This is a genomic window from Paenibacillus sp. fava2, from assembly GCF_058313675.1.
This window is the reverse complement of the sequence record NZ_CM177755.1, coordinates 2,071,817-2,129,487: the sequence shown is the minus strand read 5'-3', so window position 1 is coordinate 2,129,487 and position 57,671 is coordinate 2,071,817. Positions and strand designations below refer to the sequence as shown.

Here is a 57,671-nt window from a genome sequence, read left to right as displayed (position 1 = left end):
CCTCCTCCAGGGAATTGCGGAACCCGATCCAACGGTCCCGGAAGCTGCGCGAATAACGGATCGGACCGATAAAATGCTGGTGCGTATGGCCGATTCCCAGCAGATGATTGGTCAGCCTGGACATGGAATCCATATTGTTCGCAAATACAGTATCGCTTGGAATGAGCGGGTCCTCATGGTCTATAAGCACCATGGGCAGACCGATCCGGTGCACCTCCAGCAGCAGCGAGGTTGAAATCGTACCTACACCGACCAGACCAAGCAGACCGCCGGGATTCAGGATGTTCACAAAATTATCTGCACGGTGCTCGGAGACAATTACCATACCCAGTCCCTGCTCATCCAAAGCGAGGGCAATCCCGTCAACAATTTTACCCCAGTACAGCGAATCCTGTGTCTGCGAACGGATATTGGGCATCAGCACCAGAACCGACTGTTTATTACGGTCACTGGCAGATGTTTGGGTGGAGCGTTTTGCATTTTGCATGTAGGCGTTCTTTTGCGTAAAATAGCCAAGCTGTGAAGCAGCCTGAATCACCCGTTCCCGGGTCGTTTCATTGACGCCCTCTTTGCCGGACAGGGACTTGGAAACGACAAATTTAGAGACCCCGAGATGGTCGGCGATTTTCTGCATCGTTATCTTTTTAGCCACTTATATTCCTCCAAATAATAATTCCGTTATCATAACATTTACCTAACAAAATAATTATACTTGTCCTTCTCGGGTTATACAAGGAAAAGCCCCTCACAAATGAACAGGCCGGCTCTCCGCTAAGGAAGAACCGGCCTGACTCTACAATATGAGGACCAGCAGACTGCCGGCCAATTCTAAATAGTGAACAAGGCCAGCTTGTCTTTCAGCTGGTTCGAGGCCACCTCAAGCTTGCCGGACAGGGATACGAGCTGATCGCTCACATTCTGCTGCTCGCTGCTTAGTGACGCCACTTCCTCTGAAGTAGCCGAGGACTGCTGTGCCACTGCACTTACGTTGCCCATTGCGTCAGACAGCACACCCTGCGAGTGGCTGAGACTGCCGATCGCGCTTGTAACGGACTCGAGACTGGCAATGAAATCCTCCATCTGCGCCTGCACGGATACAAAGATATCACTTGTGCTTTTGACTGAGGTCATCTGCTCTTTGAAGAGCGGCTCCACTTCGGACAGCTCCTCCACCGTTCCATTCATTTCAGTAACGATATTATCAATGATGCCTGCCACAAGGGCAATGGATTGCTTGGACTGATCGGCCAGCTGCCGGACTTCGCCTGCAACCACCATAAATCCGCGGCCCGCTTCACCGGCTCTTGCCGCTTCAATGGTTGCGTTCAGGGACAGGATATTAGTCTGCTGGGTTATATTCTTCATCACGTCCAGCACTTTAACGACCGAGTATACCGTATCCTTGAGATTGTTGACACGGGTGACCAGGGCACCTGTCTTCTCGCCGATCAGGCCGGTCTTCTCCAGCAGCTCTCCCAGCTGCTTCGCTCCATGTCCGCTGGCTTCACCGACCGTGTGCGCAGCCTCGTCCATAGCCGCATTTGCCGCAATGACGCTCTGCATCTGTGTACCGATCAGATCGGTCAGCTCATTTCCGCGCTCTGCTTCCAGTGCAAGACTGCCGGCACCTCCGGCAATCTCTTCCGTGGCTGCAGCAATTTCCTTGGCCGACACTGCCGTTTTGCGGGAGGCATCGCCAAGCTCGCCGGCAGTCTCCAGCACTTCACGTGCTGTATCCGTGGTCTGGGCCACCAGTTCGGTGATCCGTTCCATCATCACATTAAACGAAGCAGACAGCTGCCCGATTTCATCCTTGGAGGCATATTCGGTACGGACACTGAGATCGCCTTTGGCCCCTTCGACCATCAGATCCTTGAGACGGGCTAGAGGCTGGGCAATCATCCGCACCATCCAGAAGCCCAGCACTACAGCAAGCAGAGCTGCTACAAGCGCGGCCATATAAGTTGTAAACAGAATCGGCTCAGCGGCTTTTACCAGTTCACCTGTCGGAATGACTCCGCTCAGCTTCCAGTCTGCCTTGGTCAGTGTTCCGAATACGGCCAGCACATCTTGGCCGTCCCCGTCCTTGGCCTCCCGGCTGTTCGTCGCATCCTTACTGTCCTTGATGAAGCTGAATTCCGAAACTGCGCCATCATCAGCCGGAACGGAAGATGCAACTACAATCCCCTCCGGATCAACCAGCTGAATTCGCGATCCGTTGCCTAGTGACACACTTTTGAAGGCATCCTCAAGCAGTGTGTTTTTCAGCTCCAGCATCATGACAAAACCTGAGCCGGATCCCATTGTTTTCAGTGATCTTACCATCGCGACATTCTTGCCGCCGTTTCCTTGCACAGCCGTTGAGAACCAGTAATTCTGCAGTGACTCGCCATCTTTTGTATAGTAAGCGGTATATTCTTTAGTCCGTTCGACCACTGTCTTGAACCAGTCCTCATCTCTGATTCCGTCCATCTTCAGACTGGAATTGCCGCTTGAGATGACACTTTCATCCGGCTCAGTCGGAATCAGTGAAATCGCCACAATATTAGAGTCTGTTGTCGTCTGGCTGGACAGCTTCTTGCTGATTGAATCCGTGGCGACAAATTTATCATAATTAGACTCAGCGGAGACCAGAGCGGTCAGATCGCTTTGCATTTTGGTATCAAAGTATAATTGAAGTGAGAGATTCTCGTACTGGTTGAGCATAATATCCAGCTTGTCCGAGGTCTGCAGAATAGTCTGCCTGTTCGCCTCTGACACATTATCTTTAATCGTCGTCTTGGCTTTGTTATAAGACAATAGACCGAGAAGGAGTACAACAACTACAATCGCTGACAGAAAAATCAGAAACAGCTTAACGCCTACCGATTTTACCGGATTTACCTTTTTTACTTGACGGAGCGAGCCGCTCATTACCCCTTTAAAGCTCAATTCCGGCATTTTTACTTTTCTCATGCCTTTACCAGGTGCCTTGTTGTCCCCTGCAGGACCTGGTTTTGCTTTCTGCTCTTTGCCTGGTTTTTGTTTTGGTTTTGGTTTGTTCTCTCTCACTTTGACCCTTCTCCCCTTCTGGTTTCTCTCTGTTCTTCTGTCTGGAATTCCCCATACAATCACCTGCCAGCTAGAATAGAGGATATATGTAAGCGTTCACTGTATGTATCGGCTAATTAGGACGAATTACTTAGACTTCACGAGAAATAACCTGAGAATTTTTTTTATTTTTTATAATCTCTTTCCACATTTCATATACAAAAAAGGATACCCGCATAAGGGGCACCCTTTATCTAAGCTAAAGCTGTTATTTTCTTTTGCGCATCATATCAAAATAGGCGACCGGATGGTCCACCTTCATACGGATCTTTTGGAGCGGATGACGGGCAGCATCAAGCTTGTTCCCTTCTTCATCCCACAGCTCGCCTACAGTCTGCTTGAAGCTGGTGATGTCCGGTCCGAAGAACTCCACTTCCTGTCCTGGCTTGAAGTGGTTGCGCTGCTGGATCAGTGCCATACCGGTGTCTGCATCATACTCAAGAACGAGGCCTGCAAAATCATACGGCGCCGCTTTTTCCTCAGGCTCATAAATATGATCCTCATGATCCGGCGTATCGTAAAAGAACCCTGTGTTCAGCGGACGGTTCGCCGCTTTCTGGAGCTCCTCCAGCCATTCCGGATTCAGCACGTAATTGTCCGGATCAGCCATATAAGCATCTATTGCCTTGCGGTAGGCGTTGACTACTGTGGCCACATAGTGGATCGACTTCATCCGGCCCTCGATCTTGAAGCTGTCAATACCGACTTCGATCAGGTCAGGAATGCTCTCCAGCATGCACAGATCCTTCGAGCCCATGGTGAACTGGTTATCCTCCGGCTGATGCAGCGGCAGCTGGGTCACTCCCGGCAAAAGATGCTGCGGCGGGGCAGCCTCTGCCTGCTCCTCTTCAGATACCCAGTTTCCTTCCGGACGGCCGTCCTCGAACAGGTCATACTTCCAGCGGCAGGACTGGCAGCAGCCCCCGCGGTTGGAGTCGCGGTCTGTAAAATGGTTGGACAGCACGCATCGGCCGGAATACGAGGAGCACATTGCGCCGTGAATGAAGCTCTCGATTTCGATGTCGACATGCTGTTTGATCTCAGCAATCTCTTCCAGGCTGGTTTCACGGCCCAGTACGACCCGCGGCAGGCCTTCTTCCTTCCAGAAGGATACCGCCTGCCAGTTCAGCGTGGACTGCTGGGTGCTCAGATGCACTTCCAGCTCAGGCACCAGCCGGCGCGCTGTATCCACAATAGCCGGATCGGCTACGATAATCGCTGCGATTCCCGCACCATGCAGATTGCGCAGGTATTCTTCAATCCCGGCGATATCCTCATTGTGGGCATAGATGTTGGTAGCTACAAATACTTTGGCCCCGTATTTCTTGGCGAACTCTACGCCCTCGCGCATTTCCTCGAAGCTGAAGTTGTCAGCCCCGGAGCGCAGGCCGTATTTCTGTCCTCCGATATATACTGCATCCGCGCCATAGTGCACGGCGAATTTCAATTTTTCGAGGTTACCCGCCGGAGCCAGGAGCTCCGGTTTGTCCAGACGGTAACGTTTGCCCTTGTATTGGGGCTTGGTCATGGTACCCATTGATGTTCTCCCCTCCATATCTTTGCCTTGTTAAAATAAACCGGAAATCTCGCCTTTGGGATATGACCGTAACTGCGGAAAGCGTTTGGACTTCCGGCCGCTGTTGTCTCCAGATTTCTTGACTTGTACCGCTGTTCGCGGTTGAAATCCGGAGACAGCATATGCTTCCGTAGCTAGCTTTTCTTCGAAAAGCTTTCAGTCGGACGCTTCCGCTCCTGCAGTTCCAAACCTTTCCTCCGTCACTCTCATCCTTAAGGTAAGCTGCAAGTTCATTTTAAAGAAGCAAATCATTGCCTTATTTTATTTCCAAAAACATTAATTAATAGACTTGTTCTTTGTAGAAGAAGCCGAACGACAGGTCACGCTCAGGGTCCTGCAGCGCACGGATGCCATCCATCCACGACTCATCAAACTCATAAGCCTGCGGGTCCTGGAAATACAGGTCAACCGCATGGCGGAAAGCCTTGACGACAGCCACATTATAGGCAATCGGCTTGAGCAGGCCCTCAATCTTCAGGCTGTGCACACCGGCGGCCAGCAGAATATGCAGGTCCTCCAGAATGCAGACATCATCGGAGCTCATAATATGTGTTCCGTTGATATCCTCGTAGATCGGGAACTTCTCTTCCTGGCGCTCCGCCTCAATCAGGAACAGGCCGCGGTCCTTGCCCAGATTACCATCTTCTACCGGACGCCCCTGATGTGCCATATAGCTGGCTACCAGTCCGCGTTTGGAATGATAAATATTGGTCATCCCGTGTACCTGCACCTGGGCTTCCACCTCAAGCAGCGGCACCATTTCCGTGATTTCATCCATATTCAGCTCACGGGCCAGCACGACACGCGAAGCCCCTTTGCGGCCCCAGTAGTTGGCCGTATAGTAATTCGTCGAGGTCATCTCGGCGTTCCAGTGCAGCCGCAGTTCCGGTGCTTCGGACTTCACGGCGTACAACACAGCCGGATCACCAAATTCAATTCCGTCAATGCCAAGCTGGCCGATGGCCTTCACATAGGCCGGAAGCTCGTCCAGCAGACGGTTGGACATCAGGCCGCCCAGACCCGCATATACTTTGCGGCCCATGCCGTGGGCCAGTTCTATTACAGCTGCTGTATCCTCCAGCGTAAAATGGCCGGCCAGCCGCATCCCGAAACGGTCGTCTCCGATGAGCAGCGCGTCCGCGCCTGCATTCAGCAGCGCACGCGCTTCCTCCAGGGATGCTGCTGTGACCAGCAGCTCCGGTTTGTTCATCATGTTGCATCCTCCTGCCCTTGCGGTACATCAAACCGCAGTAATCTCTATTTTAATAGGTTACGGCGACTTTTGTTCACTTTTTTTGATATTGGCTAAATGTTCCTCGTACGTTTTACCGAACAGATGGCCCTGGGTGCCGTCTTTTTTGGTCACGTAGAAATAATATTCCGATGCCTCAGGCGCAAGCGCCGCCTGAATCGACGCCAGTCCGGGGCTTGCAATCGGCCCCGGCGGCAGGCCTTCATTTCTGTACGTGTTATACGGGCTCTCCACTTCAAGGTCCTTGTACAGCAGCCGTTCCTTCTGCTTGTCCAGCAGATACTGGACCGTAGCATCGATCTCCAGGTTCTGGCCTTTGTTCAGCCTGTTATAAATAACACCGGCCACCAGCGGACGCTCATCATCGACGACAACCTCACGTTCCACCAGCGAAGCCACAGTAAGCAGCTCATGCAGGGACATTTTCCGCTCGGCCAGCTGATTTTTCCAGTCTGGAATGCTGTCCAGCTTCTTCTCCAGCTGCTCCAGCAGCGCTTCGACAACGTCCTGGGGCGTGCTGTCCTTGAGCAGCTCGTAGGTTTCAGGGAACAAGTATCCTTCAAGACGGTGCAGCACACCCCCGCCCGCAGGAATCTCCAGCCTGTCAACTGCAGCGAGTCCTGCTCCGGAATCTATAATTTCAAGAAAAACCTCAGGCTTCTGCCCCCATGCCTCCGCCAGCTTGCCGGCCACCTGCTTTGCCGTATATCCTTCCGGAATGGTGAAGACCACCGTCTCCTTCTTCACGACATCACCCGCATTCAGGCGGGCAATCAGGCTGTCGTAGGTATCTCCGGGGCTTGCGGTATAGGTACCCGCCATAAAGCCTGACCCTTCCTTAACCCACTTCAGATAACCTTTGAAAAATAAAGCGTTACGGATAATACCGTTATCTTCGAGCAGATCTGCAATTTGCGAACTGCCCATACCCTTCTCTATCGTAAACGTAACGGCTGGCCCAGCAGGCTGGGCCGGCTGCATTCCATTCCAGACATACCAAGCGCCTCCCCCAGCTGCCAAGACCAACACAAGGACTATAATCAGCACGGCGCGGATTGCTGCTTTCAAATGGAACTCCTCACTTTCCAACAATATAGTATAGAATTGTATTATCTTAAATTCAACATATATTTTTGATGAGACTTTCATTCAACACCATTTTTACAGTCCTATCAAGCAAAAAGAGCGCGGAAATAAATCCGCCCTCTTCCTTGCCCCAGCATAGATATTGCATATCGTGAACAGTCTTTATTGCGTATCTTCTGCAGGAAAAGTCAGCTCATCATACAGCTCGGAGACATCTTCCCACTCTTCATCGTCAACGATACTCTCCAGCTCCGGCACACCGTCAGGCGAAACCACAATCCGCAGAATCTCCTGCTCCGCTTCCCTGCCAGAACCGGCCAGTACCGCATACGCGCGGTCACCGACCTCAAACTCGGCGACAATATTGTAAACGGAAGACCGGCCCTGCTCATCTTCCAGTTCTACTGTTTCTCCATAGGCTTCCTTGAGCTTAGATGTCCAGACCGCTTGTTCTGCGGAAAAATCAGTCATTCTCTGCTCCCCCGTCAAGCTCGTCTACAAGTGTATTGAAGGTCTCTTCAACGATTGCCCACTCTTCGTCATTCTCGATCATAAAGAGCTGCAGGTCGTCCCCGTCTTCCTCGTAGCGGAATGCGTAGACTTCATCGCTATCCTCATCCTCGGAATCCAGCGGCACTACCATCATATACTTTGCATCCGAACCGTCGACTTCAAACTTCATGATGACCTCAAATTCCTCTTCATTACCTTCCTCATCGGGAATATAGATAATTTCCGGTTCTTCTTCGTGGCCAATCTGTTCGTTTGTCATAATAGCGCACCCCTCACCTTTTACTGTTAGCATCCAAAAAATTTTGCAAAATCAGGGCTGCGGCCATTTTGTCCACAATCCCCTTGCGTTTCTTCCGGCTGACGTCCCCTTCAATCAGCATCCGCTCGGCGGACACTGTCGTCAGACGCTCATCCCAAAGGTGTACGGGTATTTCGAGTTCCTCCCGCAGCTGACCGGCAAATTCGATACAGATTTCACCGCGGGGTCCAACTGAGCCGTTCATATTCTTCGGCAGGCCAACCACGATCTCTCCAATCTCATGCTCCTTGACCAGCTCACGGATACGTTCAAACTCGTTGCCGTTTCCGCGGCGTTCAATGGTCTCCAGAGCCTGGGCGGTCCACCCGAAAATATCACTTGTGGCGACTCCGATTCTGCGGTCGCCGTAATCCAGTCCCAGCTTCTTCATCATCTCGGCTGATCCACCCGGTGGTTGGCCAGGTAGAAACGGACCAGTTCCTCGATCAGCTCATCACGTTCTTTTCTCCGGACCAAACTTCTCGCATTGTTGTGGCGCGGAATGTAAGCCGGATCTCCGGAAAGTAAGTACCCTACGATCTGGTTAATCGGATGGTACTCTTTCTCCACCAGCGCGTCGTATACGGCGAGCAGAATTTCCTGGGAAGAAGCTTCCTTTTCGTCGCCCTTCACATTGAATTTAACCGTTTTGTCCATGGAGTCCATTTGTGACACCTTCCTTCTGCAAAATCACCCTCAGAGAGCGGTTTCGCATAGTTGCTGCTGTACAGCTCACTTGCTGCCTTCATCATAACATATTCATGCCCCGCCTTGGAAATCCTCTATCCGAGATAACGCTTTTTTTGGCATTTTATCTACAAAAATATAGATAATTTTGGTTTTCAAGCTATTGCAGAACGGCCTTTAAGGCGAATTTTCGCTAAAATGCACCACACTGCCTCATTAACAAAGCAGCGGTACTGATATGAAGCTCTCAGTACCGCTGGGCATATTATATGGAGGAACAGTCTATGCAGACAGCCATCTTCACTCTTTAAGCCTGGGCAGCCACGAGCTCCTCGGCTTTGGCCAGTGCTTCGGACAGCTTGGAAGCATCCTTGCCGCCGGCCTGCGCCATATCCGGACGTCCGCCGCCGCCGCCGCCGCACACTGCGGCAACTTCCTTAACCAGCTTGCCGGCGTGGAAGCCCTGCTTGACCAGCGCCTGAGGTACAGAGACTACAAAGTTCACCTTGTCATCCATCGCAGCACCGAGCACCAGAATGGCATCCGGCAGCTTGACCTTCAGCTCATCAGCAGTGGAGCGCAGTGCATCCATATTGCCTGCCTGGACAGCAACGGCCAGCAGCTGCGTGCCGGCGCCTACGGTCTTCACGCTGCCGGTCAGCTCGGCGGCAAAGGTTGCGCTCAGCTTCGACTGCAGCGATTCGTTCTCGCGGGATACCTCGCGCACCTGTGCATGCAGTGCTTCGATCCGCTTAGGCACGTCATTCAGCGAGGATTTCAGCAAGCCGGCAGCCTGCTTCAGGAGATCAAGCTGGCTCTCGGTGAATTGGTAAGCATAACGTCCGGTCACGGCCTCAATCCGGCGTACACCGGAGCCGATGCCGCTCTCGCTGACCAGCTTGAAGATTCCGATCTGCGAGGTGTTGCCGACGTGGATACCGCCGCACAGCTCAAGGCTGTAATCGCCGACCTGTACGACACGAACGATGTTGCCGTATTTTTCGCCGAAGAGAGCCATTGCGCCCATAGCTTTGGCTTCGTCAATCGGCTTGTTCTCAATGACCACATCCAGGCCGCGCCAGATCTGCGCATTCACCCGGTGTTCAATATCGCTCAGCTCTTCCGGTGTAATGGCACCGAAATGCGAGAAGTCAAAACGGAGGCGTGCGCCTTCTACCAGAGACCCTGCCTGGTTAACATGACCGCCCAATACTTCCTTCAGGGCCTTGTGCAGCAGGTGAGTCGCCGTATGGTTCTTCACGATGTCTTCGCGTATTTCACGGTTAACTTCCGCACGTACGCTGTCGCCGGTCTTCAGCTCTCCGGCTTCCACGGTCACCAGATGTACATGCTGTCCGTGCGGTGCCTTGAACAGGCCTGTTACCTTGGCAGTAACGGAGCCGCCTGTCAGAAGACCTGTATCGCTGACCTGACCGCCGCTTTCAGCGTAGAACGGGGTCGCTTCCAGCACAACCTGGCACTCGGCGCCTTCGCTGACGGAATCCACAAGCTCGCCGTCAACAACAATAGCGAGGATTTTGGACTCTGCTACCGTGTCATTATATCCAATAAATTCACTTTTAACCGTCAGATCGGCAAGGGCGCCGCCCTGGATTTTCATGCTTGCATTGTCCTGGCGGGCTGCTCTTGCCCGGTCGCGCTGCTCCTGCATCGCTGCATCGAAACCTTCACGGTCAACAGTCAATCCCTGCTCGGAAGCAAAATCTTCCGTCAGGTCAAACGGGAAGCCGTAAGTGTCATACAGCTTGAATGCATCGACGCCGGCAATGGCGCTCAGGCCGTCAGCCTTGGCTTTTGCCGAAATTTCACCCAGTATAGCCAGGCCGTCGGACAGCGTTTCGTGGAAACGCTCCTCTTCCGTGCGGATGATTTTGGCGATATATTCGCGGTTCTCCACAACGGACGGGTAGTACACGCCCATAACCTCGCCTACGGTTTCTGTCAGCTCAAAGAGGAACGGACGGTCAAGACCCAGGTTCTTTCCGTAGCGTACAGCACGGCGGAGCAGACGGCGGATGATGTAGCCGCGGCCTTCATTGGAAGGAAGCACACCGTCGCCTACTGCAAAAGTCACCGTACGGATATGGTCGGCAATCACCTTCAGGGCGATATCCTGCTCCAGGTTATCCTTGTATTTCACTCCGGCCAGGCCGGCAGTCTTCTGGATCACCGGCTGGAACAGGTCAGTGTCAAAGTTGGAGTCTACATCCTGCAGGATGGAAGCCAGACGTTCCAGACCTGCACCGGTATCAATGTTCTTGTTGGGAAGCGGTGTGTAGCTGCCGTCTTTGTTGTGGTTGAACTGGGAGAATACGAGGTTCCACACTTCCAGCCAGCGTTCATTTTCACCGCCCGGATACATTTCCGGATCACTCATGTCACTGCCGTAGGCTTCGCCGCGGTCATAGAAAATTTCCGAGCAAGGGCCGCACGGGCCTTCGCCGATATCCCAGAAGTTCTCGTCGCCCAGCTTGATGATGCGTTCAGCAGGCAGGCCAACCTTTTCATTCCACAGCTTGAAGGCCTCTTCGTCCTCAGCGTATACGGTAACCGAGATGCGGTCCCCGTCGAAGCCGATCCACTCCTTGCCGGTCAGGAACTCCCAGGCCCAGGTGATGGCTTCTTCCTTGAAATAATCGCCGATGGAGAAGTTCCCGAGCATTTCAAAGAACGTATGGTGGCGGCGCGTTTTGCCGACATTCTCGATGTCATTGGTACGGATACATTTCTGCGAGTTGGTCAGGCGCGGATTCTCAGGAATCTCGCGTCCGTCAAAGTATGCCTTCAGCGGGGCCATACCGGCGTTGATCCACAAAAGGGATGGATCGTTGTGCGGAACGAGCGATGCGCTTGGCTCGATTTTGTGGCCTTTGCTCTCAAAAAACTGCAGCCATTTGGAACGGATTTCACTTGCTTTCATCATGTACAGCCCCCGTCTTAGTATTAATCTGCATCCGGCCAATACGCCGGAATACACAAAAACGCCCCTGAATAAATTCAGGGACGATGATTATCGCGGTACCACCCTGGTTATCGCCTTGATCCGTGTATTAACACGCGGACACCTGCAGACGATCGCCTTGTCGCGGCTGTTAACGGGCGCCCCCGGCGGGATTTCCCCGCACTCCGAAATCAGCTTTCCGCCGGTCTGTCTTCCGGGTTCTCACAGCCATTACGATTCATCCGTAACGGAACCCGTTCTCTGGGGGAGCCATGCTCCGGCGTACTTCATTTCATCAATGTTTTATCCGATTTGCATTTTAACATTTCAAGTATAGCCAGCGGCGGGGATTGTGTCAATGTTTGGCGGCGGAGCTGTCTACTGCAGACTGCTGCTTCGCCTTAAAACTGACGCAAATATGTCTTAAACAGATCATTTACAGCGCCTAAACGCAGGAGTATAATTCTGGATATTGAGAGTCTTTATGCGTATAACAACGCATTTCGCCTTCATGTCGAGACGTGGCTCAGCTTGGTAGAGCGCTTGCTTCGGGAGCAAGAGGCCGCAGGTTCAAATCCTGTCGTCTCGATTTATGTTGTGTAAATAACAGAAGCCGCAGGGTTTAGCACCTGCGGCTTCTCAGGCTGTCGAGAAAGTCTCGACAGCCTTCTTCATGTGATTTTGATTTCATACGACACCGCGTTAATGTTGTATAATATAGGTAACTATTTATAGAACGGATGGTGTGTCAGCATGCTGCGTTCCAATCGAGAAAAGCAACAAGCTTACGAATTTGTTTCCATCGAAGATTTAGTCCCTCAAGACCACTTGCTTCGCAAGGTAGATAAATATATTGATTTTTCGTTTATCGATGAGAAAGTTAGACCCCTGTACTGCTCGGATAACGGACGCCCTGCGATTGATCCAGTCGTGCTATTTAAGATGATTTTCCTGGGGTACTTCTACGGCATTCGTTCCGAACGCCAGTTAGAACGAGAGGTCCAAACCAATTTAGCTTACCGCTGGTTTCTTGGGCTCGGGCTAACCGACAAGGTTCCAGACCACTCCACCATAAGCTGGAATCGGCGAACCCGCTTTAAAGATACGAACATTTTTCAGGATATCTTCGATGAGATTGTTCTACAGGCGATTTCGCATCGGATGGTGGGCGGCCGTGTCCTTGTCTCGGACTCTACTCACGTTAAGGCGAATGCCAATAAACACCAATACACTAAACAACAGGTACTGCAAAACGCCAAGGATTATGTGGACGAGCTCAACGCTGCCGTAGAGGCAGACCGGAAGAGCCATGGAAAAAAGCCCTGAAACCTAGAGAGGAAGTGAACGAAGAAAAAGAAATTAAAGTGAGCAAGACCGACCCCGATAGTGGATACATGATCCGTGACGGAAAACCGGAAGGATTTTTTTATCTGGACCACCGGACGGTAGATATGAAATACAATCTCATTACGGATGTCCATGTCACGCCCGGAAATGTCCATGATTCCGTGCCGTATTTGTCACGTTTGGACCGCCAGCAGAAACGTTTTGGTTTTGAAGTGGAAGCTATTGCGCTAGATTCAGGGTATTTAACAACGCCAATTTGCCGCGGGTTACAAAGCCGAAAGATCTTTGCCGTTATTGCTCACCGGAGGTTTCATTCCAAGCAAGGACTGTTTCCAAAATGGAAATTTTCGTTTAACGCTGAACAAGAAATGTACGTCTGTCCGGCCGGACAAGAACTGAAATACCGCACAACGGACCGCAAAGGCTACCAGCAGTATGCGTCAGATCCGGAGCAATGTAAAAGGTGTCCATTTTTAAACCAGTGTACGCAGTCCAAAAACCACCGAAAAGTGGTAATCCGACATGTCTGGGAGGACAGCAAGGATTGGGTCCGGAACAACCGGCTCAGCAAGTCAGGCAAGCAGTTGTACCGCAAACGAAAAGAAACCATTGAGCGAAGCTTCGCGGATGCTAAAGAGCTCCACGGGTTTCGCTATTGCCGGTTGCGCGGACTCCCGAATGTCAGAGAACAAGCGTTGGTGACGGCAGCCGTGCAGAACATGAAGAAGATAGCGATCCACCTGGATCGCCGGGAAAAACGGGGTTAACCCCCTCGTCCTCCCATTCGCAGGTCGTTATTGAAATACAAAAGAAACCCAGGATCTTTAAAAGACCTGGGTTTCTCGACAATCTGAGAAGCCGCAGGGTTTAGCACCTGCGGCTTCTGTTATTGTATTTCCCGCTTCCCCGCCTACAATCCCCAAACCCGGTACACAATCACCGCTGCTTCCGCGCGGGTGAGCGTGTCTTTCGGGGCCAGCAGGCCGCTCTTGCCGGCGACGATACCGGCTTCTACCAGCAAGGATACGCTGTCGGCAGCATATCCGGCGACTTGCGCGGCATCCGGATAGGTATTCAGGCTGCCGCTGCTGCTTGTGGCAGCTTTACCCGCTGCCTTCAGTGCCCGCGCTGCAATCACCATCATCTCCTGACGGCTGATCGGATTGTCCGGACGGACGGTTCCGTCCGCGTAGCCGTCAATGATGCCAAGCTGCTGGGCAATGGCCAGCTCGCTGCTGTAATAGACGCCGGCTGGAACATCCCCGAAGCCCGGGGCAGCCGTGCCGGTTCCCTTCAGCTCAAGCGCTCTGACGAGCATCGTGATAAAGTCATCCCGTTTCACAGGTGCTGCCGGAGAGAAGCTGCCCTCAGCAGTTCCCTGCACGACGCCGCGGGCAGCCAGGGCGGTGACACCCTCTGTGGCCCAGGCCAGCTTCTCTATATCAGTGAAGCTCACAGGGTTAAAGGCTGGCGCAAAGGTGCCGGACCCGGCAATGTGGAACACAAGAGATTTGCTGACTGCGTCATAGCGGCTGTTCGGAATTGCCGTCAGGCTGCCGGTGCCGCCCAGCCGTCCGGCGATCAGGGCTGCAGTATTGCCAAGCTGTGCCGCAGCGGGAGTGTACGGGATGGACACTTTTACCGGAGTATCCGGGCTGCCCAGGGCAAACGTTTTGCCGTCTGCCGTCAGGCTCAGGTCAATAACAGGCCCTGCACCTATAATTGTGCGTGCCTTGGCATCCAGGCCATTATTGGAGGCCTGTTTGATATGGATTGAAATGAAGTCAGCGTCTGCTGCTGCACCGGACAGTATATTACCCGGAAGCTCTACCGCAGCTGCCGCCGTTTTCACCAGCATTACGAAGTTGGTCTGCCCCTTCAAGCTTTGTGCTGGCAGCTGCAATTCATAAGCGGCTACGTCTCCTTGCTTAGCCAACTCGATAATGACCTGCTTCCGGCCGTCAGCAGCAGGTACTGCCTGTTCAAGCGCCTGTTTCAGGCTTTCGGCGGAAACGATTGCTTTAGCTGCGCCGCCGGAGCCGGTAACCTCCGGTTTGAGTGTCACGGCACCGTCTTTGTTCTCGGCAGTTACAGGTTTTGGTGTAGCATTACTGTGGGTACCACCTGGAATCGCAATGGGCGCCGGGGTTGCAGTCGGCGCAGGTGTTGAAGTTGGACTCGGTGTTGGCTCCGGTGTAGGAGTTGCTTCCGGCTCATCCGGTTTGCCCGTGAGCGTAAGCACACCGTATACCGAGGTATCCTGATACCCGTTGCCGGTGGTATCATTCCATGCGGCTACACTTTGCCGCGCGCCATCCTTCGCGTCATTGATCTGCACGTCGAAGCCAAGCTTCTTGGCGTTGACCGGAGTAACGCTGTTAAGCGGTATTTTTACTTCAACCGTGTAGTTGGTTCCAGATATTTTGGTTGCAGAGGCGAATCCTGCCGCAATCTTGTCGGGATTAAATGTACTTTCGTTATCAAAATTAACCCGGTACTGGCCGTCATCGTCCTGATAGAAGGAGGTCTTCCCGTTATTCTGATCCACAAAAATCTCAACCGAATCCTGCTCCCAGACGTTCGCGCTCGCCTTATCCAGCTGCGCGTCGCTGACCTGAACCAGCACGTACAGATTCTGGTCATCCCATAGCGCTTTGGCTATGCCGCTTGCACCCTGCCACGCTAGCTGGTAGCGGTTAACTTGCATTTCGGGCACACTTGTCCAGAGCGCATCAACTGTACCGTCAATGACCGGTGTTCCATAAACAGCGTTAGACACATTAGCGTCCGTCGTATCCGGCTGATGCCCGGCGATATATTTTACCGGATCGATCACTCCGTAATAGGCCGGCTTGGCCTGCAGGCTCTTGTCGAACAGCAGCGGATTGGATGATGCTCTCCAGCTCGTATTGTCATCCATTCCCCAGAAGGTGACTCGGGCAATATTTGCCGCATGTTCCTTGTAGAGGCTCATAAGCTGGGCGTACAGATAACCCTGGGCATCGGCCAGCTTTTCTGACAGCTCATAGTTGCTTCCCGCCTGAATATCAAGCTCGGTGACGCTTACTTCAACACCAAGAGAGATGAATTTTTCCAGCGACAGTCTGACATTCTCAGGATTGGTGTTAACATTGTAGTGCGCCTGCATGCCGACACCGTCGATCAGCTTTTTGCCGGGATGATTAAGCGCGTACTTATCGTTGAGTGCTTTTACCATGTTATAGATGGCCTGGGCTTTATTCTGGTTATCTTCATTGTAATCATTGTAATAGAGCTTAATGTTCCATTCCGGATGCTCATCCAGCACTTGCCGCGCCGCCAGAAAAGCCTGCTCGACGTAATCTGCTCCGATTGCGGTTTTCCACGGGGCCTGGCGCAGCGATGACTCCCAGTCGGCCGGATTCCCCGGATTGTCATTCATCGCCTCATTCACGACATCCCAGGAGATCACCTTATCGCCAAAATGCTCCATAACAGTACGGATGTGTGTCCGCAGATTTATAAGCGCTTCTTCGCGGCTCAAAGGGACGGTGTTGCCCTCCGCATCCTTAGAAGTATTCATCCACACCGGCGACTGCTGGTGCCAGACCAGAACATGGCCGTGCATCTGCATGCCTTCCGCCAGCACCTTATCGACCATCGCATCCGCTGCGGTAAAAGTAAACTCGCCCTTCACATTCTGCAGCGCATCCGGCTTCATCGCATTGCCTGCCGTAGCCACGTTATGATGCATTTCCAGCAGCTCCAGCCGTACCCCTTCCAGATCCTCGGCCGTAATGGCGTTCCCGATTAGAAAATCATCCCGGTACGCATCCTTCAGCGGAACCAGATCCTTTTGGATAGAAATTGGACCTGTGCCCGTATGTTCAAAGCTGATATCGTCAATGTAAAAGGACGCTGTAGCGTTATTCGAGCTCTCCACGTAAATCGTCAGGTACTCGCCGCCTACGCTGTTATAGCGGTAGCTGCCCTCAAATTTGACCCAGCCGTCAGCGGCATTGATGGTTTTGGGAGAGAGTGCGACATAATTGGCGCTGCTGCCGTTGCCGACCTGTGTGGATAGCTGAAGCTGCGAACTGGCCGGATCGATCAGCTTGACCCAGGCGGAGATCAGATATTCGCTGCCTTTGTCCACATATTTCTCTACACGCAGCGTTGGCCCGTGCCAGGTTGAGGTACGGCCCTCCACCTTCAGGGCGTAGGAGCCATCCGCTGTATGATTCGCTTCATCCGTCACCGTCAGCGTCTCATTTCCCGACCTGCCGGCGAAGCCGCCTGCCGTCTGATCTTCAAAGGTAACCGTACTGAACGGCAGCGCCGGGTCTCTTACCGGCTCTTCCCCGCCGCCGGAGGCTGGTTTACCGGTAATCAGAACGTCTCCGATATAGAACGGAACCGCTTTGCCGGCCTCGTTGGAATTAATGCGCAGCGCCTGATCCTTGGACGTATCGGCAACGAATTCCCTGGTCAGCGTAACCGCCTTGCCGGCGACATAGGCTGCTTCGGCATAATTCCCGTAGCTGTTTACTGTTTGCAGAGCTGCTTTTGCACCTTCGGGCAGAATGACTGCAGCATCAACATAAACCACCGCAGTTACTGTATACGTCTCCCCGTTAACGAGCCCGAGATCGCTGTATTTAAAATCTGCAGCATCCCAGTTGTTCGCTCGGTTGCTTACATACAGGGCTGCGCCATCGGCGTTGCCGTCGAAGGGTATGCCGGTGACCGCTGCCAGGCTGGCCCCGCCGGATTGGCCGGCTTTGCCTGCCCCGCCCGCAAAGGTTTCGTGATAAACGGTTGCTGTTTCTGACTGGCTGACCTCTGCAGCTTGGGCATTTGGGACAGCATCCGCAGCCTTCGCTGCCGGAGTAATCCAGCCCAGCGGCAGCAGCAGGCTTGCAGCTAATACTGTGGAGAAAATTCGTTTGAACGTTCTACTCATGCACTGCACTCCTCTTTTTATGAATTTGTACCTGCCAATTAAGTTAAGCGCTTACAACACTCTGTTGAACAGCCCCCCTTCTCAAGCCAAATCGTAGCACACACGCAAAATCACTGTCTTTCACCAAACTAAAGATGATACCGGACTTTTTATATAACATTTACATTTGCCTGGAGAGATGCAGACTGGAGTTGAGGACCTATTTAGGTTAAGCATGTGATTTTACCAGCGGGAATAGCTGTGAATTTAGAGAATGTTTGGACTTCCGGTTGCTGTCCTTCAACATGACTCTTGGTCAGAGCCACTGATTGCGGTTGAAATACGAAAGACAGTTCATATTTCTGTGGCAAAGTTACTTTTTTATAAACGGGGATGAACTGCAGCTGTAGGAGGATTACTGATCAAGCTAAGTGGAAAAATGGCATCTATTTCTCCGCTCAATCCCACTTTCGGAAATCTAAGTAGAAAAACGCTATTTAATTTTACGGTTTTGCGCCTAATGGGTGGGGTTGGGGCTAAATTAAGTGCCGATTTTCCACTAGACATGCGGCAAACCTAACATAAATTTTTTTGAAATAGTTAGCTAATTATGGATAAAAAAGATGAGTTTACTCTGGTGAAAAATGAAAAAAGCCCTAATGTAGAGAGAGTAGGCAGGTTACCCACATCTCTCCACAAAAGGAGCTAATCCATGGGTAACATATCGCAAAATTCAGTTTTACGCAAGTACTTACAGCATTTAATGTTACATTCTTTTCGTTGTCCATTCGCAGATCATTATTCGAAAAAACTTACCGTTGGGGCCGCGATTACCCTTTTTGTAGAAGCTCAGTTGCAGCAGAGGCGGACTCTTTCCGACATTGTGCTCCATTTGGAAACGAATGCAGAGCTTCAGGACATTACCGGACTCACGACCATTCACGAATCGACCTTGAACCGCAAGCTCGGCACCATCCCTCTTGCTTATCTCGAGTGGTTGTTTACCGATCTTGTTCAGGAATTAAAATTGCGAAAAGCGGAAGCCAAGGGCATCAAGCATCTTGGAAAGTTAGCACCCGTCGATTCAACGAGCCTTTCGCTACCCAAAATACTCGGCGATTGGGCGTTTTATCAAAATAAGACCAAGGGTGTCAAAATCCATACGCGGCTGCTTTCGCTGGAAGCAGGGTGTCATTTTCCGGTTGAGATTGTCCTTTCCACTATCGGTGTGTCGGATCAACAAGCGGTCAAATATCTGGTTGTGCCTGGAGAATTCACCTACATTTTCGACCGTGGCTATGTGCATTACGGAAACTTCAGAGAATGGTCGGAAGGGACGGTGCTTTTTGTAGCCCGGATCCGTGCAAAAACAAAGTACACCGTGCTGACCGAACATCCCCTTTCGGGTAGCAGCAATATTACTCGGGACGCTGACGTTGAGATTCTGGATAAAAAATCGGGCCAAACGTTTTGCGTTCGCCTTGTACAATTCCAAGATAAGCATGGAAAAATCTACGAGGTCATCACAAATCGTCAGGATCTTTCAGCCGAAGACGTTGGTGAAATTTATCGCTGTCGCTGGCAAATTGAGCTGTTTTTTAAATGGATCAAGCAGCATCTGGCCACCGTAACGTTCCATAATCACCACCCCCACGCAGTGTGGGTCCAATGTTACATCGGAATCATTACGGCGCTACTTTGTCAGCTCATCCATTTAGAAGTGCAGTCCACCCTAAGTGTATGGAGCATGCTGCGAAAGATGAGGTATTACGCCATGAAAGACTGGGATGTATTTATTGAAGCGCTGAATCGTGAACCGACTCGTCGTTCTAAAGGTCGGCAAAAGATCCCTAAGCCCGCAGAAACTCCAGAACAAACGAAAGAGAAACGAGCGACGGTAAAGATAATTCTCAGATAACAAACATGATATACCATTAATTGGTAACTAACCCTACGTTTTAAGACGCCACTGTTCTTTTTTCATTGAGTCTATAAAACTAACTGTAAAATTATTACTTTTGGTTTAATTTAGCTCTCATGTAAGTTTGTATGCATGTCTAGTGCCGATTTTCCAACTAATCCTTAAAACGCAAGAGAATCGGAAGAAATAGATGGCGAAAATCCACTTAGCTGTTCAGGAACCTCATCCTGGCGGAAGTTTAATAAAACCCTTCTTAGATTCGCCCTTCACCGGCTAACCGCTTAATAAACCGGCCTCTGCAAAGCAGCATAATGAACACTAACCAGCCTTAGAATATAAAATCCGGCCTAAGAAAACATCTCCGGCATAGATCCCGCCGCTCTCTTTAGCCAAACTACCAGCTCAAGGTAGCTCATCAGCTCATCACCTCATCAGCCCATCAGCCCATCAGCCCATTAACCAGTCACAGCAAAAAGCCGTATAACCTCAGTTATACGGCCCAGCCACACTCTAAAACCGCAAAAGCGGCTTATTTTCCCCCGGCCAGCTCTGCTTCCGTCTCCCCGGTTATAACTGAGACTATGCTCTCCCGCAGCACATCGGCACCCCGCGCCTGGAACGGATCGGCGTTCCAGATTACAGCATCGGCCAGATAGCCTTCGGCAATCCGTCCTAAATCATGGCCGCGTCCGAGGATTTCAGCCGCGCCGGAGGTAGCGGACTGCCACGCTTCTGCGCGGGTCAGGCCGTAGTCCAGCAGCGTGTCCAGCTCCTGCAGGTTATAGCCGTGCAGCGCCGGCGTGGCATAGTCTGTGCCGAAGCCGAAGCGTACGCCTGCGCTTCTGGCATAGCCGATGGCCCGGGAATGGGCCTCGGCTGCCCGTGCGGCACGGTCGCAGATGACCTGCGGCAGCCCCAGCACGCCGGCAGGATCTGCGGCAATCCGGTAGATTGAAGCGGTAGACACGTAGGCTGTGCGGGATTCAGCCAGCCGGCCGGCCTGATCCGCGGTCAGGAACATTCCGTGCTCGATCGATTCAACGCCTGCCCGGATCGACCAGTCAATGGTCACCCCGCCCCAGGTATGGACCAGCACCTTAATCTGATGGGCATGGGCATGGCGGACAATGAAATTGAACTCTTCCTCCGAGAACACAGGGTCCAGCACTTTCTCCGCAGGCGCACCAAGACCGCCGGTTGCCATTATCTTGACCCAGCCTGCTCCTGTGGCATAAATCTCGGCCAGCCTGCCTTCCAGGAACTTTGTTCCCAGCGCATCCGCCGAACCCAGCATTTCGCTGCTGGTCTCGACCCTGAGCGGGTGCCCATAGTTCCGGACCAGGCGGCGGATGGTCTGCGGCGTAATCCCGCCAGCATCCCGCGCGGTCGTTACACCGGTCCGCAAGGTGGCTCCAAACGCCGCCCCCTGCATGACCTCCACCTCAGCACTGCTGCGCTTCAGCTGGTCAGCATGGTCAAAGTCCGTCCAGGCCAGATGTGTATGCAGATCAATAATACCGGGGCTGATCCACAGATCAGCCTGCGGGATAGCAGCCCCTGCAGGCTGCGCCGGTTCCGGCTGTCCGGACTCTCCTGCCAGGAGCAATTCTCCGGAATATCCGGCCTGCCCCGCCGGTTCCTCCTGCACCGTTTCCTTCACCGACGTGAATCTGCCGTCTCTGATGGAAATGTCGTAACGTTTGCCTTCGATCCCCGCAATGCGGATTGCTGTATAATCAAGCGCCTCCGGATGTTTATTAAGCATGGGCATTCCCCCATGCTGCACGGACCGCCTGCAGCGCTGAAGCAGCGTCTTGTTCGAGCAGCTCAGCCAGTGTTACAACCGCTTTTTCCACACTGAGGAGGCTCGCATTTACGCCAAAATGATTGATCCGCAGCAGACGGCCGTTAAGCTCCCCGTCTCCGGGAGCCACGATGCCCACCGGCTGCGCAATTCTGAGGCGCTGATCCCCACCAATGCGGACGGTGGTCGTTAGCGTGGAATAATGCCTGCTGTCCTTCTGCCAAGGCTCAAGTCCAAGTGCCCTGATGCCGGCAATGGCTGAAGCAGCCGCAGCCCTATGTCGTGAGATGACCTGATCCAGCCCCTCCTCCTCAACCGCTGCCAGCGCTTCAATCAGCGCTCTGGCCTCAAGGGCCGGAATATTAGGCGGAACGCGCACCGGCTCTGCATCAGCCGGGGACGGCTTCAGATCCAGCAGTGACAGAATCGAATTGCGCGGCGCATTTGGATTGGACTCCAGGAACTCCCAGCCGCGCAGCGAGATACTGACCGCACTGACACCGTTAGGTCCGCCCAGCGCCTTTTGCGCTCCCACAGCGGCGAAGTCAACGCCCCATGCATCTGCCAGGAGCTCTTCACCGCCGACAGCCGAGACGGAATCCGTTACCGTAATCAGGTTGTGGGTGCGGGCAATGCTCAGGATTTCTTTTGCCGGATTAGAGCCTCCGGTGACTACCTCAGCCTGCACGAAGGAAATGGCATCCGGCTTAACCCGCTCAATGGCCGCGGCAACCTGCTCCGCCGGCACGACCTCATCGAACGGAACCTTTACTTCCACTACTCTTGCTCCGCCGCGCTCCAGCCACCCGCCGAACAGGCTGCCGTAAGGTCCGGTTACCACGTTAATAAATGTACGGCCCGGTGCAGAAATCCCTGCAGCCACAGCCTCGATTCCCAGAATGGCCTCACCCGGAATGATGACCGGGGGATGTTCCGTTGACAGCAGCCGGGCGAACTGGCTGGTCAACGTGCTGAATTCAGCGCGTGTCAGCGGCACATATCCTTTATGTTCTTGGTTCATGTAGTCCTCCTGATGTTTTCATAGTCGGCATTTGGGGAACCGCAGACAGCAGCTCACGGCTGTAAGCTGCTTCCGGACGGCTAAAGAACCTGTCCTTCGGGCTGACCTCAACCAGCTTCCCCTGCCGCATGACGGCAACCTTATCGCTTACTGCATGTATAACACCCAGATCATGGGAAATAAACAGCATCGTCAGATTTAGCTCTGACTTGAGAGTGCTCAGCAGCTCCAGCACACTTAGCTGCACGGATACATCCAAGGCACTCGTCGGCTCATCGGCAATCAGCAGGCTGGGCTCAACGCTTAACGCACGGGCAATGGCAATCCGCTGGCGCTGGCCGCCCGAGAATTCATGCGGATATTTATCCAGCGCTTTTCCCTCGAGGCTCACACGCTCCAACAGCTGCCTGGATCGCTTTTCCACCTCCGCACGGCCTACGATCTTGTGGAACAGAAGCGCTTCAGCCAGAATCTGCCGGATGGAATGCTTCGGATTCAGCGAGGCGTCGGGATTCTGGAAGATCATCTGGATCTTTTTGCGCTGCTCACGGGTCCGTTTCCCGGTGAGCGGCTCTGCATCCAGCAGCAGCTGCCCCTGATCCGGGATAATCAGCCCGGCAATCACCCGCGCGAGTGTGGATTTGCCTGAGCCGGATTCTCCGACAAGCCCAAGAGTGGTATGCTGCTGCACCTCAAGCCGGACATTGTCCAGCGCCGTAAATCCGCCATACCGGACCGTCACATCGTTAACCTGCAGGCTCAAGTCCATAAAGCAGCGCCCCCTTCAGGTGCAAGCTCCGGCACAGGCAGCACCGAGTTGATCAGCATCTGTGTATACGGATTTTGCGGTTCCTGCAGAACACTTAGCGTACTGCCGTGCTCTACGATTTCACCTTTTTTCATAACGGCCAGCCTGGAGCACATCGCAGCGGCAACCGCCAGGTTATGAGTTACAAAAATCATCGCAAACCCAAGCTCCTGCTGCAGCCGGCCCACTGTCTCCATAATCTGCTTCTGCACCGTAACATCAAGCGCCGTGGTCGGCTCGTCACAGAGCAGAATGCCCGGCTTGCAGGCCAGAGCCATGGCAATGACGATCCGCTGGCACTGCCCGCCCGAGAGCTGGCCGGGATACCGGTCCGCCTTGCACAGCGAATCGGGCAACCCGAGCATATGCAGCAGCTCCAGCGCCGCAGCGCGCGAAGCTTTGCGGCTGAGCCGCTGCCTGTAATACACTACCTCCGCCACCTGCTTGACCACCGGACATAGCGGGTCCAGCGCTCCCCGCGGGTCCTGGAACACCATGGCGCTGTCCGCCGCACCCCGGATCACTCCGCCAGTCTGCTGCACACCGCGTGGTAACAGACCGAGCACCGCCCGCAGCGTAAGCGATTTGCCCGAGCCCGATTCGCCGACCAGGCCCAGACTCTCGCCCTGATGCAGCGAGAAGCTGACGTCCTTAACCAGCACTTCCTGCGATTTGGCAGTCAGTGTCAAGCCTTCTATTTCCAATACGGGTGTTGTAGCCATTATTTTTTCCTCCATAGATCTGCCAGTCCGTCGCCCACCAGCGACAAGGCAATCCCCGTGTAGACCACGGCGAAGCCGGGAACGGCCGAGAGCCACCAGGCTGTCGAGATAAAGGACTGTCCGTCCGCAATCATCGTTCCCCAGTCGGGAGTCGGCGGGGCAATACCAATGCCCAGATAGCCAAGCGTGACAATCGCCACCAGCAGGCCGACCATATCCGTCATCAGGACGACCACTGCCTGCGGCAGCACATTCGGCAGCAGATGCCGCAGAATAATGCGGGGGCCGGACAAGCCGAGCGTCCGGGCCGAAGCAATCCATTCCTGTTCACGGAACGATGCGCTAAGACCGCGGACCACCCGGGCGAACACTATCCAGCCGACGAGAATAAAAGTGATATAAATTCCGCGCTGGCCCGCGCCGCTGGCAAAGGCCACAATAATCACGATCAGGTAAAAAGGAAAAGCAATAAACGTATCGGTAATCAGAGTAATGACGTTATCGACCCATTTTCCGTAGTAGCCTGCCACCATTCCCAGAATAATCCCGGTACAAAACGGGATGATCTCCGCCAGTACCATAATGGTCAGATCCGTCCGGGCAGCGTAGATCAGTCTGGTGAACAGATCCCGCCCCAGCTGGTCAGTTCCAAGCCAGTGCTCGGCGGACGGCGGCTGCAGAAACGCGCTTAAATTCTGTTCAGTCGGGTCATAGGGGCTGATGTACGGAATGAAAATAGCCAGCAGGATCAGCACAGCGAACATGATGCCTCCTGCCAGCAGAGACGGGGTATTCAATATCCGGCGGAGCAATGAAGTCTTAGGTCCGTCCGTCTGCAGTTCAGGATAAAGGGTTGTCGTTTTCATCGTGTTCCTTTCGTCCGGGGATCAAGCCACTTGGCCAGAATCTCCACCAGCAGGCTGATAATCACCACAGAAACCGCACAATAGAGCGCAATTCCCTGGATGACCGGAAAATCCCGGTTGGAAATGGAAGTAAACAGCAGGCTGCCAATCCCCTTGATGCCGAACACCTGCTCAACGACCAGCGTACCGCCGATCAGATAAGAAATGTTGACACCCAGCAGCATCAGTGTCGGCAATGCCGAATTGCGCAGCACATGCTTGAACAGAATAACCCGGCCGGGAATGCGTGCAGCCCTCAGTGTAACTACGAAGTCGGACTCCAGCACCTCCAGCATCTGCGCCCTTAAAGAACGGACAAGCGTCGGGATTTGGGAAAAAGCGACCGTAACCGCCGGGAGTGTCAGGCTGTACAGCATGCCGGACCAGCCTTCGCCTACACCGCCGACAGGAAACCAGCCTAGCCGGACACTAAGCAGCATAATGAAAAGGATGCCAACCCAAAAGATTGGCATACCTAGAGTAATCGCAGGAAAAATACGGATCAGATGATCCGCCAGCTTGTCCTTATTCGTAGCCGCAACCGTAGCAAGCAGAAGGGCAATCACTACTGCAATGACACAGGCCATTGCAATCAGCAGCATGGTTACCGGAGCACGCTCGGCTATCAGCACCCGTGTTGAGGTTCCCGAGATAATGGAATTACCGGTATCGCCGGAGGTGAACAGCAGCTTCACGAACCGGATGAACTGCTCCCACAGCGGAAGATCCAGTCCGAGTGTATGATGCATGGCTGCGATAGCTTCCGGTGTGCTGTATTCACCCAGAATCATTTTTGCGGGATCACCGGGAACGATGCGGATCAGAAAAAAGACAGCGGTCATCACACAGAGGATAACGACAGCGGCTCTTATTAGAGCCGCCGTCAGCCATCTGTAGGACGTACGATTACCTGCTGCAGAACTTTGCAGCTTCCCCGGCATCATCATTGACCGATCCGCACATCTTCAAAGCGGACGCTGCCGTTAGGCAATACGGTAAGTCCCTCTACCGAAGAGCGGGCACCGATCAGGATGTCAGGGTAGTAAAGAGGAATGTACGGCACTTCATCAGCCAGCGTCTGCAGGAGCTTAGTGTAAATCTCTGCCCGGGCATCGCCGTCTGCTGTTTTTTGTCCTTCATACAGCAACTTGGTTACTTCATCATTGGTATAGTGCGTCCAGTACGATTTGCTGAAGCCTTCCGGATCGGTCTGGAAAGCCAGAATGGAGTTCGCTTCCGGAGAATCTGCCTGGCCGCTGTTCAGCATGGCAGCGAAATCATAGGCGAAGAACCGTTCACGGAAGGAAGCCAGCTCAATGGATTCAATCTCAATCTTGATGCCGATCGCCTGGCCTGCCGCCTGAATAATCTGCGCTTCCTGGGCTCTTGTGCTGTTGCCGGAGGCCACCAGCAGCTTGGTGCTGAAGCCGTTAGGGAAAGCGGATTTGGCCAGCTCTGCTTTGGCCGCTTCAACATCATAGTTCAACGCTTTAATGGTATCATTCGCATTGTAAGGAATGGTTGTCGGCAGCAGGGAGTTTGCCGCCCTTGCATAACCGAAGGTCAGCGCCTTGGTCAGGCCTTCACGGTCAAGCGCCAGCGCCAGCGCGCGGCGGACATGCACATCCTTGAAATGCTCATCCAGTGTATTAAAGAACAGCTGCTCCGTTACCCAGCTGCCGTTGGTTACTACAGCGGTATCAGCGCCGTTTTTCAACTCGTCAGCATTCTGCAGGGCAAGCGCTTCGATCGCGTTAACCTCTCCAGCCTTCAGCTGGTTAATCGCCTGGCTGTCGTCTTCGATCAGCTTATAGACCAGCTCATCGATCGCCGGCTTGCCTTCCTGCCAGTAGTTCGTGTTCTTGACGAACGTCACATCACCCGCAGGGTCCCAGGCTTCAATGGCGAACGGGCCGGTGCCGATTGGCTTTTTGAAGAATTCTTCCTCGGTAACCCCGCCGAAATCAGCCGGAATAATGCCGTTCGAGAAGTTGGACAGCTCGGAGATGAACGGTGTGTACGGCTCCTGGAGCTTAATCACCAGTGTCTTGTCATCCTGTGCAGTAACACTGTCCACCTTGGCTGCAATCGCCAGGGGACCGCCGACCTTCAGGTGACGCTCCAGCGAGAAGACAGCATCCTTGGCTGTAACCGCGTTGCCGTTAGAGAACTTCAGCCCGTCACGCAGCACAAAGGTATAGGTCAATCCGTCCTCACTGATCGTATGGGAGGCAGCCAGCCAGTCCACAATTTCCCCTTCACTGTTAAAAGCAACCAGGGACTCAAAGACTTTATCAATCGCAAACGCATTATTGGAGGTAATCTGATTATGCAAATCAAACGAGGTTACTGCAGCAGGCCGTCCATAGACAAAAGTCCCTCCCGCCGCCGGCTCGCTGGTGCTGTTGCCCGCATCCGCCGCCTGGCTAGCGCTTGGCTGAGCTGTCTCGCCGGAAGCAGCTGTATTGTTCTGTCCGGAGCAGCCGGCAATCACCGCCATTAATAGAACTGCCAGTGTTCCTGACCATAAAGTTTTCTTGATAGAAGCTGTGAATTGCATGTCTCAATCTCCCCTTCCTATAAACCTTATATGTTTAGTATGGATTGTATTATGGCCCATACTATCCCCCCTGTCAAACAAAATTCACATAATGCCAGAGCGGGTAAAACTATTATATCCAATACAGGAAATGAATCCGTTTTTATTATAGTAAACCGGCAAAATGTTTAGCGTAACCGCTTCCTTGCGGTCTTTAGATCAGCTTATGCGCAAACCATTTTTCTCCTCTGAACCGCCACAGAAAAACAGCCCCGCGGACGGCCCACTCGCTGTTCATCGCAATCCAGACCCCCAGTACACCGAAGCCGAGCACGATTCCCAGAACATAGCCAAAAACAACCCGGAACAGCCACATCGTCAGCATCGAGGTAATGGACGTGAACCGTGAATCCCCTGCTGCCCGCAGTGCCGACGGCAAAATAAAGCTGACCGCCCACAGCGGAACCTGGGCAATGGCATTGACCAGCAGTACTATAAACAAATCATCAATAATTTCCGGAGGCGGAGAAAAGATTGACACCAGCGGGTGAAACAGCGGCATCAGAATCAGGGCGATCAGGGCCAGAGAGCCCGAACCGATCCAAAGGAAGGCTTTGATGAACTTTCTGGCATCGGCGACATTTCCCCTCCCGATACTCTGGCCGACAACCGTCACAATGGTCAGCGACAGCGCACTGGCCGGTATCTGGAACACCATGGCTAATGAGCCGGCTATCGCATTGGTTGCGATGGCATACGTACCCAGGCTCACAATGAAGATCTGGGTCAGCAGCTTGCCGCCGTTAAAAAACATCTGCTCCGCCGCAAACGGTACACCGATGAACATAATTTTGCGCAGCATGCTGAGCGGAATATGGAGCAGGTCGCGGGCACGTACGCGCAGAGCGGTGTCGATTTTGAACAGATAGACAAGGGCACAGATCATCCCTGTATACCGCGCAATATTGACCGCCAGCGTCATGCCCAGTACACCCATGTCCAGCAGATTTATAAAAATAATGTTCAAGAGTACATACAACAGGTTCATGATCAGCGACAGCATCAGGGAAGCCCGCGTCCGGCCTACGCCCCGCAGCGCACCGCATACAGCCTGAACCACGGCAATCCCCAGATAGGAGATGCTGCTGCCGATCATATAAATCCGGGCATTGTCCAGCACATCGGCGGAGGCAGACCCGAACAGAAGATTCAATATCGGCGAGTGGAAGCCCATGAGCAGAAGACCGATGCCCACAGCGATCAGCGACACCGAAGTAACGGAGCCCGCAGCAGCCTGTGACACCATGCGGTCATTTCCGCTGCCTTTATACTGTGCAACCACCACCGTACCTCCGGTCGCAATCGCCACAAATACGTTGATCAGAAAAATATTCAGTGAATCCACCATATTCACCGCACTGACCGCCGCCATTCCGGACGAACTGATCATCGCTGTATTTACGAGATTTAGCCCGATGATGAAAGCCTGATCAATCAGGATTGGGAGAAACAGGGCGATAATCTGCCGGTAATCCATCCCTTCCCCGGAAAGGTGTTTCTCCAGCCATTTTTTGTTTGGCATTCGAGCCTGAAGCTGCATAAATAGATCACATTCTTTTCTGTAGGATTAGAGTGCGCGAAATACATTCCTTCCAGTTTACTACAAATTCTGACTTTCGTCTGTTATCAGGGTGATAACCGGTATTTACCACAGGCACCTTCTATGTGAAAAAAGCAATAACCCGCAGGCATATGCCTCGCAGGTTATTGCTTGGATACTTTGATATGACAGGCGCACTCCATTGCCTGCAGCCGTGCTTTTACCTGAATAAGGCCTTACAGCCCCACTTCCCCACCCGGGTACAAGGTAGAGCTGTACAGCCGCTTTGGCTGCGGCAGCGGCCGGCCCGGATGGACCGCTGTAAGAGGAAGCGGCTCGCCGGCATAAACTGCGGCCAGTTCATCCGTATAGATGATAACCTGCTCCGTGCCGCTGCCGAGCAGATCCCCGTGCACGGCATAACCCTGCTCGGCGAACTGTGCAACCCTGTTCATCTTCCCGTCATAAAGCGCCGGCAGCACGCCTCCCCCGCGCCGGTACGCCAAAATGTAATCCGGCGCATTCTTCCAGAAGCTGCTGACCGCATCCACGATCGTCAGCCAGCCGTCTGTAGTACGCTCCTCTTTCCACAGCTCCTTGCCGTTCTGATCCAGCAGGAACATAGCGTCTTTTCCCTTAAGGCCTTTGCCGTCATCCTCGCGGACCATGCGGTCAAGTCCGGCAATCTGCAGTCCCGGCAGCTCAGGGCAAAAGCGTCCAAGCGCCAGATGCTGGGATTCAATGGAGCCCTCGTACCGCCACAGCTCCTGCCCTTCCCGGTTATACATTACCGTAACACTTCCCCCGACCACCAGCTCGGGAAGGCCGTCGCCGTTCACGTCCCCGACCCAGAGGCAATCCGCATGATCGTCAAGATCACGGCAGCTCCATTTCAGCTTTCCGTCAGCATCCAGCAGATCGTATCCGGCCATGACCTCATCGCGTCCGTCACCGTCCAGATCATACACCCACGGATAATGGCCCACATTGCCTTCATGAGTCCATAGAAGCTGAAGGTTTTTGTCCAGCGCCCACAGCCGGTGATAGCGGTCTTTGAGGATAATGTCGGAAGGGTGCGCGTTACCGCTCAGGTTGGCAATAATGATGCAGTCATGGGCTTCAGCAGACGGAAGTTTATGGACTGCCTTTACTTTTCCCGTTGCCCCTTCCAGGATCTGCAGCTTATCGTCCATGACGCACAGCACCTCAAGCGCACCGTCACCGTCAATATCATAAACTTGGGCCGGATAATCCGAGCCCTGGCTGCCAGCTCCCTCATCCGGCTTCCCCGTCTGCCACAGCAGCCGACCGTCCAGATCAAAAGCGGTCAGGCACTGCACCTGATGCGGAATATATCTTACATCCTGGCGGTTATCGGGCTGAACCAGCAGCAGCTCAGCCCTGCCGTCCCCGTCCAGATCCCCCAGCAGCATTTTGCATCTTGGCCCGGCAGCCGAGATATCGATCCCGGCCAGCCGGTGCAAGGCTTGATCGCCTTCAGCCGGACTGCCCGCTTTATTCACATTATTCACAGTAGCTCCTCCTTGTCTCCCGTCCTGTGCTCAGCCTAAATCCACCGTCTGCCCCCCGGGCACCTCTACTATTTTTCCGTCAACATCAAGCCAGACTGCTGAAGCGTTCGGATTGTATACAAAATCCCGGCTTGCCGAAAAGATCAGATTCCGGCAGGCCTTCATATAATGGACAAACTCCAGATTAGTGGCGTACCAGATGTCATCCCGTCCGCCTGCCATGGCGCAGAATTGCTCCATCAGCTCCCAGTTATCATCATTGTCGAATTCATAGCTGTGGCCCCACACATACATCAGATAAAGGTACTGCCGTTTAAACAGTCCGAGGAAATTCTCCGTGTGCTCAAGCAGATTCCGGTTGTGATGGCAGGTCGCCGGCCATTCATGCCAGTCTTCCGGGAGACCGAAGCCGCCGGTGCTCTGCACGGTCCGGGCATACTCAATGCCCAGATGCGGCAGCAGCTTTTTGATCTCGGCGGTATATGACCCGTTCGGGTATGACATCCCGCGGACCGGCTGATGCAGCAGCGCCTCAAGCGCCTTACGGTCCTCCATAATCTCCTCAACGATGAATTCCTGCGGACAGCGGGCCATCGTCGGGTGCCGCCGCGTGTGGGCGCTGACTTCATGACCTTTATACAGCTGAGGCAGCTCCTCCGCTGTAATCCGGTCCCCTTCTCCCAGCAGGCCGGAATTTATGTGAAAGGTTCCTTTAATTCCATATTTGTTAAACAGGCCGACCAGCCGCTCATCGGCCCGTCTGCCGTCATCATAGCTCATGGTCAGCGCCTTGTGCCGGCCTTGCGGATAGCAGTAATACACTCCGGGCATTGCTGTTACGCCTCCTTGGATATTGATAGTTTTTCGCCCATTTGGCCGCATCGGCCGAATTCAAGGGCATTTTTGCCCTTCATTTCGCCCATTTGGCCGCATCTGCCGAATTCAAGGGCATTTATGCCCTTCATTTCGTCCATTTAGCTGCATCAGCCGAATTCAAGGGCATTTTTACCCTTCATTCAGGCCATTTGGCCGCATCTGCCGAATTCAAGGGCATTTATGCCCTTCATTTCGCCCAGTTGGCCGCGCACGCCGAATTCAAGGGCATTTTTGCCTTTCATTTCGCCCATTTGGCCGCATCAGCCGAATTCAAGGGCATTTTTGCCTTTCATTTCGCCCAGTTGGCCGCATCAGCCGAATTCAAGGGCATTTATGCCCTTCATTCCGTCCATTTAGCTGCATCTGCCGAATTCAAGGGCATTTATGCCCTTCATTTCGCCCAGTTGGCCGCGTCCGCCGAATTCAAGGGCATTTATGCCCTTCATTCCGGCCATTTGGCCGCGTCCGCCCAATTCAAGGGCATTTTTGCCTTTCATTTCGCCCATTTGGCTGCCCACGCCGAATTCAAGGGCATTTTTGCCCTTCATTTCGCCCATTTGGCCGCATCAGCCGAATTCAAGGGCATTTATGCCCTTCATTCCGGCCATTTGGCCGCGTCCGCCGAATTCAAGGGCATTTATGCCCTTCATTTCGCCCATTTGGCCGCATCAGCCGAATTCAAGGGCATTTATGCCCTTCATTTCGCCCAGTTGGCCGCGCACGCCGAATTCAAGGGCATTTATGCCTTTCGTTACTTACAATGCGCCCGCTTCCGGCGGCTTCCGATCCTTTCAGGGCGCATACACAATCAGATCACTGTACTCTGCAATCAGCGGCGCCATCTGGCGGAAGCCGATCCGGCCGCCGGCCAGCAGCGGACCATAGGCCGAGCCGTCATCGGTCCACTGCAGCAGCGGCAGTCCATTGATGGCGAACGTAACTGCAGCGCCCTGCTTCACTACCAGCATCTCGTAAGCTGAGGTCATATCGGCCACATCCGGCAGCGGGTCAGCCCCCTGCGCGACGAGATGAAAGCCGTAGCTTTTGCGCAGGTTACAGGTGTGAAAGGAACGCTCCTCCTCCCACATCCGCCGGAAATAGGAGATATGGAAAGCATTCATCTCCCCGTGATGATACTGATCGTATTCCCCTGTCCTTGCCCGTAGTGACGGGTCGAACAGATCCTTACCTCCGGCACCGGCGGCAGCGAAGAACAGAATGGCCAGCCCCGGCTCCCGCAGCGGCCGGAATGTCCACGACACTGCCAGGTCCCCCGGAAAAACCTCAGGGCACCAGAACACAACATTTGCCTTCTGCCCCTCCGAAGCAGCCCGGGTGCTCTCCAGCCGCAGCCGGCCCATCGGAAAGGTTACGGCCCCATCCCCCTCCATCCGGAATCCGGCCGTTTGCTCCGGGCCCGCCAGCGTATTGCGGTAGATCTCCCGCCACTGCTCCGGGATCAGCGCCGCATTCTGCTGTGCTGTCATGCTTCCGCCCCCTTCACGGATTCCCGCTCCGGCAAGGCTTCTGCAATCAGCTCCAGGGCAATGATCGTATTGAGCGACCATTGGGAGGCTTCGTTCGTATTCATCCAGCCGATTTCATTCAGCTCTTCCATGTAAGTGACCAGCGTCTGCTCTTCCTGCAGATGGACGGCTCCGAACGGATTCTCTAGCAGGATGTTCCAGCAGCGGTCAGCCGTTGCCCGGTCATCCTTGTACCAGGCCCCGTAAGCAGCAATGGCGACACTCAGCACAGGATGCTCGAACCGCAGCCTGCCTGTAATCGCCCCTCCGGCAATAACGTTCTTTTCTTCCTCCGGCAGGTTATAGAACACCCCAAACTCTGCAAGCATATCCTCCCACTCCGGGTCCTCCAGCATCATGGCCAGCTCAAACCACACCTGCGGCCCGCCCATGCAGATTGCCAGATGACGGCCCCAGTTATCATCGCCCATCGGGCTGAGGATGCCGGTCTTCGGATCATAGCCGTAGGTTGGACCGGAGATCAGCCGCAGATTGGCTGCTTTGATGCAGTCTATCCCCGTCAATATTTTGTCGCGGTAAGCCGTCTCCTCGTACCGTTCCCACCTCGTCATCCAGTTGGAGCTGAACGCAGCCCAGTCCGGGCCAACCCGCACATGTGTCGGAAATTCATCCTTGGGAAAATAAGCCCGCATCGGGTCCAGTGTCACGGTCGTATAGTCGGCATCCTTCACACTGTCCATGATGTCGCCGGTCCGCTCATCGCCGGTAAGATAATAGTAATAGCGGTGCAGTCCGGCCATCGCGATCCGCGCTTCCTTGCAGCCGCAGCCCCAGTGCACGACATTATGCCGCGAGCCGAGGCCTGCATACTCCCCGAAATGGTACACATCCACCTCGCTGGTATGCCGGGTCATTGCCTCAGCCATACGGAAAATGTCTGCCCGCCCGGTTCGCAAAAAGCTCACCCAAAGCCACATATTTGGCACCAGCTCCGCATTCTGCCAGGCACAGCCGCCGAGGTCATAGTTCCAGACATGGCGCACGGGATCATAGCTGTGCATGAAATCGCCGTAATCCCACAGGCCGTACCATTTGCGCTGCTCTACCTCCGCCTGGTAAAAGGAAATAATTCCGTCCAGCCGCTCCTCCAGATAAGCCTTAGCCGGTGTGCTCCGGTCGGGCAGACTCCAAAGGCCAAACGCCCGGCTGCGGTGATAATACTCCGGTTCACAAACGAGCAGGGGGGGGTGGTCGGCCTCAAGCTGCATCCGCTGCAAACCGGCCGGATCCGGCGTTCCTGAAGTGCACCACAGGGTCAGCTCATTGGTGTTGGCTATACCATACGGGGTAGCCCGCAGCTCCTCTGCACCTTCATAGGAGGATTCCACATGCGTCTTGGTGTCATAGTGGCGCAGATCCATGGCCGGCACCTCCGGCGACCAGAACCAGACGGTCAGCGCAGCCTCGTCACCGGAAAGGCCGCTGAGCTCAAGGCTAGATGGGCACTTCCGCCAGAAGTCCTTCACTCCGGCAGCCAGCCCGCCGCACTCTGAGCCGACATAGCCAAGCCCTCCGGCACGCCGCCCTTCCGCTCCCTTGATCCAGACACAGTCCGGACCGGTACGCTTATGAACTGCATAATGCTCGGAGGAATCCTGAACGAGACGGAAGCTGTCCCACACTGCCGAATCCCGCAGCAGCCCGGTGAAATAAGCATCCTCCTCCGGGTCAAACTGCAGTCTGCGGCCCTCCAGCTGGGCCGCGAACAGCTCCGCATATTTGCCTTTGGTCCTGCGGGTATGGAGCGTCTTGGGTGATTCGTTGAAGCTGCCTTCACTGCCTGTGAACCGGATATGGCGGTTATACAGCGGGCCGCTGAGCGGCACCTTGAACGAGATACCCAGCCCTTTAATGAAGTCCTGATGCGGATTACCGTCATAATGGAAGGTATGCACCAGCCGGACCTTCTCAAGCCCGGCATAGAAATACAGCCGCAGCGTGTAGGGAATCCACTCCCCGGCGCCGCTGCGGCTGCGGTGTCTTCCCTCCAGGCGGATAACGGCGCGCAGCGGCCCCGCTTCCTCCAGGGCAGCCTGCCGGGTCTCCCCGGTGAACCGTTCCTGCCGCAGCGTAAGCGCACCGCTAAGCATATCCCGCTGCTCCCGGACACAGACCAGCTCGCTTCCGCAGCATACCAGATGCTCTGTCTCTGCATTACAATCCTTTATATCTCCGGAATATCCGGAATTACCATCCGGCCTTCCCTGCTCTGCCTTACTGATATCCTCTGCCGGTCCCCTGCGGATGATCCGCGAGACCAGCTCCGCACCGCGCTTTTCCACGGTACATACAATAGCGCCAGTGTCCACAACGAAGGCAGCCTCTGTATCTTGAACAGATACCTTTGCTGCGTACTGAACCTCCTGCGGCTTCGCAGACCGCTCTATCACGTACTCTTCCGCGCTGCCCTCCGGGCAGACCGCAGAATGCAACGACCATTTAATGCTGCCGTCCGGCCAATAAGCGGCCGGACGGCTTTGCAGCGGCAGACGGGAATTGCCGTCTTGGCTGCCAAGATAAAGTGCAGAGAGTCCTTCGCGGTTCAGCTCTCCTCTGGTCCAGGGAACTCCCCAGGTAACTCCCGCAGCCGCTGCGGGTTGATTCAGCCAGTGTAATCGGATCGGCAAGGCTGAGGACAAAGCTGTCATCTCCTTTTGGGCGCATCACACAGCAGGCGGTACAGGCGCAGGAAGGCGGCCTTCAGGCATATTCCGGCTTCCGGTGCGCACCCTTACCGGGTTCCCGCATCCTTCTCCCCTTCATGCCGGCTAAGCTCACGGTAGCGTGTGGGTGTGATGTCCTCCTGTTTTTTGAATATCCGGTTAAAATAGCTCTGCTGATAGCCGACCTGCAGCGCAACATCGTTCATTTTCAGATCGGTGTCGCGCAGCAGCTCCTTCGCTTTTTCGATTCTGAGCCCGGTTAAATAATCAATAAAATTCTGTCCGGTAACCCGCTTGAAGGATTTGCTGAGCAGGAACGGACTGGTCCCCGTATAATCTGCACAGCTGTCCAGCGAGATATTGTCCATATAGTGCTCCTGAATGTACAGCATGGCCTGGTCAATCGTCCGCCGGATTCCGGCGTCGGAACGCTCAGACAGCTCCTTCAGGAAGGGCGAGACCACATGATCGCGGAACCAGGGCAGGATCATGCCCGGCTCATGGATCTGTGACAGGCTGGCATACAGGTTCCTGCCCTTGAACAGCTGGTTCGGCGCAATCCCTGCTTCCAGCACCGCATGCTGTACTGCACCGAGCAGATGCAGCATGCCCTGCTGCACATCAATTACCTTGGCGCCGTCAGCGGACAGCGTGGCGAGGAATTCCTCCAGCAGCCGGTCTGCCTCCTCCGCCTCGCCGGTGCGCAGCGCCTGAATCAGTCCGCGTTCCAGAGCGAACGAATACTGCGGCATATGGGCTCCCTCTCCTTCCCGCTCCAGTTGCTCCAGGCTGACCACCTGGTTGCCGCCCCCGTATCTGCGGTGGCTTGCTGCCTGCTTGGCCGCTTCAAAGGACCGCGGAATCGCGGAGATGCTGTCGATCGGCGCACTGTAGGCCACGGTAGCCTGCAGCTTCAGCATCCGGTTAATCGTGGCAGCCAGCTCTTCGCCGAACGCCTGCACCCTTCCCGTCTCCGGGCCGCCTCCAGGCCCGATCAGCAGAATGCCTGCTGTAAGATTGTGCAGATTGACTGTCTCGGCGCGCTCGAAATGCTCAGCCGCCAGTTCCCCGATGATGTTCACCGCCGCAAAGGACACCAGACTCTCGTCGCCGCTGCGGAACTTACCCTCCAGGCTGGAGATGCCGGTAAGCTGAATGTACAGCACTACAAAGACGCAGTCCTCCACCTCCCACTTATACTGCTTCATCCGGCTCTGCAGCTCCTGTTCGGAAAAAGCATATAAATAGCCCTGGAACAGCTGGTGGAGAAAGCTGCGCTGCACATGCGGCAGCTGCTCCGAAAGCGTATACTGCAGGGCATTCTGCTGCCCGTGCAGATTCTGCCAGTGCCGCTCAATCAGTGTTACCTCATCCTCCCGGCCTTCACAGACAACATGCTCAGGGAGCAGCGTCTGCAGCAGGCGGCGGAAGGGGGAATAGATTTTACGGGAAGCGATCCACGACAGGACAGCAGCGAGCAGCAGAGCGCTCAGGCTGACCATGATAATGGTCCGGGAAAGCTCCACCACGGGAGAGGTTATGCTGGAAATAGGCGAAGCCGATACATACAGCCATTCACTGGCAATCCGGGAAAAATCGCCGTAAGTCACCGCATAGGTAACTCCGTTCCAGTCGTACAGAAACGACGTACTGTCTCCGCTGCCCCTTGCCTCAATTGCCGCCTGCAGCGAGTTGACAAATGGCGTGGCGGCACCGTCAGTACCGCTCCCGGAGATGAACAGACCGCCCGATTTTCGCAGCATATAGACTTCTCCACTGTTGTACGGGGTCATGGTCCGCAGCATATCTGAGACCCTCTGTGTATCCATCCGCAGCAGCAATACCCCGAACGGCTCAAGGCTGCCGCCGGGAATATGATGCACAAGTGTCAGTTCTTTTTGCTGAGGCTTGGCCGGATCAAAAGCCTGCTCTGTCCAGTAGGTGCTTTGCTCGGTCTTCATCAGCTTTTCGTAAACGGCAGCTCCGCTGGAAGTGACCGTACCGTACTCCGTGTTAAACAGCACCGGACGGTCTCCGGCCAGATAAAGCTCCACCTGACGGGCCATGGAATTGGAGCCCTGCATGACCACCAGCGTCTTGGTGATGTCCCAGGCCCGCTCGTGGTTCATGGTAAAGTCCATATTCTTCAGGCTGTAGTCAAATTTGGGATCAAAAGCCCAGTGGGCCAGCATCAGCTCCAGATTGGACAGCTGGTCATCAATGTTGGCGGCACGCTGCTCGATCTGCCGGTTATGCATATCGAGCAGCTCCTCCTCCAGACTTCCGCCTGCCATCCAATACACAAGTAGTCCTATAATCAGGCCGGGAATGGACGAGACGATCAGCACAATAATCAGATTATTGCGGTAATACCGGCCTTTACGGCCCGCCCATATCCGCTTGTAGCCTTTGCGTTTCATTGCTGTTATTGTATTCTCCATGTGTATTCACCAGCCGAATTCATAGTTTTGCATTGCAGCCTTGCGGCGTTAATGAGGCTACTTACGGCCGGTGCATGGAGCGTGGCCGGACGCTATTTAGCCGTTTTTGCGTACAACTCGTTCATTTCTTTTACCAGCTCGTCCCCGCCTGTCTTCCGCCATACATCAAAGGCTGCCTTCAGGCCGGCCTCGTCAATTTGTCCGACAATAAACTTGATGCGCGCATCGTTGATGACATTATCAAGCTGTGAGCCTTTTTGCGTATATACGGTAGAAATCAGCGCTTCAGCAGGGTTTACAACAATGGTTGCTTTATTATCTTCCTGCACCTTAGTCTGCTTGTCCCGCAGCGGGGTCTGCTTAATCTGCTTCGCATCCTTCGCATTCTCATCAGGAATATAAGGGATCATCTGGTTAAGCCCTTCCACTTCCGATTCCAGCAGGACGGTGTCAGTTGAACGTTCGACAAAACCATCCACCAGGTTGTAATGAACACCCTCAAGCCCATATCCCAGCAGCGTCTGCAGATCCCCGTCGTTCACCTTATCCAGGAAGGCCAGCACACGCTTCAGCTCATCCTCGGTTTTGACGGAGGATTTCGGAATTGCCAGCATACCGGAGAAACCGGAGGTCGGGAGTGTATGAAGCTGTCCGTCCGCCCCTGTAACGCCGCCCATAACATCCATGTAGTGACGGTCAGGCTCGTCCTTACTTTCTTTCTGGAGTGCAGCATGGATCTTGTCGTCAATACGGGCCGCAGTGTCCACTACATCGACAATAACGCCGGCCTGGTTGTTTACAACCGGATCATTCCATTTGGAGCTGTCCATAACCGCGAAGTCGGAGTTAATCAGCTTCTCGTCGTACAGCTTTTTCATAAATTCAAGCGCTTCCAAATATTCAGGATATTCATGCTCAGGAACGAGCTTGCCATCCTGCACACCCCATCTGTTCGGGGAGCCGAACCACAGCTTGATCGTATCGAAGCCGCTGGCCCATCCGCCTGTCCACTTCACCATTACCATACCGTAGGTGTCATCCTTGCCGTTGCCGTCCGGATCCTGCTCCTTAAACGCTTTCAGCATATTATAGAATTCATCCACGGTCTGCGGATTCTCAAGCCCCAGCTTCTCCAGCCAGTCTTTGCGGAATACGACACCGTTGCGGCCCAACGCCCGGCCTCTGTAAATCCCGTAGTTTTTGCCGTCAATGGCCGAGTTGTTCAAAATAACCGGGTTGGCCTTGCTCAGGTTAGGATAATCCTTCAGGTAAGGTCCTACCTCCCAGAAAGCGCCTGATCTTGCTGCATTCACAAAGCTTGAAGCCTTAACATCGCCTACATAAATAATATCGGGGAGCTTGCCTGAAGCAAGCGTAATGTTGAATTTATCGGTATAGGAGGCATTCGGCACCCATTCAAAATGGATGTTCGTATTGGTCAGCTCCTCCAGCTTGGCCGCAACCGGGCTGTCATCCTTCGGATAATTCGTTTTAAAAATCGGCAGCATCAGCGTCAGATCCAGCGGTTTCTCTGCTTCTGCTCCCGCTGTTGTTTCAGGCTTGGCCGTTCCATCACTGCCTGCAGCCCCGTTTGTTCCTGCTGCATTATTTGTTCCGCCGTTATTTCCGCAGCCTGACATCACACTTACAATCATAATTGTTGACAGTAGCGTAAACAACCGCTTTTTGAATTTAATGGAACTCTTTCCTGTTGAACGTTGATTTTTCATAATGATCCTCCCTTTATTTGTTGGCATAACATCTTTACCTTTTTTAACCTTTAACCGAACCCAGCATCACCCCTTTGGCGAAATGTTTTTGCAGAAACGGATAGACGCACATAATCGGTAGTGTACCGACCACGATAACTGCCATCTTGATCGACTGCTCCGGCGGCTGTACAAAATTCGGGTCCATCGAGCTTAAATCGCCGGCTGCCGACTGGGACAGCATAACGATCTGGCGCAGCATCACCTGCAGCGGCCACTTGGACGGATCATTGATATATAGCAGCGCAGAGAAGAAGTTGTTCCAGTGTCCGACCGCATAAAATAGAGTAAAGGTCGCAAGCACCGGCTTCGAGAGCGGCAGTACAATTTTCCACAGCAGACCCAGCTCGCTGCAGCCGTCGATCCGCGCCGCCTCCTCCATTTCAACCGGAAGCTCCTGGAAGAAGTTTTTGACGATAATCAGATTGAAGGCGCTGATCGCCCCCGGCAGAATCAAGGCATTCAAGGTATCCAGCAGGTGGAGGTCACGGATAACCAGATAAGTGGGAATCATACCGCCCCCGAACAGCATGGTGAAAATAACGAGATTAAGGATCAGATTGCGGCCCATCAGATAGCGTTTGGCCATCGGATATGCCATGGTTACCGTAAAGAACAGATTAACAATAGTTCCGATTACCGTTATATATAACGACACCCCAATGCTTCGTACAATCGTATCTGTAGAAAAGATGAATTTGTAAGCATCAAAAGAGATCGTTGTCGGAATCAGAAAGACCGCACGCTTTGTGATTTCCGCTTCCGTGGCGAACGAACCGGCGACCACAAACAGGAACGGCAGGATGGCCGCGATTCCGATAATTCCAAGTATTAAATAGTTGAATACGTCAAAAGTAACCTCTCCGGCGCTTCGATATTGCTTCTTAACCACGCACGCAGCCTCCCTCTTTAATAAAGTCCCGATTCGCCGAACTTCTTGGCGAGCCAGTTGGTACCGAGTACCAGTACAACACCGATGACCGACTTGAACAGCCCGACCGCCGTACTGTAGCTGAATGCCCCCTGGGTAATCCCGAGTGCATACACATAGGTGTCGAACACCTCGGCTACTTCACGGTTAAGCGCATTCATCATCAGATAAATCTGCTCAAAGCCGTTGTCCAGAATGGTACCCATCCGCAGAATCAGCAGAATAACAATGGTACTGCGGATAGCCGGCAACGTGATATGCCAGATTTGCCGCCAGCGGCTAGCCCCGTCCATCACTGCTGCTTCATATTGCTCCACATCAACACCGGCCAGCGCAGCGAGGAAAATGATTGTCCCCCAGCCGCATTCCTTCCAGATTGTCTGCAGGATAATCATCGGCCTGAACCAGTTCGGGTCGGCCAGGAAGTCTATTTTGCTTCCTGTAGCTGTGTACAGGAATTCATTGACTGCCCCGCCCTGAGTTGTCAGGAATACATAGGAGATACTCGCGACAATAACCATAGAAATGAAATGGGGTACATAGATCAGCGTCTGGATTGTCCTTTTATAGAAGGACAACCTGATTTCATTCAGCAGCAGCGCAAGGATAATCGGTGCCGGAAAAAAGAACACCAGATTCAGAAGAGACAATACAAGCGTGTTGCGCAGCAGCATGAAAAAATCCGGATTCTGGAAAAACGTGCGGAAATGCTCCAAACCCACCCATTCGCTTTTCCAGAAGCCCAGAAAAGGCTGAAAATCTTTGAAAGCGAGCAGTACTCCCCACATTGGCACGTATTTGAACAGCAGAAAATACAGGATTCCCGGGGTCAGCAGGATATAGAGCCATTTGTCTCGTTTCAGGCGTCTAAAGAAAAGCTCCCGTCTGCTGCGGTAATTTGAAGCAGCATGTATTTCAGCTGTTCCGATTGCCGCTCCTTGCTTCATTACATTCACCTCCGATTGAATAGGCAGCCCCGTCTTGCTTTCAGGGGGCTACGGTTCCCATTATGTCGGCGGCAGATTTTTCCGGCAATCGGACTTTTTGGATTGCCCTGCATCAGCCCCGGTACAATCCGCTTCAAAAAAGTGCAAAGCCGGCAAAACTTTACTATTGCCGGTCCGACAGGCAGCAACTATGATGCCGGAAGATCAATTCCCTCATTATAATCTCCTGGAGGTATGCTTAGTGAAGCATAAATTGTATTACGGCGCCGCATGGTACCCCGAGCTGTGGGAGGAGGCTGAGCGGCTGGCCGATCTTGAGCTCATGAAGGAAACCGGGATCAATCTGGTCCGCATGGGCGAGTTCATCTGGTCAGAGCTGGAGCCGGAGGAGGATATTATCGATGTCCGCCCGTTTGCCGAGCATATCCGGCAGCTGCATGATCACGGTATTGACACCATTATGTGTACCCCGACGGCGACACCACCGGTCTGGCTGACGCACGGACACCCGGAGCGGCTGTTCGTCCGGGCGGACGGGGCCGTTATGAGCCACGGGTCGCGTCAGCATATCTGCACGAACAACCCTTATTTCCGGCAGCGGGCCGCTATCATTGCCGGACATCTGGCCCGGGAGCTGGGCCGGCTGCCCGGTCTTGCCGCCTGGCAGCTCGACAACGAATTCAAAGCACATGTGGCTGAATGCATGTGCGGTACCTGTAAGGGGCTGTGGCATAAATGGCTGGAGCAGCGCTACGGGAGCATAGACCGGCTGAATGAGGCCTGGGGAACCGCGGTCTGGAGCCATACCTACCAGGCCTTTGATCAGGTACCTCAGCCGGTGGCTACCCCCTTCCTGCATAACTCCTCACTGGTCACGATGTACCGGCTGTTCCAGATGGAAAAAATCGCTGAATTTGCGGCAGAGCAGGCAACTATTCTTCGCCAATACTCGGATGTTCCCATCACTCATAACAGCAGCGTTGCTTTTCATCTGGATAATGAGCAGCTGTACCATGAGCTGGATTTCGCGTCTTATGACACGTATGCCTCCCAGGCCAACCGGCACGCTTATCTGCTGAACTGTGATCTGTGGCGCAATTTCAAGCCCGGCCGGGATTTCTGGCTGCTTGAGACAAGCCCCGCATACGCCGGATCTCTTACGAGCTACGGACAGCCGCATCCGGACGGCTATCTTACGGCCGAAGCTGTGTCTGCCTATGCGCTTGGAGCCGGAGCTTTCTGCTACTGGCTGTGGCGGCAGCAGCGTTCCGGCAGCGAGCAGACGCATAGCTCCATCCTCAGTGCCTGGGGTGACCCGGCGCTCGGCTACGATAATGTGCGGGCCGCTTCGCAGGCCCGGCTGGCTATCGAGCCGCATATGCTGGATACCCGGCCGGTACAGGCTGAGGTGGCCATCACCTATTCAGACCGGACCAAAGCTTATCTGGCCACCGAGCCACACAAGCAGCTGAACTACCGCTCCCTGCTCGGCGATTTCTATAAGCGGATCGTGGACATGGGCATCCACCGCGATCTGGTGCCCGAAGGCGGGGACCTTAGCGGCTATAAGCTGCTGTTCACTCCCTTTGTGCATTATCTGTCGCCCGGATTTATGGAGAGGGCCTTGGCGTTCGCCGAAGCCGGCGGCATCTGGATCGCCGGCCCGCTGAGCGGGGGCCGCACGGCCGAACACACCCTGCATACCGATGCTGCTCTAGGTGAGCTAGAGCGCTATGCAGGCGTGCATACCAAATACGTCTATCCGATGGAGGGAACCGGCAGCATCGGGAAGGCCTTTGGCCTGTCCGCGCCGCTGTCCTTATGGAGCGCGGTGTTTGAGCCGCTGCCCGGCGGAGCTTCTGTGATCGGCGAGATCACGGAAGGCCGGACGCCGGGCCAGGCCTTTGTCACAGAGCAGCCTTATGGCCGCGGGGCCATCGTCATGCTCGGCTCTTTGCCGACCGGCGAGGACGGCGATCAGCAGCTGCGCGCGCTGATCGGGCATTACGCCGGCCGGGCCGGGGTGACGCTGCGCAGCGATGTCACCGCAGGCACGGTTGTGTGCCCGCGGCGCGGCAGCAGCGGCGAGCTGTGGACCGTCGTGAACATGGACGGTCTCGGGGGCACTGTTACCCTGCCGCGCAGCGGGCAGGATGCTCTGGCCGGCGGAGCTGTGCCGGCCGGCCCGCTGACACTCGGGCCGTATGAATACCGGCTCATCGCGCTGGAGGACTAAGGGCGCGGCGCTATATCGCGAATCATTCGGGAGCGGGTAATGCTGCAATAACCCCGGTGCACGGAATCCGGCACATCCGGCACATCGAATTGGGGATGTGCGTGTTGGCCGTACATGAATGGGTGCTCCCGTTTGATCGCACATGCTTGCCGTCATACACTCGTCACACACTCGTCCTACCTATGTCGCACATACTTGGTCGTACATGCTCGTGCTCGTCGCGCTCAGTTGAGTTGGCTCCACATCCCTGCCACACCCGTTAAATCGCAAAAAAAGCAGTACGCAGCCGGATTTACTCCGCTGCATACTGCTTTTTAAATGTTGTAAGTATTGCTTAAGGGTTGATTCCGCTTATTAGCAAGCTGCGTAGGCCACTTAACCCTGCCATAAATACTTAGTTACTCAACTGTCCCACTCATGAGCATACGTCTGCCCGCACACCCTCATACTTACTGCTGCCTACTCGCATACTTTCGCACTTATGGCTCCCCGAACTAGTTGGATTTTCGCCACTTAATTCCACCATTTATTAAACATTTCAATAATTAGGTGGATAAACCGCATCTATTTCTGTCCATTAAGCCACTTTAGCGTAGATACAGTAGAACTAAGTGTCGTTTTTCCAACTAACAACCTTATTCAGGGGAATTGGAGCAGAAATAGATGGCGATTATCCACTTAGCTTGCTCAGGCCTCCCCTGTAGACCACTCCGCCAACCAACTATTCTACATAGCTGCACTTTATACAACTAAAACAGCCCTTTTGGCACGGAAAACACATAATAAGTGTATTCCATACAATTAAAATGTCCGCATAACCCCACTTTAGGCCGATACGGGCAGATATAGCTGCACAGAATACACTTATATGGCGGGATGGCAGGAATGTACCGTTTTTAATTGTACAAACTGCAGTTAAAAGGTCTTCTGCTTTAAGCGGCTAAGCAACGTCTCCGTCAATAGCTCTTAATCGCTCTACACACCATTACGACAGCTATGCTGAAGCGAAGCTTCCACCCCACACTCCCCCGCTATTAATCCAGATCCGCACCATTCGAAGCAATCGCCTTCTGGTACCAGTAGAAGCTTTTCTTCTTGAACCGGTTCAGCGTACCATTGCCCTCATCGTCCTGATCCACATAGATCACGCCGTAACGCTTGGACATTTCCGAGGTCGAGGCGCTGATAATATCAATCGCCCCCCAGCTGGTGTAGCCCATCACGTCAACGCCGTCCATGACCGCTTCCTTAACCTGAGTTATGTGCTTGCGCAGGTAGTCGATCCGGTAGTCGTCGTTGATTGAACCGTCTTCTTCAACTTTATCCTTAGCCCCAAGACCATTCTCAACAACGAACAGCGGAAGCTGGTAACGGTCGTACAGTTCTTTGAGCACAATACGCAGGCCGATCGGATCAAGCTGCCAGCCCCACTCGGTCACCTGCAGATTCGGATTCTTCACCGTACTGAACAGGTTTCCGCCGGTCACGCCGTATTTCTCCGGATCCACTGTAGAGATTAGCGAGGTATAGTAGCTGAAGGAGATAAAATCTACCGTATGCTCACGCAGCAGCTGCTCGTCTCCCGGCTCAACAACCAGATTGATATTATTTTCGGCAAAATACCGCTTCACAAACGGAGGATAACTGCCCCGCGCCTGCACATCGGTATGCAGCAGATTGAGCTGGTTGTCCACCTGTGCCTGATGTACATCTTCGGGGCTGCTGGTTGCCGGATAGTGAATCATGCGCGCCAGCATACAGCCGATGCGGAAGTCCGGATTGATCTCGCGGCCTTTTTTCGTTGCCAGACTGCTGGCCACGAACTGGTGATGCAGCGCCTGGTAAGACGCTTCACGGATATTATCGACTGTATCTTCAACCACCCCGCCGCCGGTGAACGGTTCAATGACGGTCGTGTTGATCTCATTAAAGGTAAGCCAGTACTTAACCTTATCCTTGTAGCGGGTCATCACCGTCTCTGCATACTTTTCATAGAATCCAATCACCTTACGGTTTCTCCAGCCGCCATAATTCAGCACCAGTGACATCGGCATTTCATAGTGGGACATGGTAACCAGCGGCTCAATCCCGTACTTGTGCATCTCGTCGAACATATCGTCATAGAACTGCAGCCCTTTTTCGTTCGGCTCAGCATCATCCCCATTAGGGAAAATCCGCGCCCAGTTAATCGACATCCGGAACACTTTGAAGCCCAGCTCGCCGAACAGAGCGATATCTTCCTTATAACGGTGGTAAAAATCAATCCCGTAACGCTTCGGATACCCCTCAGCCGTAGTATGCTGCATTGCCCGCTGAATGGATTCGCTGGTGACATGCATCAGCTCTTTCAGATTGGTATAATCCTTTTTCTTAAAATAAGGCACCATATCCGCGGTGGACAGCCCTTTGCCGTCGGCATCAAAAGCACCTTCCGCCTGATTGGCTGCGATCGCGCCGCCCCACAAAAAACCTTCCGGAAACCCTTGCTGTATGCTCAATGTGCTCATCTCCTTGGTTGTTATATAGATTGAACTGGTGAATTTTTCATTTTGGGATTAGCCGTGACTCCAGGAATATTTGGACTTCCGGCCGCTGTTATGTTTGGATTTCCTGATTTAAACCGCTGAACGCGGTAGAAATCCAAACATAAAGGCGGACGCTCCGCTCCTACAGTTCCAAAATTCCTTCCGCCACTTCCCCCTTAATTTAAGTTTTCAAGTTCAATCTATATCATATTTTTTTGTAAAAAGTGCTCTGTATCTGCTGCGCCTGCAAATCCATCCTCGGTTAAGTACTACAAAATTGATCTAATTGCCCGGGAAATTCCCGAATTAGGGCGGTTGTAAATTCAACTTTTGTGCCTGCAAGCAGCACGGTCTAATATCGAACCTACAGCTCCGCCCGCAGCACCGGCTCACCAAAACCAACCGGACCCAGCTTGATCGGCAGAATCTGCTTATAGTCCGCAGTGTTCGTAACAACCATAGCGGTAGTAATATCATAATTCTGCGCAATCTGCTCCAGATCGAAGGTCAGCAGCTTGTCGCCGGCCTGCACCTGATCACCGGTCTGCACATGGGCTTCAAAAAACTGGCCGCGCAGCTTAACGGTGTTGATGCCGACGTGGATCAGCAGCTCCATACCGTCTGCGTCACGGATGACCATGGCATGTTTGGTTTTGAATACATTCATTACCGTCCCGCTGACTGGAGATACCAGCTCACCAACTGTCGGCACAAAGGCAAGCCCCTTGCCCATCAACTCATCACCAAAGGTAGGGTCGTTGACCTCTTTTAAAGGAATCGCTTTACCGCTCATCGGTGCGTAAGCCGTGCTGTCTGCAGTTGCGGATGCCGCTTCTACTTCAACCGCTGCCGGAGCTGCTGCCTGCGGTGCTTCATTAGCCGGTTTAGCAGCAATATTGCCGGAAATTTGTGCAGCATCATCCGCCTCTTCCTGGATTCCCAGCAGCACTGTAACGACAGCGCCGACTACAAAGGCGATAACCATCCCGCCAAAAGCGTACCAGAACGTCTGTCCGACCAGTCCAGGGAGACCCGGAATACCGCCGTTACCGGCAAGTGCGTATGCTTTAGCTCCAAAGGCCAGCGCGAAGCCGCCCCCTGCCGCACTACCAATCATCGCCGCGATGAACGGCTTTTTGTATTTCATATTGACACCGTACATCGCCGGCTCAGTAACACCCATAAGCGCGGTAAAGCTGGTGGAGAGTGCTACGGATTTCAGCTTTTTATCTTTTGCCCGGAAGAATACACCCAGTGTTGCCCCAGCCTGCCCCATATTGGAGATGTAGGTCAGCGGCAGGAATTTGTCGAAGCCAAGCGTTGCCAGATTGCTGATGATAACCGGAACCAGCGCGTAGTGCATACCCGTCATAATAATCAGGGCCATTGCACCGCCAAGGACGATACCGGAGATCAGTCCGCCTTCATTGAGCAGCCAGTTGATGCCGCCGGACAGGCCGTCACCGATAAAGGTTCCCAGAGGCCCAATTGCAATCAGTGTTACAGGAACCATAATAAGCAGGGAAATCAATGGAACAAGCAGCAATTTAAGCGATGGTGTAATGAAACGGTCCACCGTCTTTTCCACATAAGAGAGCAGCCATACGGCCAGCAGGATCGGAATAACCGATGAAGCATACGATACGGCAGTAACCGGAATGTTCAGAAAGGCAACCGGATTACCGCTCGACAATAATGCACCCATGTCCGGATACATCAGTGCCGCACTTACTCCAACCGCAATAAACGGATTGCTGCCGAATTTCCGGGCTGCGCTGAAGGCAATCAGGATCGGCAGGAAGTAGAATACTCCGTCACCGATGGCGGAGAGAATCCGGTACGTATCCGTTCCGGTTGTCAGCCATTCCAGTGTTACGAACAGGGCCAGCAGCCCCTTAAGGATACCGGCAGCCGTAATAGCCGGAAGCATCGGCGCAAATACGCCTGCGATCGTTTCGAAAATTTTCAGGATGACGTTCTGTTTCTTTCCATCCTCTTTTTTACTGCCCTCCCCACTCTGCTTGAGCGCCGGATAAGCCTTAACCATCTCATCGTAGACCTTAGGCACGTCGTTGCCGATGATGACCTGGAACTGCTCGCCTGAGATGTTGGTGCCCATGACCATATCCAGCTTTTTGAGTGCGGCCTGATCGGCCTTGCTGTTGTCTTTAAGCTCAAAACGCAGCCTGGTTACACAGTGGTACACCGAGTTGACATTGTCCACCCCGCCCACGGACTGGACGATTTGCTGTGCTGTTTCCTGATGTTTCATCTTACTTCCCCCTATTAATTGGCATATAAAAAACCCGAACGAACACACCGACTCCGCGCTCTTACGCGTACCGTGCCTCATCCGGGTTTTGCCTGATTGAACAGTAACAAGCCCTTGGTTATTTACTTTTCATCAGCCGCTCCAGATGCAGTGTCAGGTAGAGCTGCTCGGAATGCGTCATGACATAATCATAGTTTTTGAGAATAAACGTTTCGATCTTGATGATGCATTTGAACGTCTCCGGGTAATTCTTGCGGACAACCTCGTACAAATATTCCTCCGTGTCATCATGACTGGAATGGGTAATGACCCGCTGGCAGAAATATTTGAGATGCGTAATGAATCTGAAATAATTGACGCTGTCCTCATCCAGATCCACACTGAAATGATATTTGATGATGTTCATAATCTCCTGCAGCAGCTGCATCAGATGTGTCACATCGTTCATCGAATCATTGACCTCAGCATTAATGAAATGCAGGGCGATATTGCAAATTTCATCTTTCGGAAAATCAATCCTCAGCCGCTCCCTGAGAATCGTCAGCGCTTCCTTGGCCACATCGTACTCAGCCTTATAGAAGTGCTGCACCTCCCACGACAGCGGGTTACGGACAATCTGATCCCGGGCCATCCGCTGTACGGCAAAGTTAATATGATCCGACAGGGATACGTAAATCCCGTCACTGATCTGCTTATTCAGCTGCATACGGGCAAGACTGACGATATCATCCGTCACCTGCAAAATTTCAATCGGCACCTCGGTAACAATCGCTTTGAAGCGCTCGTAGATCGAGGAATCCTGCAGACGGAAGATTTTCTCAATCCGCCCTTCATCGATCGTGTCACCTGCACGGAACTGGAAACCGATACCCCGGCCGAGGATAAGCAGCTCCTGGTTCTTGTCATCAAGCGTACTGACGATGTTGTTGTTAAAAATTTGTTTGATGATCACTGTAAACCCACCTGTGTTTGAGGAATCAAAAAAGGGCAAAACAACAATGGCTATGACAGAATCATTTCCACTGTGGTTTTGCCCGCATTACCGGTAACAAGCCTCGGAAACAATTTAGCACAAGCTGAAAACGGTGTCAACCATCACTTTAAAAATGCTCCGGCCACCTTCAGGCTGCTTCCTTGCTTCCATATCTCCCCTGCGTGGTCTGCTGTAACCTAATTTTAACCAGCCGCAGTCTGAACTATGCATCTGCCTTGCATACTAAAAGTACAAATCCCATCCGATAATCAGCGCACTGAACAATACAGCCGACAGGCCGGACAGCACGTACAGTACCTTCCTCATTTTTCTGCTCTTGGTACGCTGCAGCTTCAGCAGCAGTAACACAATATAACCTGCAGCCAGTAAGACATAGACGATATTTATGATAAGGTTCACCCGCACTTCGGCATAATTGGCATATGCGTAATTGCGGTTTAGCAGAAACAAATTATTTATGATAAAAATAAGCCCCGCCGTACTGATTAAATAATGATATTTGTCCAAGCCGGATGCAGGACCGGGCACTCTCCTGATCTTCCGTATACTGAGGCGTATTAAACCGTTAATGAGTGCATATAAGATAATTGCTGTACCAAACCCAAAAACAATTTTCGAAATTGTGATACTATGAACTGCAAGTCCTTTAAGTAGCAGATAATCATCATACTGGGTAGAAAATTTGATAACCGCCCCTTGATCATTCCTTATAAAATGCTCTGAACCCGACCGGTATTGCGGAGTATAGGCATAGGGAGCAAACTGGTTAGAGGATTGCTTACCATTCCACGTATACATCCGGCTGTTGACTGCTGTAATCTCAACCTGATCAAGATACCCGTATATCTTAGCAAACCCTTCAAGCGCACGCCTCGCAGGCAGATAAGTGCCTTCTACCTCTGAACTGTCCGGAAGTTCCCCATTGTAGGATTCCGGCTTGTAGGTGCCAAAGACCTGATCGACAAGCTCTGTACAGTACTGATATTCGTACCGCTGGTTAACCATAACAATCATTCCGAATCCGGAAGAGGGATCCATTACAAAATTACCCGAAAAACCATACCGGTTTCCACCGTGCTCCAGCGTCGGTACAGCGTGCTCTTTCACCCAGAAGCCGTGGGCAATCCTCGGAATATCCGTGCCCTCAACATTCAGGCTGGGTGTCAGCATTTCCTGAAGTGTAACATTACTCTTGAACAGCGGGCTTACCTTCCCTTCGGGTGGCATAAAAGCAGCCATAAATTTGGCTAGATCCGCTGTTGTGCCAATTGTACCGCCTGTCGGATAAACCCCTTCATACCCGCGGCTGTTTTTGATCAGCTTCATTTCCTTTGTATAGCCCTGGATCCTGTCTCTCGCGGCATCAACAGCCGGATTATCCTCATGCGTCGGATGAATGGAAGTAGCATCCATCCCCAGCACATCAAAGATATGCTCATTAACATACTCATAAAACGGCTGGCCACTCTGCACTTCAACAATATAGCCCGCCAGGGTTGCGCCGTAATTGGAATAGGCCACTACTGTTCCCGGTCTGTAGACCTGCCGGGGTTCATAGATTTGTACCTCCTCGGACAGCTCGGAAACCTCATCTTTGGTCAAATATAAGCCGTCCGTAAACTGCTCCTGCCAGCCCCCGTTATGATGCATCAGGTTCAGCAGCGTAATCGGATCATCATATTTCAGCTTCTTCAAAAAGCCTTCAGGCAGATACTCACGGATATCCGTCTGCAAATCCAGCTTCCCCTGCTCCACCAGCTGCATAATACTGGTCCAGACCAGCAGCTTCGTAATCGAAGCCCATTCAAATACCGTGTCTGTGTCCGCTGCAATCTGGTTCTCTACGTCAGCCAAGCCGTACGCTTTATTGAATATCGTCTGTCCGTCCTTAACGAAAGCGACAGACACGGCTGCTGTTGTCTCCATGCGCGCAGGTGTCATATGGGAATTGATAACATTTTCAAGTGAAGACAGTTTGATTCCGGTGGGGGTAACATCTGCAGCCGGCACTACCGTACCTTCCGCCGCATAAGCGGGGAGCCCTGCAGACAAAAGCAGGAGAATAACGGTTAGACAGCTAAAGAGCGGCTTATAAAATGCGTAACGGATATCTTTTCCCATGTACAGCCTCCTTGTATGAGGTCGAAAACCTAAAAGTACAAATCCCACCCTATGATCAGCGCACTGAACAATACAGCCGACAGTCCGGACAGCATGTACAATATCTTTCTCATCCTTCTGCCCCCGGTACGCCGCAGCTTCAGGAGAAGCAATACTATGTATCCGGCGGTCAGCAGACAATAGAGAATGTTTATTATAAGATGAACTCTAACTGTAGCGTAGGAAGTTAAGCCAATATTACGATAGGTCATAATAACATTATTCAGAACCAGAAGCAGACTGGAAGTATTGATTATTAAATGGTACTTTTCAAAGCCGGGTAACGGTCCGGCCATTTTTTTGATTTTGCGTATACTGAAGTGTATCAATCCGTTAATAAGTGCAAACAGGGTACTGGTTATCCCAAGCGCAAGAACAACCAGCGTAATTCTTACACTATAAACAGCAAGACCTGTTAGGGGAAAATAATCACTGCTTTGAACAGAAAGCTTTTCAACCTCACCCTGGTCATTTCTAACAAAGTATTCATTGGCCGACCAGTGTACCTTAGAGTAAGCATCAGGTGCAAATTGGCTGGAGGGCTGTCCATTCCAGTTATAAGTGCGGTTATTTACAGCAACAATGTCCACCGTATTTAAGTAGGCATCTATCTTCCCGAAGCCGTGAACCACCCGCCGTGCCGGAAGATATGTCCCGGCGACCTCAGAAGTGTCCGGCAGCTTACCGCTGTAAGACTCCGGACTATAGGTGCCAAAAACGCTGTCAACCAGCCCCGTAGAATATTGCCATTCATTCTTTTGATTCGTCATCACGATCATCCCGAATTCAGAAGCAGGGTCAAACACAAAATTGCTTGTAAAAGCCGTCGTATTGCCCCCATGCCCCAGCGTGCGGACTGCGTATTCGTTTACGAAAAATCCGTGGGCAATCCTTGGCATATCAGTGCCTTCATACATCAGGCTTGGAGTCAGCAATTCCTCAAGTGTTGCATTACTCTGAAACAGCGGGCTCGTGCTGCCAGCCGGCGGGATAAGCGCGGCCATGAACTTTGCTGCATCTGCCGTTGTTCCGAGTGCACCTCCGGCCGGATAAATACTGATATACAATTGATTCTGCCGTATCAGCTCCCGTTCTGATGAATAGCCTTGAATCCTGTCTCTTGCAGAGCCGACAGCCGGATTATCCTGCTGCGTCGGATGAATGGACGTACGCTCCATACCCAGCACATCAAAAATATGCTCATTAACATATGCATAAAACGGCTGGCCGCTCTGCAGTTCAACAATATAACCCGCCAGGGCCGCACCGAAGTTGGAATAGGCCACTACCGCCCCTGGTTTATAAACCTGCCGTGGTTCAAAGAGGCGCAGTGCCTCTTCCAGTTCAGGAACATCCTCTTTTTGCGAATAATATAAACCTGTATACCGGTCTTGCCAGCCCGCATTGTGATTCATCAGGTTCAGCAGCGTGATCGGATCATCATACTTCAGCTTCTTCAAAAAGCCTTCCGGGAGATACTCCCGTATATCCTTCTGTAAATCCAGCTTCCCCTGCTCCACCAGCTGCATCACACTCGTCCAGACCAGCAGCTTCGTGACCGAAGCCCATTCAAACACCGTGTCCGTATCAGCGGCGGTATTATTTTCAACATCCGCTAAGCCGTAGGCTTTATTGAAGACCGTCTTACCGTTTTTAACTACCGCGACAGATACACCGGCTACGGTCGCTTGGCGGGCAGCAGTATTATAAGTATCGATGACACTTTCCAGTGAGGACAGCTTTATTCCTGATGGGGTCACATCAGAGGACTGCCTTTCCGCCGCATAAGCGGGGAGCCCTGCAGACAAAAGCAGGAGGACAACGGTTAGACAAATAAAGAGCGGCTTATAAAATGCGTAACGGATATCTTTTCCCATGTACAGCCTCCTTGTATGAGGTCGAAAACCTAAAAGTACAAATCCCACCCGATGATCAGCGCACTGAACAATACAGCCGACAGGCCCGACAGCACGTACATTACTTTTCTCATTCCTCTGCTGTTCGAGTGCCGCAGCTTCAGCAATAGCAGCACAATATATCCTGCGGCCAGCAGAATATAGAGAATGTTGAATATAAGATGAACGCGCAGTAAAGCGTATGAAGTGTAATTCAGGCTGCGGTTTATCATCATTGCATTGTTTAGAACAATGAGAAGACCGGTCAGGCTAACGCCTAAATGATATTTATCAATTCCGGATAAAGACTTCCTTACTTTCTTAAAACGGCGTATTATCCAGCTTATTCCATCAATAACAAGTGCAATTATGCTAAGTACTGCCCCGAGTCCGAGAACAATCAGGGAGATCCCGGTACTATGGGCCGCGAAGCCTGTAAGCGGCACATAATCACTGTAGGGGGTTGAGAGCATGACAACCTTCCCCTGATTATCTCTTACAAAGTACTCGGAACCTGAAGAGTATATCTTGGCATAGGCATCGGGTGCATATTGGCTAGAGGGCACTCCATTCCAGTTATACACACGCTTGTTGACCGCTGTAAGCTCAGCCAGATTGAGATATTCAAACATTTTTCCAAACCCCTGAACTACCCGCCGTGTGCGTATGTAAGTCCCTTCTACCTCCGAGCTGTCCGGCATTTCGCCTGTGTAAGCCTCTGCTGTGTAAGTACCAAAGACTCTGTCAACAAGCCCGACACAATACTGGCCTTCATTTTGCTGGTTAACCATGACAATCATTCCGAACCCGGAAACAGGATCTATTACAAAGCTGCTTGAAAAAGCCAATGTATTTCCGCCATGCTCCAGCGTCCGGACTGCATGCTGATTTACAAAAAAACCATGGGCGATTCTTGGCACATTAGTGCCTTCATATGCCAGGCTTGGCATCAGCATTTGATCAAGTGTTGCATTACTCTGAAACAATGGACTCTTGCTGCCTGCCGGCGGCATAAGCGCGGCCATGAACTTTGCAGCATCTGCTGAAGTACCGAGTGCACCTCCTGCCGGATAAATACCCATATAGGCTCTATTCTTCTTAATCAGTTTCCGGTCAGCTGTATAGCCTTGGGTCTTACCTCTTGCAGCGGCAACAGCCGGATTGTCCTGCATCGTCGGGTGAAAGGAAGTAGCATTCATCCCCAGCACCCCAAAAATATGCTCTCTGACATATGTATAAAATGGCTGTCCGCTCTGCTGCTCCACAATGTAGCCTGCCAAGGCAGCGCCGTAATTGGAGTAGGCTACAATAGTCCCTGGTTTATAAACCTGCCGCGGTTCATAGATTTGTAGTGCCTTACCCAGATCCGGGACATCTTCTGCCTGCCAATAAGCCAAATCCGTGATCCTGTCCTGCCAGCCCGCATTGTGATTCATCAGATTGAGCAGCGTAATCGGCTCATCATATTTCAGCTTCTGGAAAAAGCCTTCTGGGAGATATTCCCGTATATCCGTCCGTAAATCCAGCTTACCCTGCTCCACCAGCTGCATCACACTCGTCCAGACCAGCAGCTTCGTGACTGAACCCCATTCAAATACCGCGTCTGTATCGGCGGCGGTATTATTTTCAACATCCGCTAAGCCGTAGGCTTTGTTAAACACTGTCCCGCCATTGTTGACAACTGCAACGGATACGGCGGCCGTTGTTTTCATTCGCGCAGGAGTAAAATAGGTATCGATAACAGCTTCAAGTGCAGACAGCCTGATTCCGGAAGGGCTTTCATCATTAACCGGCACCTCTCCTCCTTCTGCTGCATATGCAGGTAATCCGGCAGACAGCAGTAATAAAACAGCCGTCAGACAGATTACCGGCGGCTTAATTAAAGTAAACAAGCTTTTCAGGTTCATGCACAGCCTCCTTTTGGAATACTGGAATTAGAGTAAAACTATTCCATTAGTGCGTATAACTGCTACTACGTTTCATTCGGAATTATGGTGCAAAAATTTTCCTTTAATAACAAAAGAAAAGCCTGCCCCCAACAGGGAGCAGGCCTTCAATCCAATATACCAAACCTTATTTCAAACCCTTCCAAACCCAGCTTTCAACCTCCGGCAGGTCGATGCCTTCCTCACGGATAAAGGCATTGTGCTTCTTGACCATCGCGTCCATCTCAGCGGCGATAGCAGTATGCTCAGCGGACTCCGGCAGGCTCAGTACTGCTTCCTTCGTCAGGTCGAAGCGGTCCATCTGATTCAGCACGCGCATATCGAACGGAGTGGTGATGTCGCCGTTCTCGCGGTAGCCGTGCACATGCAGATTGTGATTGTGACGGTCGAAGAACAGGTCCTTGATCAGGCCTTCATAGCCGTGGAACGCGAAGATGACCGGTTTATCTTTTGTGAAAAATTGATCAAACTCTTCGTCGGACAGGCCGCGCGGATCGAGCTTCTGGCTTCTCAGCTTCAGCAGATCCACTACGTTGATATAACGGATCTTCAGCTCAGGCAATTTCTCATTCAGGATGGAGATCGCCGCCAAGCTTTCAATGGTTGGCTCTGTACCTGCGGAAGCAAAGACCACATCAGGCTCGCCGCCCTTATCAGTGCTTGCCCAGTCGATAATCTTCAGCCCTTTATCAACCAGCTCCTGCGCCTCTGCCACACTGAACCATTGCGGACGCGGATGCTTGGAGGAGACGATCAGGTTGATCTTCTGGCGGTCATTCAGCACAGTATCGAATACAGCCAGCAGGGAATTCGCATCGGCCGGCAGATATTCACGGATGAATTCCGGTTTCTTGTCAGCCAGGTGGCCCAACAGACCCGGATCCTGGTGAGTGTAGCCGTTATGGTCCTGCTGGAATACAGTCGAGGTTGCCACAACATTCAGTGACGGGATATCGGCACGCCAGCCCTGATCGGTTGCCTTGCGCAGCCATTTGAAGTGCTGGGTAATCATCGAATCGACAACGCGCAGGAACGCTTCATAGCTGTGGAAGAAGCCGTGGCGTCCGGTCAGCACATATCCTTCAAGCAAGCCTTCCGCCTGATGCTCCGACAATTGGGAGTCGATAACACGGCCGTAGGAAGCCAGGAATTCATCGTTTGGCTCGATAATCTGATCCAGCCATTGGCGTTTGGTCACTTCAAACACCGGTGCGAGACGGTTGGACATCGTTTCATCCGGCCCGAAGATCCGGAAGTTGCGGTTAGGCTCGTTACGCAGGACAACCTCTTTCAGGTATTTACCGAGAACCGCCATATCCTGTGCCACCACTTGACCCGGAACTGCATTGTCCAGCGCATAGTCGGCAAAGTCAGGCAGATTCAGGTCCTTGATCAGGTTACCGGCATTAGTAACAGGATTCATCCCCATACGTCTGTTGCCTGCAGGCAGAATTTCGGCAATTTCGGCAAACAAACGGCCGTTTTCATCGAACAGCTCTTCCGGTCTGTAGCTCTGCATCCAGTCCAGCAGTGCCGGTGCATGCTTCATGTTCTTCTGGTCAACCGGGATCGGTACCTGATGGGCCCGGAATGAGCCTGTATTCGGTACGCCATCCCACTGTGCAGGTCCGGTCCAGCCTTTAGGGGAGCGGAAGACGAGCATCGGCCACAGCGGACGGGTAAGGTCGTTATTTTCACGCGCATTTTTCTGGATCGCTGCGATTCTTTCAACGATTGCATCCAGTGCCTTGGCCATTTCCGGGTGCATCTGCTCCGGATCTTCACCTTCTACAAAGAACGGCTCCCAGCCCATGCCGGTGAAGTAAGCCGTGATTTCTTCCCGTGACTGGCGGGAGAGGATCGTCGGGTTGCTGATCTTGAAGCC

General features: G+C 53.0%; 38 protein-coding genes and 1 tRNA gene (2 of these 39 running past the window's edge). 5 read left to right on the top strand and 34 right to left on the bottom strand.

Features of this window, described 5'->3' with window-relative positions; all coding sequences use genetic code 11:
- From AC4G46_RS08870 to alaS, 10 genes are all read right to left on the bottom strand, one after another.
- Nucleotides 1-652, bottom strand: the 5' portion of a protein-coding gene (locus AC4G46_RS08870) for a LacI family DNA-binding transcriptional regulator (RefSeq protein WP_491127607.1). The gene continues 413 nt to the left of window position 1, outside the view; the window shows 652 of its 1,065 coding nt (coding positions 1-652); it begins with the start codon at nt 650-652; the stop codon falls past the left edge of the window.
- Between the two features lie 176 nt (nt 653-828).
- Nucleotides 829-2,955 carry a methyl-accepting chemotaxis protein gene (locus AC4G46_RS08865; RefSeq protein ID WP_491127606.1) on the bottom strand — a complete coding sequence of 709 codons (2,127 nt, stop codon included), beginning with the start codon at nt 2,953-2,955 and terminating at the stop codon, nt 829-831.
- 343 nt (nt 2,956-3,298) lie between these two features.
- The gene (locus AC4G46_RS08860; RefSeq protein WP_491127605.1) at nt 3,299-4,627 is read right to left on the bottom strand and encodes a peptidase U32 family protein; all 1,329 of its coding nucleotides are present in this window, start codon (nt 4,625-4,627) and stop codon (nt 3,299-3,301) included.
- 319 nt (nt 4,628-4,946) lie between these two features.
- Complete coding sequence (locus AC4G46_RS08855) at nt 4,947-5,879, bottom strand: peptidase U32 family protein (protein ID WP_491127604.1); 933 nt, start codon at nt 5,877-5,879, stop codon at nt 4,947-4,949.
- Between the two features lie 57 nt (nt 5,880-5,936).
- Entirely contained in the window at nt 5,937-6,986 is a 1,050-nt protein-coding gene (gene mltG / locus AC4G46_RS08850; protein WP_491127603.1) for an endolytic transglycosylase MltG, read from the bottom strand.
- 180 nt (nt 6,987-7,166) lie between these two features.
- On the bottom strand, nt 7,167-7,475 hold the full coding sequence (locus tag AC4G46_RS08845) for a DUF1292 domain-containing protein (protein ID WP_491127602.1): 309 nt from the start codon (nt 7,473-7,475) through the stop codon (nt 7,167-7,169).
- On the bottom strand, nt 7,468-7,776 hold the full coding sequence (locus AC4G46_RS08840) for a DUF1292 domain-containing protein (protein WP_090715060.1): 309 nt from the start codon (nt 7,774-7,776) through the stop codon (nt 7,468-7,470). Before AC4G46_RS08840 ends, AC4G46_RS08845 begins: the two co-directional genes overlap by 8 nt.
- Before the next feature lie 13 nt (nt 7,777-7,789).
- Nucleotides 7,790-8,206, bottom strand: coding sequence for a Holliday junction resolvase RuvX (gene ruvX / locus AC4G46_RS08835; protein WP_198536677.1), 417 nt, complete (start codon nt 8,204-8,206; stop codon nt 7,790-7,792).
- Complete coding sequence (locus AC4G46_RS08830; protein ID WP_068729140.1) at nt 8,206-8,481, bottom strand: IreB family regulatory phosphoprotein; 276 nt, start codon at nt 8,479-8,481, stop codon at nt 8,206-8,208. Before AC4G46_RS08830 ends, ruvX begins: the two co-directional genes overlap by 1 nt.
- Nucleotides 8,482-8,809: 328 nt before the next feature.
- Complete coding sequence (gene alaS / locus AC4G46_RS08825) at nt 8,810-11,443, bottom strand: alanine--tRNA ligase (RefSeq protein WP_491128829.1); 2,634 nt, start codon at nt 11,441-11,443, stop codon at nt 8,810-8,812.
- A gap of 1 nt (nt 11,444) precedes the next feature.
- Between alaS and AC4G46_RS08820 the strand changes: the two genes are divergently transcribed.
- From AC4G46_RS08820 to AC4G46_RS08810, 3 genes are all read left to right on the top strand, one after another.
- On the top strand, nt 11,445-11,801 hold the full coding sequence (locus AC4G46_RS08820; RefSeq protein WP_491127601.1) for a hypothetical protein: 357 nt from the start codon (nt 11,445-11,447) through the stop codon (nt 11,799-11,801).
- 178 nt (nt 11,802-11,979) lie between these two features.
- Nucleotides 11,980-12,053, top strand: a tRNA-Pro gene (locus tag AC4G46_RS08815).
- Nucleotides 12,054-12,217: 164 nt separating this feature from the next.
- Nucleotides 12,218-13,578, top strand: a protein-coding gene (locus AC4G46_RS08810) for an IS1182 family transposase (RefSeq protein WP_491127600.1) whose coding sequence is annotated in 2 segments (ribosomal slippage) — nt 12,218-12,788 and nt 12,788-13,578 — 1,362 coding nt in all. Because the reading frame shifts where the segments join, the coding sequence is not laid out codon by codon here.
- A 143-nt stretch (nt 13,579-13,721) separates the two neighbouring features.
- Here the strand turns inward: AC4G46_RS08810 and AC4G46_RS08805 are convergent.
- Nucleotides 13,722-17,753: an endo-1,4-beta-xylanase gene (locus tag AC4G46_RS08805; protein ID WP_491127599.1), complete on the bottom strand. Its 4,032-nt coding sequence runs from the start codon at nt 17,751-17,753 to the stop codon at nt 13,722-13,724.
- A gap of 691 nt (nt 17,754-18,444) precedes the next feature.
- Here AC4G46_RS08805 and AC4G46_RS08800 point away from each other — a divergent pair.
- Nucleotides 18,445-19,650, top strand: coding sequence for an IS4 family transposase (locus AC4G46_RS08800; RefSeq protein ID WP_491127598.1), 1,206 nt, complete (start codon nt 18,445-18,447; stop codon nt 19,648-19,650).
- Between the two features lie 532 nt (nt 19,651-20,182).
- On the opposite strand, the gene AC4G46_RS08795 is transcribed toward AC4G46_RS08800, so the two are convergent.
- The 16 genes from AC4G46_RS08795 to AC4G46_RS08720 all read right to left on the bottom strand — a co-directional run bounded on the left by AC4G46_RS08795 (nt 20,183) and on the right by AC4G46_RS08720 (nt 41,758).
- On the bottom strand, nt 20,183-21,418 hold the full coding sequence (locus AC4G46_RS08795; RefSeq protein WP_491127597.1) for an amidohydrolase family protein: 1,236 nt from the start codon (nt 21,416-21,418) through the stop codon (nt 20,183-20,185).
- Complete coding sequence (locus AC4G46_RS08790; protein WP_491127596.1) at nt 21,411-22,478, bottom strand: aminotransferase class V-fold PLP-dependent enzyme; 1,068 nt, start codon at nt 22,476-22,478, stop codon at nt 21,411-21,413. The genes AC4G46_RS08795 and AC4G46_RS08790 overlap by 8 nt, the downstream gene beginning before the upstream one ends.
- Nucleotides 22,462-23,247, bottom strand: a complete 786-nt coding sequence (locus AC4G46_RS08785; RefSeq protein ID WP_491127595.1) for an ABC transporter ATP-binding protein — start codon at nt 23,245-23,247, stop codon at nt 22,462-22,464. The genes AC4G46_RS08790 and AC4G46_RS08785 overlap by 17 nt, the downstream gene beginning before the upstream one ends.
- A complete protein-coding gene (locus tag AC4G46_RS08780) occupies nt 23,238-24,008 on the bottom strand; it encodes an ABC transporter ATP-binding protein (RefSeq protein ID WP_491127594.1) in 771 nt (256 codons plus the stop codon). The genes AC4G46_RS08785 and AC4G46_RS08780 overlap by 10 nt, the downstream gene beginning before the upstream one ends.
- Nucleotides 24,008-24,874 carry an ABC transporter permease gene (locus AC4G46_RS08775; protein WP_491127593.1) on the bottom strand — a complete coding sequence of 289 codons (867 nt, stop codon included), beginning with the start codon at nt 24,872-24,874 and terminating at the stop codon, nt 24,008-24,010. Before AC4G46_RS08775 ends, AC4G46_RS08780 begins: the two co-directional genes overlap by 1 nt.
- On the bottom strand, nt 24,871-25,860 hold the full coding sequence (locus AC4G46_RS08770) for an ABC transporter permease (RefSeq protein ID WP_491127592.1): 990 nt from the start codon (nt 25,858-25,860) through the stop codon (nt 24,871-24,873). The genes AC4G46_RS08775 and AC4G46_RS08770 overlap by 4 nt, the downstream gene beginning before the upstream one ends.
- Complete coding sequence (locus tag AC4G46_RS08765) at nt 25,857-27,473, bottom strand: ABC transporter substrate-binding protein (protein WP_491127591.1); 1,617 nt, start codon at nt 27,471-27,473, stop codon at nt 25,857-25,859. Before AC4G46_RS08765 ends, AC4G46_RS08770 begins: the two co-directional genes overlap by 4 nt.
- 193 nt (nt 27,474-27,666) lie before the next feature.
- Nucleotides 27,667-29,034: an MATE family efflux transporter gene (locus AC4G46_RS08760; protein WP_491127590.1), complete on the bottom strand. Its 1,368-nt coding sequence runs from the start codon at nt 29,032-29,034 to the stop codon at nt 27,667-27,669.
- A 254-nt stretch (nt 29,035-29,288) separates the two neighbouring features.
- Nucleotides 29,289-30,485, bottom strand: a complete 1,197-nt coding sequence (locus AC4G46_RS08755) for a hypothetical protein (protein ID WP_491128828.1) — start codon at nt 30,483-30,485, stop codon at nt 29,289-29,291.
- A gap of 129 nt (nt 30,486-30,614) precedes the next feature.
- Nucleotides 30,615-31,415 (bottom strand): polysaccharide deacetylase family protein, encoded by an 801-nt coding sequence (locus AC4G46_RS08750; protein ID WP_491127589.1) that lies wholly within the window; start codon nt 31,413-31,415, stop codon nt 30,615-30,617.
- An 836-nt stretch (nt 31,416-32,251) separates the two neighbouring features.
- Nucleotides 32,252-32,947, bottom strand: coding sequence for a DUF1961 family protein (locus AC4G46_RS08745; RefSeq protein WP_491127588.1), 696 nt, complete (start codon nt 32,945-32,947; stop codon nt 32,252-32,254).
- On the bottom strand, nt 32,944-35,655 hold the full coding sequence (locus tag AC4G46_RS08740; protein ID WP_491127587.1) for an exo-rhamnogalacturonan lyase family protein: 2,712 nt from the start codon (nt 35,653-35,655) through the stop codon (nt 32,944-32,946). Before AC4G46_RS08740 ends, AC4G46_RS08745 begins: the two co-directional genes overlap by 4 nt.
- Before the next feature lie 83 nt (nt 35,656-35,738).
- Entirely contained in the window at nt 35,739-38,111 is a 2,373-nt protein-coding gene (locus AC4G46_RS08735; protein ID WP_491127586.1) for a helix-turn-helix domain-containing protein, read from the bottom strand.
- A gap of 92 nt (nt 38,112-38,203) precedes the next feature.
- Nucleotides 38,204-39,766, bottom strand: a complete 1,563-nt coding sequence (locus AC4G46_RS08730; RefSeq protein ID WP_491127585.1) for an extracellular solute-binding protein — start codon at nt 39,764-39,766, stop codon at nt 38,204-38,206.
- Between the two features lie 118 nt (nt 39,767-39,884).
- Complete coding sequence (locus tag AC4G46_RS08725) at nt 39,885-40,772, bottom strand: carbohydrate ABC transporter permease (protein ID WP_277471660.1); 888 nt, start codon at nt 40,770-40,772, stop codon at nt 39,885-39,887.
- 17 nt (nt 40,773-40,789) lie between these two features.
- Complete coding sequence (locus AC4G46_RS08720) at nt 40,790-41,758, bottom strand: ABC transporter permease (RefSeq protein WP_491127584.1); 969 nt, start codon at nt 41,756-41,758, stop codon at nt 40,790-40,792.
- 193 nt (nt 41,759-41,951) lie between these two features.
- Here AC4G46_RS08720 and AC4G46_RS08715 point away from each other — a divergent pair, with 193 nt between their 5' ends.
- Nucleotides 41,952-43,994, top strand: a complete 2,043-nt coding sequence (locus AC4G46_RS08715; RefSeq protein ID WP_491128827.1) for a beta-galactosidase — start codon at nt 41,952-41,954, stop codon at nt 43,992-43,994.
- A 1,034-nt stretch (nt 43,995-45,028) separates the two neighbouring features.
- Here AC4G46_RS08715 and AC4G46_RS08710 read toward each other — a convergent pair.
- From AC4G46_RS08710 to AC4G46_RS08680, 7 genes are all read right to left on the bottom strand, one after another.
- The gene (locus AC4G46_RS08710; RefSeq protein WP_491127583.1) at nt 45,029-46,501 is read right to left on the bottom strand and encodes a glycoside hydrolase family 1 protein; all 1,473 of its coding nucleotides are present in this window, start codon (nt 46,499-46,501) and stop codon (nt 45,029-45,031) included.
- Nucleotides 46,502-46,883: 382 nt separating this feature from the next.
- Complete coding sequence (locus AC4G46_RS08705; RefSeq protein ID WP_491127582.1) at nt 46,884-48,791, bottom strand: beta-glucoside-specific PTS transporter subunit IIABC; 1,908 nt, start codon at nt 48,789-48,791, stop codon at nt 46,884-46,886.
- Nucleotides 48,792-48,909: 118 nt separating this feature from the next.
- Nucleotides 48,910-49,743, bottom strand: coding sequence for a BglG family transcription antiterminator LicT (gene licT, locus AC4G46_RS08700; protein WP_491127581.1), 834 nt, complete (start codon nt 49,741-49,743; stop codon nt 48,910-48,912).
- Nucleotides 49,744-50,007: 264 nt separating this feature from the next.
- Nucleotides 50,008-51,906 carry a serine hydrolase domain-containing protein gene (locus AC4G46_RS08695; RefSeq protein ID WP_491127580.1) on the bottom strand — a complete coding sequence of 633 codons (1,899 nt, stop codon included), beginning with the start codon at nt 51,904-51,906 and terminating at the stop codon, nt 50,008-50,010.
- Nucleotides 51,907-51,935: 29 nt separating this feature from the next.
- Complete coding sequence (locus tag AC4G46_RS08690) at nt 51,936-53,822, bottom strand: serine hydrolase domain-containing protein (protein ID WP_491127579.1); 1,887 nt, start codon at nt 53,820-53,822, stop codon at nt 51,936-51,938.
- 29 nt (nt 53,823-53,851) lie between these two features.
- A complete protein-coding gene (locus AC4G46_RS08685; protein ID WP_491127578.1) occupies nt 53,852-55,747 on the bottom strand; it encodes a serine hydrolase domain-containing protein in 1,896 nt (631 codons plus the stop codon).
- 166 nt (nt 55,748-55,913) lie between these two features.
- Nucleotides 55,914-57,671: the 3' portion of a phosphoketolase family protein gene (locus AC4G46_RS08680; RefSeq protein WP_491127577.1), read on the bottom strand. The gene runs 627 nt beyond the window's last position; 1,758 of the gene's 2,385 nt are visible here — the last part of the coding sequence; its start codon lies beyond the right edge, outside the window — the gene reads right to left on this strand; the stop codon is at nt 55,914-55,916.

Coding starts and splice junctions, on each gene's coding strand:
- AC4G46_RS08780 (WP_491127594.1), bottom strand. CDS start 24,008: ATGGCTACAACACCCGTATTGGAAATAGAAGGCTTGACACTGACTGCC.
- AC4G46_RS08790 (WP_491127596.1), bottom strand. CDS start 22,478: ATGAACCAAGAACATAAAGGATATGTGCCGCTGACACGCGCTGAATTC.
- ruvX (WP_198536677.1), bottom strand. CDS start 8,206: ATGAAGAAGCTGGGACTGGATTACGGCGACCGCAGAATCGGAGTCGCC.
- AC4G46_RS08705 (WP_491127582.1), bottom strand. CDS start 48,791: ATGAAACATCAGGAAACAGCACAGCAAATCGTCCAGTCCGTGGGCGGG.
- AC4G46_RS08760 (WP_491127590.1), bottom strand. CDS start 29,034: ATGCCAAACAAAAAATGGCTGGAGAAACACCTTTCCGGGGAAGGGATG.
- AC4G46_RS08715 (WP_491128827.1), top strand. CDS start 41,952: ATGCCGGAAGATCAATTCCCTCATTATAATCTCCTGGAGGTATGCTTA.
- AC4G46_RS08785 (WP_491127595.1), bottom strand. CDS start 23,247: ATGGACTTGAGCCTGCAGGTTAACGATGTGACGGTCCGGTATGGCGGA.
- AC4G46_RS08770 (WP_491127592.1), bottom strand. CDS start 25,860: ATGATGATGCCGGGGAAGCTGCAAAGTTCTGCAGCAGGTAATCGTACG.
- AC4G46_RS08795 (WP_491127597.1), bottom strand. CDS start 21,418: ATGCTTAATAAACATCCGGAGGCGCTTGATTATACAGCAATCCGCATT.
- AC4G46_RS08845 (WP_491127602.1), bottom strand. CDS start 7,475: ATGACTGATTTTTCCGCAGAACAAGCGGTCTGGACATCTAAGCTCAAG.
- AC4G46_RS08800 (WP_491127598.1), top strand. CDS start 18,445: ATGGGTAACATATCGCAAAATTCAGTTTTACGCAAGTACTTACAGCAT.
- AC4G46_RS08740 (WP_491127587.1), bottom strand. CDS start 35,655: ATGACAGCTTTGTCCTCAGCCTTGCCGATCCGATTACACTGGCTGAAT.
- AC4G46_RS08745 (WP_491127588.1), bottom strand. CDS start 32,947: ATGACAGCACAGCAGAATGCGGCGCTGATCCCGGAGCAGTGGCGGGAG.
- AC4G46_RS08860 (WP_491127605.1), bottom strand. CDS start 4,627: ATGGGTACCATGACCAAGCCCCAATACAAGGGCAAACGTTACCGTCTG.
- alaS (WP_491128829.1), bottom strand. CDS start 11,443: ATGAAAGCAAGTGAAATCCGTTCCAAATGGCTGCAGTTTTTTGAGAGC.
- AC4G46_RS08730 (WP_491127585.1), bottom strand. CDS start 39,766: ATGATTGTAAGTGTGATGTCAGGCTGCGGAAATAACGGCGGAACAAAT.
- AC4G46_RS08855 (WP_491127604.1), bottom strand. CDS start 5,879: ATGATGAACAAACCGGAGCTGCTGGTCACAGCAGCATCCCTGGAGGAA.
- AC4G46_RS08765 (WP_491127591.1), bottom strand. CDS start 27,473: ATGCAATTCACAGCTTCTATCAAGAAAACTTTATGGTCAGGAACACTG.
- AC4G46_RS08830 (WP_068729140.1), bottom strand. CDS start 8,481: ATGGACTCCATGGACAAAACGGTTAAATTCAATGTGAAGGGCGACGAA.
- AC4G46_RS08750 (WP_491127589.1), bottom strand. CDS start 31,415: ATGCCCGGAGTGTATTACTGCTATCCGCAAGGCCGGCACAAGGCGCTG.
- AC4G46_RS08690 (WP_491127579.1), bottom strand. CDS start 53,822: ATGGGAAAAGATATCCGTTACGCATTTTATAAGCCGCTCTTTATTTGT.
- AC4G46_RS08805 (WP_491127599.1), bottom strand. CDS start 17,753: ATGAGTAGAACGTTCAAACGAATTTTCTCCACAGTATTAGCTGCAAGC.
- AC4G46_RS08820 (WP_491127601.1), top strand. CDS start 11,445: ATGTACAGCCCCCGTCTTAGTATTAATCTGCATCCGGCCAATACGCCG.
- AC4G46_RS08710 (WP_491127583.1), bottom strand. CDS start 46,501: ATGAGCACATTGAGCATACAGCAAGGGTTTCCGGAAGGTTTTTTGTGG.
- AC4G46_RS08865 (WP_491127606.1), bottom strand. CDS start 2,955: ATGAGAAAAGTAAAAATGCCGGAATTGAGCTTTAAAGGGGTAATGAGC.
- AC4G46_RS08755 (WP_491128828.1), bottom strand. CDS start 30,485: ATGCTGCTGGGGGATCTGGACGGGGACGGCAGGGCTGAGCTGCTGCTG.
- AC4G46_RS08735 (WP_491127586.1), bottom strand. CDS start 38,111: ATGGAGAATACAATAACAGCAATGAAACGCAAAGGCTACAAGCGGATA.
- AC4G46_RS08840 (WP_090715060.1), bottom strand. CDS start 7,776: ATGACAAACGAACAGATTGGCCACGAAGAAGAACCGGAAATTATCTAT.
- AC4G46_RS08685 (WP_491127578.1), bottom strand. CDS start 55,747: ATGAACCTGAAAAGCTTGTTTACTTTAATTAAGCCGCCGGTAATCTGT.
- AC4G46_RS08695 (WP_491127580.1), bottom strand. CDS start 51,906: ATGGGAAAAGATATCCGTTACGCATTTTATAAGCCGCTCTTTAGCTGT.
- AC4G46_RS08775 (WP_491127593.1), bottom strand. CDS start 24,874: ATGAAAACGACAACCCTTTATCCTGAACTGCAGACGGACGGACCTAAG.
- AC4G46_RS08720 (WP_491127584.1), bottom strand. CDS start 41,758: ATGAAGCAAGGAGCGGCAATCGGAACAGCTGAAATACATGCTGCTTCA.